Source organism: Variovorax sp. Root473 (assembly GCF_001426505.1).
Lineage (GTDB): Bacteria > Pseudomonadota > Gammaproteobacteria > Burkholderiales > Burkholderiaceae_C > Variovorax.
Map to the genome: position 1 here is coordinate 166,278 of NZ_LMEV01000017.1, position 54,122 is coordinate 220,399.

At 68.3% G+C, this 54,122-nt stretch carries 57 protein-coding genes and 1 tRNA gene (2 of these 58 cut by a window edge); 31 read left to right on the forward strand and 27 right to left on the reverse strand.

All coding sequences use genetic code 11. The features are described 5' to 3' along the window. The 7 genes from ASD34_RS14035 to fdhD all read left to right on the forward strand — a co-directional run. Positions 1–174 carry the 3' end of a winged helix-turn-helix domain-containing protein gene (locus ASD34_RS14035; protein ID WP_056578386.1) on the forward strand. 174 nt of this gene lie to the left of the window's left edge, so the window shows 174 of its 348 coding nt (coding positions 175–348); its start codon lies beyond the left edge, outside the window; it ends in the stop codon at positions 172–174. Between the two features lie 219 nt (positions 175–393). Beyond that, complete coding sequence (gene modB, locus ASD34_RS14040; RefSeq protein WP_414929876.1) at positions 394–1,074, forward strand: molybdate ABC transporter permease subunit; 681 nt, start codon at positions 394–396, stop codon at positions 1,072–1,074. A 28-nt stretch (positions 1,075–1,102) separates the two neighbouring features. Further along, positions 1,103–1,852, forward strand: a complete 750-nt coding sequence (modA, locus tag ASD34_RS14045; protein ID WP_056578390.1) for a molybdate ABC transporter substrate-binding protein — start codon at positions 1,103–1,105, stop codon at positions 1,850–1,852. Then, a complete protein-coding gene (locus ASD34_RS14050) occupies positions 1,849–2,640 on the forward strand; it encodes an ABC transporter ATP-binding protein (RefSeq protein WP_056578392.1) in 792 nt (263 codons plus the stop codon). The genes modA and ASD34_RS14050 overlap by 4 nt, the downstream gene beginning before the upstream one ends. Before the next feature lie 92 nt (positions 2,641–2,732). Beyond that, positions 2,733–5,075: an FdhF/YdeP family oxidoreductase gene (locus ASD34_RS14055; RefSeq protein ID WP_056578393.1), complete on the forward strand. Its 2,343-nt coding sequence runs from the start codon at positions 2,733–2,735 to the stop codon at positions 5,073–5,075. After that, positions 5,072–5,359, forward strand: a complete 288-nt coding sequence (locus ASD34_RS14060; protein WP_056578395.1) for a MarR family winged helix-turn-helix transcriptional regulator — start codon at positions 5,072–5,074, stop codon at positions 5,357–5,359. Before ASD34_RS14055 ends, ASD34_RS14060 begins: the two co-directional genes overlap by 4 nt. A gap of 19 nt (positions 5,360–5,378) precedes the next feature. Then, positions 5,379–6,296: a formate dehydrogenase accessory sulfurtransferase FdhD gene (fdhD, locus tag ASD34_RS14065; RefSeq protein WP_056582335.1), complete on the forward strand. Its 918-nt coding sequence runs from the start codon at positions 5,379–5,381 to the stop codon at positions 6,294–6,296. On the opposite strand, the gene mnmH is transcribed toward fdhD, so the two are convergent. Genes mnmH through ASD34_RS14090 form a run of 5 tightly spaced genes read right to left on the reverse strand, consistent with a single transcriptional unit; the run spans position 6,221 to position 10,658 of the window. Continuing rightward, positions 6,221–7,300, reverse strand: coding sequence for a tRNA 2-selenouridine(34) synthase MnmH (gene mnmH, locus ASD34_RS14070; protein WP_056578397.1), 1,080 nt, complete (start codon positions 7,298–7,300; stop codon positions 6,221–6,223). The genes fdhD and mnmH overlap by 76 nt on opposite strands. 35 nt (positions 7,301–7,335) lie before the next feature. Continuing rightward, the gene (phnE, locus tag ASD34_RS14075; protein ID WP_056578399.1) at positions 7,336–8,133 is read right to left on the reverse strand and encodes a phosphonate ABC transporter, permease protein PhnE; all 798 of its coding nucleotides are present in this window, start codon (positions 8,131–8,133) and stop codon (positions 7,336–7,338) included. Further along, positions 8,130–8,972 carry a PhnE/PtxC family ABC transporter permease gene (locus ASD34_RS14080; protein WP_235510066.1) on the reverse strand — a complete coding sequence of 281 codons (843 nt, stop codon included), beginning with the start codon at positions 8,970–8,972 and terminating at the stop codon, positions 8,130–8,132. Before ASD34_RS14080 ends, phnE begins: the two co-directional genes overlap by 4 nt. Continuing rightward, positions 8,969–9,781, reverse strand: coding sequence for a phosphonate ABC transporter ATP-binding protein (locus ASD34_RS14085; RefSeq protein ID WP_056578401.1), 813 nt, complete (start codon positions 9,779–9,781; stop codon positions 8,969–8,971). Before ASD34_RS14085 ends, ASD34_RS14080 begins: the two co-directional genes overlap by 4 nt. 13 nt (positions 9,782–9,794) lie before the next feature. Next, positions 9,795–10,658: a putative selenate ABC transporter substrate-binding protein gene (locus ASD34_RS14090; RefSeq protein WP_056578402.1), complete on the reverse strand. Its 864-nt coding sequence runs from the start codon at positions 10,656–10,658 to the stop codon at positions 9,795–9,797. Positions 10,659–10,773: 115 nt separating this feature from the next. Between ASD34_RS14090 and selD the strand changes: the two genes are divergently transcribed. From selD to ASD34_RS14110, 4 genes are all read left to right on the forward strand, one after another. After that, a complete protein-coding gene (gene selD, locus ASD34_RS14095; RefSeq protein WP_056578404.1) occupies positions 10,774–11,853 on the forward strand; it encodes a selenide, water dikinase SelD in 1,080 nt (359 codons plus the stop codon). A gap of 157 nt (positions 11,854–12,010) precedes the next feature. Beyond that, a complete protein-coding gene (locus tag ASD34_RS14100) occupies positions 12,011–14,527 on the forward strand; it encodes an ABC transporter permease (protein WP_056578406.1) in 2,517 nt (838 codons plus the stop codon). Between the two features lie 112 nt (positions 14,528–14,639). Continuing rightward, positions 14,640–16,091: an AAA family ATPase gene (locus ASD34_RS14105; protein ID WP_056578408.1), complete on the forward strand. Its 1,452-nt coding sequence runs from the start codon at positions 14,640–14,642 to the stop codon at positions 16,089–16,091. Between the two features lie 196 nt (positions 16,092–16,287). Next, entirely contained in the window at positions 16,288–16,512 is a 225-nt protein-coding gene (locus ASD34_RS14110; RefSeq protein WP_056578409.1) for a SlyX family protein, read from the forward strand. 113 nt (positions 16,513–16,625) lie between these two features. On the opposite strand, the gene trhA is transcribed toward ASD34_RS14110, so the two are convergent. The 8 genes from trhA to cyoA form a co-directional block, all read right to left on the reverse strand. Next, the gene (trhA, locus tag ASD34_RS14115; RefSeq protein WP_056582340.1) at positions 16,626–17,243 is read right to left on the reverse strand and encodes a PAQR family membrane homeostasis protein TrhA; all 618 of its coding nucleotides are present in this window, start codon (positions 17,241–17,243) and stop codon (positions 16,626–16,628) included. Positions 17,244–17,394: 151 nt separating this feature from the next. Then, positions 17,395–17,958: a response regulator transcription factor gene (locus ASD34_RS14120; protein ID WP_056578411.1), complete on the reverse strand. Its 564-nt coding sequence runs from the start codon at positions 17,956–17,958 to the stop codon at positions 17,395–17,397. After that, on the reverse strand, positions 17,955–19,343 hold the full coding sequence (locus ASD34_RS14125; protein ID WP_056582341.1) for an ATP-binding protein: 1,389 nt from the start codon (positions 19,341–19,343) through the stop codon (positions 17,955–17,957). Before ASD34_RS14125 ends, ASD34_RS14120 begins: the two co-directional genes overlap by 4 nt. After that, positions 19,327–20,160 carry an SURF1 family protein gene (locus ASD34_RS14130; protein ID WP_056578413.1) on the reverse strand — a complete coding sequence of 278 codons (834 nt, stop codon included), beginning with the start codon at positions 20,158–20,160 and terminating at the stop codon, positions 19,327–19,329. Before ASD34_RS14130 ends, ASD34_RS14125 begins: the two co-directional genes overlap by 17 nt. Then, entirely contained in the window at positions 20,160–20,576 is a 417-nt protein-coding gene (gene cyoD / locus ASD34_RS14135; protein WP_056578415.1) for a cytochrome o ubiquinol oxidase subunit IV, read from the reverse strand. Before cyoD ends, ASD34_RS14130 begins: the two co-directional genes overlap by 1 nt. After that, a complete protein-coding gene (cyoC, locus tag ASD34_RS14140) occupies positions 20,573–21,247 on the reverse strand; it encodes a cytochrome o ubiquinol oxidase subunit III (RefSeq protein WP_056578417.1) in 675 nt (224 codons plus the stop codon). Before cyoC ends, cyoD begins: the two co-directional genes overlap by 4 nt. After that, the gene (gene cyoB, locus ASD34_RS14145) at positions 21,240–23,246 is read right to left on the reverse strand and encodes a cytochrome o ubiquinol oxidase subunit I (RefSeq protein WP_056578420.1); all 2,007 of its coding nucleotides are present in this window, start codon (positions 23,244–23,246) and stop codon (positions 21,240–21,242) included. The genes cyoC and cyoB overlap by 8 nt, the downstream gene beginning before the upstream one ends. Before the next feature lie 4 nt (positions 23,247–23,250). Beyond that, positions 23,251–24,276: a ubiquinol oxidase subunit II gene (gene cyoA / locus ASD34_RS14150; RefSeq protein ID WP_056578423.1), complete on the reverse strand. Its 1,026-nt coding sequence runs from the start codon at positions 24,274–24,276 to the stop codon at positions 23,251–23,253. A 183-nt stretch (positions 24,277–24,459) separates the two neighbouring features. Here cyoA and ASD34_RS14155 point away from each other — a divergent pair, with 183 nt between their 5' ends. Both ASD34_RS14155 and ASD34_RS14160 read left to right on the forward strand, forming a co-directional pair. Next, complete coding sequence (locus ASD34_RS14155; protein ID WP_056578425.1) at positions 24,460–25,800, forward strand: MFS transporter; 1,341 nt, start codon at positions 24,460–24,462, stop codon at positions 25,798–25,800. Between the two features lie 85 nt (positions 25,801–25,885). Beyond that, positions 25,886–26,554: an HAD family hydrolase gene (locus tag ASD34_RS14160; protein ID WP_056578428.1), complete on the forward strand. Its 669-nt coding sequence runs from the start codon at positions 25,886–25,888 to the stop codon at positions 26,552–26,554. Positions 26,555–26,576: 22 nt separating this feature from the next. On the opposite strand, the gene ASD34_RS14165 is transcribed toward ASD34_RS14160, so the two are convergent. From ASD34_RS14165 to ASD34_RS14180, 4 genes are read right to left on the reverse strand one after another with little or no spacing between them, the layout of a single operon-like run. Then, on the reverse strand, positions 26,577–27,578 hold the full coding sequence (locus ASD34_RS14165; protein ID WP_056578430.1) for an isopenicillin N synthase family dioxygenase: 1,002 nt from the start codon (positions 27,576–27,578) through the stop codon (positions 26,577–26,579). Beyond that, positions 27,575–28,318, reverse strand: a complete 744-nt coding sequence (locus ASD34_RS14170) for an amino acid ABC transporter ATP-binding protein (protein ID WP_056578433.1) — start codon at positions 28,316–28,318, stop codon at positions 27,575–27,577. Before ASD34_RS14170 ends, ASD34_RS14165 begins: the two co-directional genes overlap by 4 nt. Next, positions 28,315–29,025: an amino acid ABC transporter permease gene (locus ASD34_RS14175; protein ID WP_056578437.1), complete on the reverse strand. Its 711-nt coding sequence runs from the start codon at positions 29,023–29,025 to the stop codon at positions 28,315–28,317. Before ASD34_RS14175 ends, ASD34_RS14170 begins: the two co-directional genes overlap by 4 nt. A 13-nt stretch (positions 29,026–29,038) precedes the next feature. After that, positions 29,039–29,734 carry an amino acid ABC transporter permease gene (locus tag ASD34_RS14180; protein ID WP_056578440.1) on the reverse strand — a complete coding sequence of 232 codons (696 nt, stop codon included), beginning with the start codon at positions 29,732–29,734 and terminating at the stop codon, positions 29,039–29,041. Between the two features lie 259 nt (positions 29,735–29,993). Here ASD34_RS14180 and ASD34_RS14185 point away from each other — a divergent pair, with 259 nt between their 5' ends. After that, positions 29,994–30,941, forward strand: coding sequence for an IS481 family transposase (locus tag ASD34_RS14185; RefSeq protein ID WP_056578443.1), 948 nt, complete (start codon positions 29,994–29,996; stop codon positions 30,939–30,941). On the opposite strand, the gene ASD34_RS14190 is transcribed toward ASD34_RS14185, so the two are convergent. Next, the gene (locus tag ASD34_RS14190; protein WP_056578444.1) at positions 30,938–31,762 is read right to left on the reverse strand and encodes an ABC transporter substrate-binding protein; all 825 of its coding nucleotides are present in this window, start codon (positions 31,760–31,762) and stop codon (positions 30,938–30,940) included. The genes ASD34_RS14185 and ASD34_RS14190 overlap by 4 nt on opposite strands. A gap of 192 nt (positions 31,763–31,954) precedes the next feature. Here ASD34_RS14190 and fabV point away from each other — a divergent pair, with 192 nt between their 5' ends. The 4 genes from fabV (at position 31,955) to ASD34_RS14210 (ending at position 37,070) form a co-directional block, all read left to right on the forward strand. Beyond that, complete coding sequence (gene fabV, locus ASD34_RS14195) at positions 31,955–33,151, forward strand: enoyl-ACP reductase FabV (RefSeq protein ID WP_056578447.1); 1,197 nt, start codon at positions 31,955–31,957, stop codon at positions 33,149–33,151. Between the two features lie 27 nt (positions 33,152–33,178). Beyond that, on the forward strand, positions 33,179–33,598 hold the full coding sequence (locus tag ASD34_RS14200) for a group II truncated hemoglobin (protein ID WP_056578450.1): 420 nt from the start codon (positions 33,179–33,181) through the stop codon (positions 33,596–33,598). A gap of 31 nt (positions 33,599–33,629) precedes the next feature. Further along, positions 33,630–34,853: an NAD(P)/FAD-dependent oxidoreductase gene (locus ASD34_RS14205; protein ID WP_056578452.1), complete on the forward strand. Its 1,224-nt coding sequence runs from the start codon at positions 33,630–33,632 to the stop codon at positions 34,851–34,853. A 111-nt stretch (positions 34,854–34,964) separates the two neighbouring features. Beyond that, positions 34,965–37,070, forward strand: a complete 2,106-nt coding sequence (locus tag ASD34_RS14210) for a bifunctional 2',3'-cyclic-nucleotide 2'-phosphodiesterase/3'-nucleotidase (protein ID WP_056578455.1) — start codon at positions 34,965–34,967, stop codon at positions 37,068–37,070. Between the two features lie 42 nt (positions 37,071–37,112). On the opposite strand, the gene ASD34_RS14215 is transcribed toward ASD34_RS14210, so the two are convergent. Together ASD34_RS14215 and radC are read right to left on the reverse strand one after the other, a co-directional pair. Beyond that, positions 37,113–37,775, reverse strand: coding sequence for a Smr/MutS family protein (locus ASD34_RS14215; protein WP_056578457.1), 663 nt, complete (start codon positions 37,773–37,775; stop codon positions 37,113–37,115). Further along, complete coding sequence (gene radC / locus ASD34_RS14220) at positions 37,775–38,452, reverse strand: RadC family protein (protein ID WP_056578460.1); 678 nt, start codon at positions 38,450–38,452, stop codon at positions 37,775–37,777. The genes ASD34_RS14215 and radC overlap by 1 nt, the downstream gene beginning before the upstream one ends. A 107-nt stretch (positions 38,453–38,559) precedes the next feature. Between radC and ASD34_RS14225 the strand changes: the two genes are divergently transcribed. The 5 genes from ASD34_RS14225 to ASD34_RS14245 all read left to right on the forward strand — a co-directional run bounded on the left by ASD34_RS14225 (position 38,560) and on the right by ASD34_RS14245 (position 42,472). Continuing rightward, the gene (locus tag ASD34_RS14225; RefSeq protein WP_056582343.1) at positions 38,560–39,003 is read left to right on the forward strand and encodes an FKBP-type peptidyl-prolyl cis-trans isomerase; all 444 of its coding nucleotides are present in this window, start codon (positions 38,560–38,562) and stop codon (positions 39,001–39,003) included. After that, complete coding sequence (gene ispH / locus ASD34_RS14230; protein ID WP_056578463.1) at positions 39,000–39,968, forward strand: 4-hydroxy-3-methylbut-2-enyl diphosphate reductase; 969 nt, start codon at positions 39,000–39,002, stop codon at positions 39,966–39,968. The genes ASD34_RS14225 and ispH overlap by 4 nt, the downstream gene beginning before the upstream one ends. A 5-nt stretch (positions 39,969–39,973) precedes the next feature. Beyond that, entirely contained in the window at positions 39,974–40,930 is a 957-nt protein-coding gene (locus ASD34_RS14235) for a threonine/serine dehydratase (protein WP_414929877.1), read from the forward strand. 63 nt (positions 40,931–40,993) lie between these two features. Next, positions 40,994–42,325: a serine--tRNA ligase gene (serS, locus tag ASD34_RS14240; RefSeq protein ID WP_056578466.1), complete on the forward strand. Its 1,332-nt coding sequence runs from the start codon at positions 40,994–40,996 to the stop codon at positions 42,323–42,325. Between the two features lie 57 nt (positions 42,326–42,382). Beyond that, positions 42,383–42,472: transfer RNA gene (locus ASD34_RS14245), tRNA-Ser, on the forward strand. 135 nt (positions 42,473–42,607) lie between these two features. Here ASD34_RS14245 and ASD34_RS14250 read toward each other — a convergent pair. Next, entirely contained in the window at positions 42,608–43,567 is a 960-nt protein-coding gene (locus ASD34_RS14250; protein ID WP_056578469.1) for a Bug family tripartite tricarboxylate transporter substrate binding protein, read from the reverse strand. 68 nt (positions 43,568–43,635) lie between these two features. Continuing rightward, positions 43,636–44,553: a dihydrodipicolinate synthase family protein gene (locus ASD34_RS14255; RefSeq protein ID WP_056578473.1), complete on the reverse strand. Its 918-nt coding sequence runs from the start codon at positions 44,551–44,553 to the stop codon at positions 43,636–43,638. Between the two features lie 106 nt (positions 44,554–44,659). On the opposite strand from ASD34_RS14255, the gene ASD34_RS14260 reads away from it, so the two are divergent. Further along, positions 44,660–45,562: a LysR family transcriptional regulator gene (locus tag ASD34_RS14260; RefSeq protein ID WP_056578475.1), complete on the forward strand. Its 903-nt coding sequence runs from the start codon at positions 44,660–44,662 to the stop codon at positions 45,560–45,562. Between the two features lie 496 nt (positions 45,563–46,058). Here ASD34_RS14260 and ASD34_RS14265 read toward each other — a convergent pair whose 3' ends face one another. The 5 genes from ASD34_RS14265 to flgA all read right to left on the reverse strand — a co-directional run bounded on the left by ASD34_RS14265 (position 46,059) and on the right by flgA (position 48,991). Then, positions 46,059–46,904: a winged helix-turn-helix domain-containing protein gene (locus ASD34_RS14265; RefSeq protein ID WP_056578478.1), complete on the reverse strand. Its 846-nt coding sequence runs from the start codon at positions 46,902–46,904 to the stop codon at positions 46,059–46,061. Between the two features lie 117 nt (positions 46,905–47,021). Continuing rightward, positions 47,022–47,453, reverse strand: coding sequence for a YadA-like family protein (locus tag ASD34_RS14270; RefSeq protein WP_056578481.1), 432 nt, complete (start codon positions 47,451–47,453; stop codon positions 47,022–47,024). 8 nt (positions 47,454–47,461) lie between these two features. Beyond that, entirely contained in the window at positions 47,462–47,917 is a 456-nt protein-coding gene (locus ASD34_RS14275; protein ID WP_235510068.1) for a flagella synthesis protein FlgN, read from the reverse strand. Continuing rightward, the gene (flgM, locus tag ASD34_RS14280; protein ID WP_056578485.1) at positions 47,914–48,210 is read right to left on the reverse strand and encodes a flagellar biosynthesis anti-sigma factor FlgM; all 297 of its coding nucleotides are present in this window, start codon (positions 48,208–48,210) and stop codon (positions 47,914–47,916) included. The genes ASD34_RS14275 and flgM overlap by 4 nt, the downstream gene beginning before the upstream one ends. 82 nt (positions 48,211–48,292) lie before the next feature. Next, entirely contained in the window at positions 48,293–48,991 is a 699-nt protein-coding gene (flgA, locus tag ASD34_RS14285) for a flagellar basal body P-ring formation chaperone FlgA (RefSeq protein WP_056578488.1), read from the reverse strand. A 231-nt stretch (positions 48,992–49,222) separates the two neighbouring features. Here flgA and flgB point away from each other — a divergent pair, with 231 nt between their 5' ends. From flgB to ASD34_RS14320, 7 genes are all read left to right on the forward strand, one after another. Beyond that, positions 49,223–49,630: a flagellar basal body rod protein FlgB gene (gene flgB / locus ASD34_RS14290; RefSeq protein ID WP_056578491.1), complete on the forward strand. Its 408-nt coding sequence runs from the start codon at positions 49,223–49,225 to the stop codon at positions 49,628–49,630. Continuing rightward, positions 49,627–50,022, forward strand: a complete 396-nt coding sequence (flgC, locus tag ASD34_RS14295; protein WP_056578494.1) for a flagellar basal body rod protein FlgC — start codon at positions 49,627–49,629, stop codon at positions 50,020–50,022. The genes flgB and flgC overlap by 4 nt, the downstream gene beginning before the upstream one ends. Before the next feature lie 40 nt (positions 50,023–50,062). Further along, positions 50,063–50,749: a flagellar hook assembly protein FlgD gene (locus ASD34_RS14300; RefSeq protein WP_056578497.1), complete on the forward strand. Its 687-nt coding sequence runs from the start codon at positions 50,063–50,065 to the stop codon at positions 50,747–50,749. A gap of 206 nt (positions 50,750–50,955) precedes the next feature. Next, complete coding sequence (gene flgE / locus ASD34_RS14305) at positions 50,956–52,170, forward strand: flagellar hook protein FlgE (RefSeq protein ID WP_056578500.1); 1,215 nt, start codon at positions 50,956–50,958, stop codon at positions 52,168–52,170. Between the two features lie 13 nt (positions 52,171–52,183). Next, complete coding sequence (locus ASD34_RS14310; RefSeq protein ID WP_056578503.1) at positions 52,184–52,930, forward strand: flagellar basal body rod protein FlgF; 747 nt, start codon at positions 52,184–52,186, stop codon at positions 52,928–52,930. Between the two features lie 23 nt (positions 52,931–52,953). After that, the gene (gene flgG / locus ASD34_RS14315) at positions 52,954–53,736 is read left to right on the forward strand and encodes a flagellar basal-body rod protein FlgG (RefSeq protein WP_056578506.1); all 783 of its coding nucleotides are present in this window, start codon (positions 52,954–52,956) and stop codon (positions 53,734–53,736) included. Beyond that, a protein-coding gene (locus ASD34_RS14320; RefSeq protein WP_056578509.1) for a flagellar basal body L-ring protein FlgH crosses the window boundary here: on the forward strand, positions 53,736–54,122 show its 5' portion. 309 nt of this gene lie beyond the right edge of the window; only the first 387 of its 696 coding nucleotides appear in the window; the start codon lies at positions 53,736–53,738; its stop codon lies beyond the right edge, outside the window. The genes flgG and ASD34_RS14320 overlap by 1 nt, the downstream gene beginning before the upstream one ends.

The following is a 54,122-nucleotide window of genomic DNA, read 5'->3' on the forward strand; positions in this document are numbered from 1 at the left end:
CAGACGCTGGCTTCGCCCGCGGTGAACACGGCCGCCGGCGGTTCGCGCGGCGGCGGCACGGCGCTCACACCGGTGGGCGAAGACATCGTGAAGCGCTACCGCGCCATCGAGAACGCCGCGCGCCTCGCGACGGCGGCCGATGTTCGCGCGCTCACGCGCCTGCTGGCCCCGTAAGGCGCAGCGACGCATCGGTCGGTGGATCGTGCCGGGCGCATCGCCCGGCGCCACCAGGAACGACTGGCTTTCGCCGCGCGGCGCGATGCTCGACGGCATGAAGCCGTCGGCGTCCAGAATTCGCTGTATTCGACAGGATATGAAGACGGGAACTTCCGCGCAGCTCTGCAAGCGAAAAAATGGCGATGCGTGTAACAATCGCGCCGTATTCAAATGAACATGACGACCGCTTCGCTCATCGCCACCACCGACTGGTCTCCGCTGGTCCTGTCGCTGCAGGTCGCGGCGGTGGCGACCTTGTTGGCGCTGGTCGCGGGCGTGGCGCTGGGCTGGGTGTTCGCGCGCAAGCAGTTCGTCGGCTCGGGCGTGCTCGAGGCCGTGTTCATGCTGCCGCTGGTGCTGCCCCCCACGGTGATCGGCTACGCCATCCTGGTGGCGGCGGGGCGGCGCAGCCCGCTCGGTGCGTGGCTGCGCGAACACTTCGACTACACGATCATCTTCAGCTGGCACGGCGCCGTGGTGGCCTCGGCAGTGGTCGCGTTGCCGTTGGTGCTCAAGTCGGCGAGCGCGGCGTTTTCGAATGTCGACCGCTCGCTCGAAGCCGCTGCCAGCACCTTGCGCCAGTCGCCGTTCTCCGTCTTCCTTCGCGTCACGCTGCCGCTGGCCTGGCCCGGCATCCTGGCCGGCACGCTGCTCGCGTTCGCGCGCGCCATGGGCGAGTTCGGTGCCTCGCTGATGGTGGCGGGCTCTATTCCCAAGCAGACCCAGACCCTGTCGATGGCCATCTACGACGCCGTGCAGGCCGGCCATGACGACCTCGCGCTGCTGCTGGTCGTCGTCACGTCGGTGCTGTCGATTGCGGTGCTGGTGGTGTCGAACCGATTCTTTTCGCTTCGTTGATTTCCACTTTTTCCTGGAGACTGTGCCCATGCGTCCGTTGCGCCTCTTGTCTGTTGCCCTCGCCCTTGCGTTGCCGCTCGCAGCCGCCGCGCAGCAGATCACCGTGTCCGCTGCCGCGAGCCTGACCGATGCGTTCAAGGAAATCGGTCCCAAGTTCGAAGCCGCCAAGGCCGGCAGCACCGTGCGCTTCAACTTCGCCGCCTCGGGCGTGTTGCTGCAGCAGATCGCGCAGGGCGCACCGGTCGACGTGTTCGCCAGTGCCGACCAGGACACCATGAACCGCGGCAACGACCAGAAGCTCATCGACGCTGCTACCCGCAAGGACTTTGCCGCCAACAGCCTCGTGCTCGTCGAGCCCGCGCAAGGCGCCGTCGGTCTGAAGTCGCTGCAAGACCTGAGCGCTCCCAGCGTGAAGAAGATCGCCGTCGGCAAGACCGCCACCGTGCCGGTCGGCCGTTACACCAAGCAGGTGCTGGACAACGCCAAGCTCTGGACTGTGCTCGAACCCAAGTTCGTGCAGGCCGACAGCGTGCGCCAGGTGCTCGACTACGTGAGCCGCGGTGAGGTCGAGGCGGGCTTTGTGTACCGCACCGACGCGGCCGTGGCCGGCGACAAGGTCAAGGTCGCCTTCACGCCCACCGGCCACACGCCCGTGACCTACCCGATCGCCGTGGTGGCCGAGAGCCGGCAGAAGGCGCTGGCCGGCGACTTCATCGCGTTCCTGTCGACGCCCGCCGCCCAGGAAGTGCTCACGCGCTACGGATTCGGTAAGCCGTGATCGATGTCGATCTGCAGCTCACGGTGAAGGACGGGGCCCGGCGCTTCGACTTGGCCGTGCGTTTCCAGACCGACGTTCCCTTCGCTGCGCTCTACGGCCCGTCGGGGGCCGGCAAGTCGCTCACCCTGCAGGCCATTGCCGGCCTGCTGCATCCGTCGGCGGGCCATGTGCGGCTGGACGGCCGCACGTTGTACGACGCGGCCCAGCGCATCGACGTGCCCGCGCCAGCGCGCCGCATCGGCTACCTGTTCCAGAACTACGCGCTGTTCCCGCACCTGTCGGTGCGCGAGAACGTGGCCTTCGGACTCACGGCGTGGCACCGCCGGACGCTGCCGCAGCGCGACGCCGAGCGCGTGCAGGCACTGCTCGACAGCTTCGGCCTCGCCGCGCTGGCCGACAGCCGGCCGCAAAAACTCTCCGGCGGCCAGCAGCAGCGCGTGGCACTGGCGCGCGCGCTGGCTTGCGAGCCGCAGGTGCTGCTGCTCGACGAGCCTTTTGCCGCGCTCAACCCCATGCTGCGCGCCGAGCTGCGCAACGAGTTGGCACAGGTGCGCAGGCAATGGGGCATTCCGGTTTTGATGATCACGCACGACATCGAGGACGTGCTCGCCCTGGCCGACGTGGCCTTTGTCTACAAGGACGGGCAGGTGGTGCGGGAGATCGACCTGCACAACGCCGACAGCCGCGACTTTGCGCTGCGGGAGATAGCCGGGGTGCAGGAGGTCGAAGAGACGCCGCTGCGCAGCAAGCTGCGGGGCTTGTTGATGGGGGGTGCGCGCGAGGGCTGAGCGCCTTTTCCTTTCGGTGTCATTTCCATTTTGAATCGCCGCATGTCGCGATTCAATTTGACGCCACGCCCCCGCACACCAACACTGCCGCCATGAGCGAGCAGAAGATCGAGTTTTACAAGGGGCCGGCCGGCGGCTGGGGTGCGTTGCGCAGCGTGACGAATGCATTGCTGCGGCAGGACATTCCGGTCAAGGGCGCGAAGACACTGCTCTCGGCCAACCAGCCCGATGGCTTCGACTGCCCGGGCTGCGCCTGGCCCGACCGCAACCATGCCTCGACCTTCGAGTTCTGCGAGAACGGTGTGAAGGCCGTGGCCGCCGAGGCCACCGCGCGGCGCGCGGGCCCGGCGCTGTTTGCCAAGCACACGGTGGCCGAGCTGGCCCAGCAGAGCGATTTCTGGCTCGAAGACCAGGGCCGGCTCACGCATCCCATGGTGTACGACGCGGCCAGCGACAGGTACGTGCCCATCGACTGGGACGACGCCTTCGCATTGATCGCGCGCCACCTGAACGCGCTGCCCGACCCGAACCAGGCGATCTTCTATACCTCGGGCCGCGCGAGCAACGAGGCGGCTTTTCTGTACCAGCTGTTCGTGCGCGAGTACGGCACCAACAACTTTCCCGACTGCTCGAACATGTGCCACGAGCCCAGCGGCAGCGGCATGCGTCCGCAGATCGGCGTGGGCAAGGGCACGGTCACGCTCGAAGACTTCGAGAAGGCCGACGCGATCTTCATCTTCGGCCAGAACCCGGGCACCAACCACCCGCGCATGCTCGGCGAGCTGCGCGCGGCGTCCAAGCGCGGCGCGCGCATCGTGAGCTTCAACCCGCTGCGCGAGCGCGGGCTGGAGCGTTTTGCCGATCCGCAGGACAAGCTGGAGATGGCCACGCTGGGCTCCACGCCGATCAGCACGCACTACTTCCAGCTGCGCGTGGGCGGCGACTTCGCGGCGGTGAAGGGGATGATGAAGCACGTCATGGAGCGCGAAGACGCGGCGGTGGCGCGCGGCGAGCCTTCGGTGCTCGACCATGAGTTCATCGCCACCCACACGCTCGGCTTCGAGGCGCTGGCGGACGACCTGCGCGCCGAATCGTGGTCGCTGCTGGTGCAGGAGTCGGGCCTGAGCGAAGCGCAGATCCGTGCGGCGGCCGACGTGTACCTGGGCGCGAAGCGCGTCATCGCCTGCTGGGGCATGGGCATCACGCAGCACCAGCATTCGGTGGCCACGATCCAGATGATCGGCAACTGGCTCATGCTGGGCGGCCACATGGGCCGCGAAGGCGCGGGCGCCTGTCCGGTGCGCGGCCACAGCAACGTGCAGGGCGACCGCACCATGGGCATCTGGGAAAAGCCGCCGGCCGCGCTGCTCGACCGGCTGCAGCAGGTGTTCGGCTTCGAGCCGCCGCGCGAGGACGGCGTGGACACGGTCGAGGCGATCCAGCTCATGCTCGAAGGCAAGGGCAAGGTGTTCTTCGCGCTCGGCGGCAACTTCGCGGCGGCCACGCCCGACACCTATCAGACCTGGAAGGCGCTGCAGCAGTGCGATCTCACGGTGCATGTGGCGACCAAGCTCAACCGCAGCCATGTCGTCCACGGGCGCGAGGCGCTCATCCTGCCGTGCCTGGGCCGCACCGAGATCGACATGCAGGCCAACGGCCCGCAGGGCGTGACGGTCGAAGACTCGATGAGCATGGTGCACATCTCGGTGGGCATCAACCCGCCGGCGTCGGAGCACCTGCTGTCCGAACCCGCCATCGTGGCGCGGTTGGCTGCCGCCACGATCGACGCGCGCAGCAAGACGCCGTGGCTCTGGCTGGTGGAAGACTACGCCCGCATCCGCGACAAGATCGAAGCCGTGTTCGACGAATTCAAGGACTTCAACGCGCGCGTGGCGCATCCCGGTGGCTTCCGCCTGCGCAACACGGCGAGCGAGCGCGTGTGGAACACCGCGTCGCGCAAGGCCGTGTTCTTCACGCACGCCGTGCCGATGGACACGCATGCGCACCGTGCCCGCGCGCGCTTTGCGTCGCAGCGCGGCACGCTGGTGTTCACGCTGCTCACCACGCGCTCGCACGACCAGTACAACACCACCATCTACGGCATGGACGACCGCTACCGCGGCGTGTTCGGCCAGCGCCGCGTGGTCTTCATCAACAAGGAAGACATCCGCCACCTGGGCATGAAGAACGGCGACTGGGTCGACATCCAGACCGTGTGGAGCGACGGGCAGGAGCGCCGCGCCGACCGCTTCAAGCTGGTGGCCTACGACATCCCGCGCGGCAACCTCGCGGCCTACTACCCCGAGACGAACCCGCTGGTGCCGCTGTCGTCGGTGGCCGAGAACGCGGGCACGCCGACGTCCAAGTCGATTCCCGTGGTGCTGTCGCTGCATGCGGCGCCGCTCGATGTGAAAGCCGACGCCGTGGCGGCATGAGCACGGGGTTTGACGCGGACGCGTTCTCTGTTGCGATCCTGCGCGCGCTCGCTGAAACTTCTGGCGAGGGCGGCATGTCGCTGCCGCGCCTGGGCAAGCGGCTGGGGCAGGGCGCGAGCGTGGTCATGCGCCAGCTCACGCGGATGGGCGATGCAACCCTCGGCGGTGTGCGCGGACCCGGCTGGGTGCGGGTTGTGCTGCAGGACGACCGCTGGGTCGCGCACCTCACCGACGCGGGGCGCGCGGTGGTCCACAGCTTGCCCGCTGACGACAACCCCGGTTGAGCGGACAATGGCCGCGGCCATGACAAACACCCCCCAATCCGATTCGCTGCCGCCCCTCGCGCGGCATGCCGTGCACGTCTACGGCGAGCGCGGCCTCGCGCCCGAGGGCGTGGTGCGTGACGACACGCTGGCCGCCGAGGTGCCGGTGGCGCTGGTGTTCAACGGCGTCTCGCACGCGGTGATGATGGCCACGCCGCAAGACCTGGAGGCCTTCGCGCTGGGTTTTGCGCTCAGCGAGGGCATCCTCGACAGCGCCGCCGATTGCCGCGGCATCGACGTGCGAACGGTCGAGGCCTTCGACGCGGGCCTGCCCGAGGGCATGCCGGGCATCGAGGTGCAGCTCGAAGTGTCCACGCGCAGCTTCGAACGCCTGAAGGACCGCCGCCGCAGCCTCGCGGGCCGCACCGGCTGCGGCGTGTGCGGCGTCGAAAGTTTCGCGGGGCTCGACCTGTCGCCGCAGCGCGTGCCGCCGCGCGACTGGATCGAACGCATCGACCTGGCCACCGTCCTGCGCGCCTTCGCCGCCATGCCGCCGCGCCAGGTGCTCAATGCCGAAGCCGGCGCGATCCACGCGGCAGCCTGGGCCACGGTCGACGGCGAACTCACCGACCTGATGGAAGACGTCGGCCGCCACAACGCGCTCGACAAGCTGCTCGGCAAGCTCGCGCGTGCGAATCGGCTGCAGGAACCGGGCTTCGTGCTGATGTCCAGCCGCGGCAGCCACGAGCTGGTGCGCAAGTGCGCGCGCCTGGGCATCGCGGCAATGGCGACCATCTCGGCGCCGACCGCGATGGGCGTGCGCATGGCCGAACTCAGCGGCCTGCGTTTCTGGGGGCTGTGCCGCGCGCCGCGCGGTGTGCTTTATGCCGACGGGCTCGGTGCGACGGTTGGATCGCCGAGCGCCAGCACCGCGTCCGCCACGGCCTCGATGCCCTGATCCGAGAGGTCGGACGCTGCCACGCGCTGGCGCCTGGCCCACGCACGAAAGTGCGTTTCTTGCGACTTCTCGTAGTGCGGGTCGTAGTGCAAGGACATGAGTTCGGCGAACAGGTGCGGCAGGTCGGCGTCGTGCGCCCATTGCTGCCAGCGCGTCACCGTTTCCTTGCCCTGCAGCTCCTTCAGCACGCCCATCTTCTCGGCGAGCGCCGCGCGGTTGTCGCCCAGGTAGGCGTAGTCGCGCAGCAGGTAGGTCAGCCGCGCCTCGGGCGTGGCCGCCACTTCGATGCACGGTGCGTCGCGCATCTGGGCGACGAGTGACAGCGGCAGCGACAGCCGCCCGATGCGCACGCTCTCACCCTCGACATACAACGGGCGCGAGAGGTCGATGGCTTCGAGCACGGTCGCGATGCGCGTCTCGAAATGCTTCTGCGAGGGCTGCGCCACGCCCGGCAGCGCGCCGAGCAGCGAGCCCTTGTGGTTGGCGAAGTCTTCCAGGTCGAGCACCTGCGCGCCGCGCTGGGCCAGCGCATGCAGCACGCGCGTCTTGGCGCTGCCCGTCGCGCCACAGATCACGCGCAGGTCGAGCTGCGGCGTCAGCGCGTCGATCTGCGAGATCACATGGCGGCGAAAGCTCTTGTAGCCGCCCGCGAGCTGTTGGGCGTCCCAGCCCACGAGCCGCAGCCACGTGACCATGGAGCCGCTGCGCATGCCGCCGCGCCAGCAGTAGACCAGCGGCTTCCACTTCTCGGGCCGGTCGGCCAGCGTGTCGCGCAGATGCCGCGCGATGTTGGCCGCCACCATCGCGCCACCGATGCGGCGTGCCTCGAAGGCGCCGGTCTGCACGTAGACCGTGCCGACGATGTGGCGCTCCTCGTCGTCGAGCACGGGGCAGTTGATGGCGCCGGGAATGTGGTCGAGCGCGAACTCGGCGGGCGAGCGGGCGTCGATGATCGAATCGAAGGCGTGGCGGTCCGCCACCCGGACGGGTTGGCGATGACTCATGGCTGAAGGGACCTCATGCCGCCATTGTCGGCCACTCAGGCGTAGGCCGGACCTATGCCTTTTCGCAAGCGAGCACTCGCCAAGTCGACAAGGGTGACCAGCACGAACATGGCGATCAGCACCGTCATCGCCTGCTGCTGCTGGAAGATCGACAGGTGGAAGTACAGCAGCTGTCCCAGCCCGCCGCCGCCCACGAAGCCCAGCACGGCCGCCATGCGGATGTTCATTTCCCAGCGATAGAGCGTGTAGGCCACCCACTGCGGCAGCACGATCGGCAGGCTGGCGTAGCTGAAGGCGGCGACCGGGCCGGCGCCCGAGAGTGCCAGCGCCTGCTCGGGCTCGCGCGGTGCGTTCTCCAGCGCCTCGGCAAAGAGTCGGCCGAGCACGCCCGTGGTGTGCAGCGCCAGTGCCAGCGCGCCCGCGAACGGACCGATGCCGGCGGCCAGCACCATGAGCGCGGCCCACACCAGCTCGGGCACGCTGCGCAGGAAGTTGAGCACGAAGCGCGCGCCATGGCGCAGCGGCCCGCCGGTGCGGCCCGAGGCCGGCAGCGCGAGCACGGCGCCCGCCACGGCGGCCAGCACGGTCCCCAGCGCCGACACGGCCAGCGTCTGCAGCGCGCCGTGGCCGACCTTGGCGAGAAACTCGGAGGACACGTCGGGCGGGAAGAACTCCGCGATGAACTTGCCCATCAGCCGCAGTGATTCGGCCGAGCCTAGCGCGCCGTAGTCGATGCCCAGGTAGACAAAACTCGCGACCACCGCTGCGGCGATCAGCGCCACGGCGAACCAGCAGCGCAGGCAAGGAGGAGGGCGTGGCGGCAGCGGAGTCATGCCAGGAGCTTTCGCAATGCGTTGCTCAGCATGTCGGCCAGCAGCACGAGCGCGAGGAACACCAGCAGGATGCTGCTGGCCTCGCCGCCGTTGAGCATCTTCATCGACTGGTCCATCAGCTGCCCGAGGCCGCCCGCGCCCACGAAGCCCATCACCACCGAGGCGCGCACCGCGCATTCCCAGCGGTACACGGTGTACGAGGCCAGCTCCTGCGCGGTGTGCGGCAGCAGGCCGTAGCACAGCGCCGCGAGCCGGCCACTGCCGCTTTCGAGCAGCGCGCGCGCGGGTCGCGTGTCGGTCGATTCGAGGATCTCGGCGTAGACCTTGCCCAGCATGCCGCCGTAGGTGATCGCCAGCGCCAGCACGCCGGCCGCGGGACCAAGCCCGAGCGCGCGCACGAACAGCAGCGCCCACACGATTTCGGGAATGGCGCGCAGCACCATCAGCAGCCAGCGCACCGCCTGCCGGACGATGCCGGCCTGCACGCGGCCGGGGCCGGGTCCGATGCGCGAGATGGAGAGCGCGCGCGTGGTCACGAAGCCCAGCGGCGCGCCGATGAGCAATGCCATCGCGGTGCCGGCCGTGGCCATGGCCAGCGTTTCGAGCGTGGCCTTGGCGAGCAGTGCGAGAAAAGCCGGTGAGCCGTCGGGCGGAAAAAAGCCCGCGAGAAAGCCGTCGATGACCGCGAGCTGTCCGCTGCCAAACAGCGCCCAGGGCTTGAATTCGGAGAGCGCGAGCATCGGCCACGCGATGACCAGCGCCGCGAGCCAGCCGGCCAGGCGGCGGCCCGCCTGCGGGTCACGCAGGGCGGGAGACGACAGCGTGGTCGTTGCAGTCACGGACAGTCCGGCCGATGGAAGGCAGGCTCGGCGGTGCCGACCGGCAGCGGCCCTTGCGTCGCCACGCCGCCTTCGCTCGCATAGAGCGCCTCGAGCAGCGCCGGCGTCACCTCGGCGGCCGGCAGGTCGAAGGCGACCTGCCCGTCGCGCATGCCCACGATGCGCGGAAACCAGCGCAGCGCGAGGTCGACCGCGTGCAGCGACGCGACCAGCGTGGCGCCGGTCGATTCGCTCTGCGCGACCAGCTGGCCCACGGCCGCGTGCGCGAGCGTGGGGTCGAGCGCGGACACCGGCTCGTCCGCCAGCAGCAGCGCCGGGCGCTGGTACAGCACGCGCGCGATGCCCACGCGCTGCAGCTGGCCGCCCGAGAGGCGGTCGCAGCGGTCGAACAGCCGGTCTTCGAGCGCGAACCGGGCCAGCGCCGCGTGCGCGCCCGCGATGTCGGACGGATAGAACAGCGAACCCAGCGCGCGCGCCGTCGACCACTGGCCGAGCCGGCCCGCGAGCACGGCCGTGACCACGCGCAGGCGCGGCGCGATCGGCGGCGCCTGGTGCACGGTGCCGATGCGCGCGCGCAGCTGCTTGAGCGCGCGCGCCGGCAGCCGCCATGGGTGCTCGCCGAGCGCCTGCACCTCGCCCTGGCCGGGCCGCAGCGCCGCGCCGAGCACACGCAGCAGCGTGGTCTTGCCTGCGCCCGAGGGCCCGATGACGGCAATGCGCTCGCCGTTGTGCGCGGCCAGCGTCACGCGGGCCAGCGCGCGCTGGCCGTTGGGGTGGACGACGCCGATGCCGTCGAGCGAAAAACTCATCCGCGCAGTCCACTTACTTGATCAGCCCAGCCGACTTGCCCGCCGTCTCGATGCCGTCGTAGTTCGACGACTTCGTCGGGATGAACTTGCTCGCACGCTGCAGCGCCATGATGTCCTTGTGCGCCGGGTTGGCGGGGTCGAGCTTCAGGAAGGCGTCGGTCAGCTTCTTCTGCAGTGCGGCGTTCATGCCCGGGCGAACGGTCCAGTTGTAGTCGTAGTAGGTCGGCGTGGTCGCGAGCACGCGCACCTTGGCGGCGTTGGGGTTCTTCGACTCGACCAGCTTGTCCCACACCGAGGCGTTGAGCACGCCCGCTTCGGCGCGCGAGGCGGCCACGAAGGCGACGGTGGCGTCGTGCGCGCCCGAGAACGCAACGGTCTTGAAGTCCTTCTCGGGGTTGATGCCGGCCTGCAGCAAAAAGTAGCGCGGCATCAGGCTGCCCGAGGTGGACGAGGGCGCGCCGAAGGCGAAGGTCTTGCCCTTCAGGTCGGCCAGCGTCTTCGCGGGGCTGTCGATCGGCACGATGAACTTGCTGGTGAAGACTTCGTCTTCCGCGCGCTGCACGATCGGCACCGCGCCGCCGTTGGTGCGGATGCGCGCCTGCACGAAGGTGAAGCCGCCCAGCCACGCCATGTCGATCTTGTTCGTCGCCAGGCCCTCGACCACGGCGGCGTAGTCGGTCACGGGCGTGAACTGCACGTCCATGCCGGTTTCCTTCTTCAGGTAGTCGCCCAGCGGCGTGAACTTGCGCTGCAGCTCGGTCGGCGCTTCGTCGGGAATGGCCGACACGCGTAGCACGCCCTGGGCGAAGGCGCCCACGGCGCTGAGGGACAGGGCGAGGGCGATCGCTAGTCGGGACACGGTTTGTTTTGTTTGCATGGTGTGAGTGAAGCGTTCAGTGGAGAAGAAAGAAAAGGATGTGTTCGGGTGCGCAGGCAGACGGTGGCGCGGGCTTCGATAATTGCGGCTTGTTCCATTCGACCGACCCGCCGCCATGATCGAAGCCGCACCTTCCAAGCTCCTGAATCCGTTGGCGCCGCTGCGGCTCACCAGCTTCTCGCATGGGGGCGGCTGCGGCTGCAAGATCGCGCCGGGCGTGCTGTCGCAGATCCTGCGCCACCATGGGGGCGGGCTGATTCCGCCCGAACTCATGGTCGGCATCGAGACCGCCGACGACGCGGCAGTCTACCGGCTCAACGACGAGCAGGCGCTGATCGCCACCACCGATTTCTTCATGCCGATCGTGGACGACCCCTACGAGTTCGGCCGGATCGCCGCCACCAACGCCATCAGCGACGTTTATGCGATGGGCGGGCGCCCGATCATGGCGCTGGCGCTGGTCGCCATGCCGATCAACGAGCTGCCGGTGGAGGTCATCGCCGAGATCGTGCGCGGCGGGCAGGACGTGTGCCGCGCGGCGGGCATTCCCATTGCGGGCGGCCACACCATCGATTCGGTCGAGCCGATCTACGGGCTGGTCGCGATGGGGCTGGTGCACCCGAAGCGCGTGCGGCGCAACGCCGATGCGCAGGCAGGCGACGTGCTGGTGCTCGGCAAGCCGCTGGGCGTGGGCGTGCTGTCGGCGGCGCTCAAGAAGCAGCAGCTGTCCGAGGCCGGCTACCGCCAGCTCATCGAGAACACCACGAAGCTCAACACGCCCGGCATCGCGCTCTCGGCGCTCGACGGCGTGCACGCCCTGACCGACGTCACGGGCTTCGGCCTGGCCGGCCACGCGCTCGAACTCGCGCGCGGCGCGGGGCTCACGGCGGTCGTCGAATGGTCGCGTGTGCCGCTGCTCGACAACGTGATCGCGATGGCGGCCGGCGGGCTGGTCACCGGTGCGTCGGGTCGCAACTGGGCGGGTTACGGCGCCGACGTGCAATTGCACGAAGGCCTGTCGGTGACGGCGCAGACGCTGATGACCGATCCGCAGACCTCGGGGGGCCTGCTCGTGAGCTGCGCGCCCGAGGTGGCCGGGGCGGTGCTGGAGATCTTCCGCAACGAAGGCTTCGGGCAGGCGGCGGTCATCGGCCGCGTGGAAGCCGGCGCGCCGGGCCTCGTCGTGTTGCCCTGAGCCGGGGCGCCGACGGGCGGGTGGGGTCGTCATCGACACGCGCTCCTTCGCTTTTTCGCATCGTGCGACAGGTCCGCGCAGCGGGCAACACCTCGCGGCCCTTTCCAATAACCCTTGAATCCGCCGGTCCCGGTAGGCGTCGGCTATCGTTCGCGCCATGAACGCTTCCCTTCGCCTTGGCTGGCGCACGCTCTGGCGCGATCTGCGCGCCGGTGAGCTGCGCCTCTTGATCGTGGCCGTGGTGCTGGCCGTCGCCGCGCTCACGGCGGTCGGCTTCTTTGCCGACCGGCTGCAGGGCGGGCTGCAGCGCGATGCGCGCCAACTGCTGGGCGGCGATGCGGTGATCGTGAGCGACAACCCAACGCCCGAGGCCTTCATCGCGCAGGCCCAATCGCTCGGCCTCGTGGGCACCGGCACCTTCGGCTTTCCCACCATGGCGCGGGCCGAGGAAGCGAAGGGCGGCGCCAGCAAGCTCGTGGCCCTGAAGGCCGTGACGCCGGGCTATCCGCTGCGCGGCAACCTGCAGACGGCCACCACGGCCGAAGGCGCGGGCACCGTCACGCGCGACGTGCCGGCCGCGGGCGAAGTCTGGGTCGATGCCTCGCTGCTCGACTCACTCGGCCTGAGGGTCGGCGACACGCTGCTGCTGGGCGACACCGGCCTGCGCGTGGGCCGCGTGATCACCCTGGAGCCCGACCGGGGCGCGGGCTTCATGAGCTTCTCGCCGCGCGTGATGCTCAACCAGGCCGACGTGGCGCGCACCGGCCTCGTTCAGCCCGCCAGCCGCGTGGGCTACCGCTACGCCGTGGCCGGCGACGATGCCGCCGTGAAGCGCTTCAGCGACTGGGCCGAGGCGACCATCAAGAAGGGCGAATTGCGCGGCGTGCGGCTCGACTCCTTCGAAGGCGGCCGGCCCGAGATGCGCCAGACGCTCGATCGCGCCGAGAAATTCCTCAGCCTCGTCGCGCTGCTCGCGGCACTGCTGTCGGCCGTGGCCGTGGCGCTGGCCGCGCGCGGCTTCGCGGCCAGCCACCTGGACGACTGCGCGATGCTGCGCGTGCTCGGCCAGAGCCAGCGCACCATCGCCGCGGCCTACGCGTTCGAGTTCGCGGTGATCGGCACCGTGGCCAGCGCGATCGGCGTGGCCATCGGCTTTGCCGTGCATTACGTGTTCGTGCTGCTGCTGGCCGGGCTGGTCGAGACCGCCTTGCCCGCCGCCACGCTGTGGCCCGTGGCCTTCGGCCTGGGCATGGGGCTCACGCTGCTGTTCGCCTTCGGCCTGCCGCCGGTGCTGCAGCTGGCACGCGTGCCGCCGCTGCGCGTGATCCGCCGCGACGTGGGCGGGCTCAAGCCTGCGTCGCTCGCCGTGCTCGGCATCGGCGTGGCGGGCTTCGCGGCCTTGCTGATGGCGGCCAGCAGCGACATCAAGCTGGGCCTCATCGCGGTCGGCGGCTTTGCCGGCGCCGTGGCCGTGTTCGCGCTGCTGAGCTGGCTCGCGGTGAAGGTGCTGCGCCGCAGCGTCAGCGAGACCACCGCGCCGCGCTGGCTGGTGCTGGCCACGCGGCAGATCTCGGCGCGGCCGGCCTATGCCGTGGTGCAGGTCAGCGCGCTCGCCGTGGGCCTGCTGGCGCTGGTGCTGCTGGTGCTGCTGCGCACCGACCTCGTCGCAAGCTGGCGCAAGGCCACGCCGCCCGATGCACCCAACCGCTTCGTCATCAACGTGATGCCCGAGCAGAGCGACGCGTTCCAGAAGACGCTGCGCGATGCGGGTGTCGGCAAGTTCGACTGGTACCCGATGATCCGCGGCCGGCTGGTGGCGATCAACGACAAGCCCGTGACGCCCGATGACTACACCGAGGACCGCGCCAAGCGCCTGGTGGATCGCGAGTTCAACCTGAGCAACAGCAGCGCCGCGCCCGCGCACAACAGCATCACCGCCGGCACCTGGACGCCCGAGGCGAAGAATGAGGTGAGCGTGGAAGAAGGCCTGGCCGAGACGCTGGGCCTGAAGCTCGGCGACACCCTGCGCTTCGACATCGGCGGCATGCAGAACGACGCGCGCATCACCTCGCTGCGCAAGGTCGACTGGGGCTCGCTGCACGCCAACTTCTTCGTGATGTACACCGTGACCTCGCTGGCCGACGTGCCCGTGACCTACATGGGCGCCTTCCGCGCGCCCGAGACGCGCGGCTTCGACAACGCGCTGGTGCGCAGCTTTCCCAACGTGACCAACGTCGACATGAGCGCCACCATCAACCAGGTGCAGCGCGTGCTCGACCAGGTGGTGCGCGCGGTCGAGTTCCTGTTCGGCTTCACGCTGGCGGCCGGGCTGGTGGTGCTGTTCGCCGCCGTGACCGCCACGCGGGAGGAGCGTGCGCGCGAGTTCGCCGTGATGCGCGCGGTGGGCGCGCGCGCCAGCCTGCTGCGGCAGGTGCAGCGCGCCGAACTCGTGGGCGTCGGCCTGCTGGCCGGTTTCCTCGCGAGCATCGTCGCCTCGGTGATCGGCTGGGCGCTGGCGCGCTTCGTGTTCGAGTTCACCTGGACCGCCTCGCCGCTGGTGCCGGTGGCGGGCGCGCTGGCCGGTGCGGTGCTCGCGCTGGCGGCGGGGTGGTGGGGCCTGCGCGACGTGCTGCGCCGGCCGGTGGTCGACACGCTGCGCCGCGCGGCCGAGTAGGGCGGCACAGCGACAGCGCCGTACAGTTTTTTTCTTCCGCGATCGGCAAGAGGGGGCCGGGGATGCAATACATTCCCCGGCCCCGTATTCAATTCAGAAGAGAAATTCCTGCATGCGCTTGGCGTCATTCCAGATCACCAACTATCGCTCGATCCACGACAGCGGCTCCATCGATTCCTCTCAGATCACGGCGATCCTCGGCCGAAATGACAGCGGCAAATCGAACCTGCTGCGCGCGTTGCACAGCCTGAACCCGACCGACGGGCTCACGGCACTCAGCCCCATCAAGGACTTCCCGCGGCACCGTCGCCTGGACGAATGCACCGACGACACTCCCGTCGTGCACACGCGCTGGGACCTGGACGCCTCTGAACAGCTGGCGCTCGCCGCCATCCTGCCGCGCGCGGCAGGCGTGCGCCAGGTCACGGCCAGCCGCGGCTACGGCGCCACGCGCACGACCGGTTTCGAAGGGCTGGGCCCACTGTCGATCGACGTGAGCGACATCAAGGCCAAGGTCCGCAAGATCGTGCCCGCCGTGAAGGCCGCGGCCGAGAAGGTCACCGACGAGCTGAAGGCCCCGCTTGAACAGGAGGCCGACGCCTTCGACGCGGCCATGATCCCCAGCCCCGACTTCGTCAGGTGGTCGGCCGGCGCGCTGCTCGCGCTGCAGGCGCTGCGCCAGGCACTGGCCACGGCCGGCGCGGAAATCGCCGACAAGCAGGCGCAGATGCTGACCGAGCTCGAGGAGCTGGCACGCACGATCGACAACGATCAGCCCGCGCTGGCCCGCGCCCACGCCTGGGTGCTCGAGAAACTGCCGCGCTTCATCTACGTCGAGGACTACGCCTCGCTGCCCGGCCGCCAGAACATCACCGAGTACCTCACGCGCAAGGGCTGGGGCGAGCGCACGGCGGGCGAGCGCAATTTCGAGAAGCTGTGCCAGGTGGCGGGGCTCGACCCGCAGCAGCTGCAGAACCTGCTGGCGAAGAACGACCTGGCGACGCGCAACCAGCTGGTGAACCGGGCGGGTGCCGTCGTGACCGCCGAGATCCGCCGGCTGTGGAAGGACCGCCCGCTCAAGATCCGCTTCAACCTCGACGGGCAGCACCTGGAGACGCTGGTGTCGGACCCCAACGGTGCCTACGAAGTCGAAGTGAACCTGAACGAGCGCAGCCGCGGCTTCCAATGGTTCTTCTCGTTCTACATCGCGTTCTTCGCGGGCACCCGGGGCGTTGCATCCGGTGAGGTCGTGCTGCTGCTCGACGAGCCGGGGCTGCACCTGCATGCGCGTTCGCAGGCCGATCTGCTCGCGCACCTGGAGAACGACTTCGGTCACCAGATCCTCTACACGACGCATTCGCCGTTCATGGTGCCGGCGCACCGGCCCGACGCCGTGCGCGCGGCCCACATCGACGACGTGGCGGGCACCAAAGTGCGCGCCGCGACGCCGGAGGATGGGCGCACGCTGTTCCCGCTGGACGTGTTGGCGGCGCTCTGGGGCCGCACGGCCGTGCCCGCGCCACTGCAACCGGTCGAAGGCCCCGACCTCGCGCTCGCGGCCTGACGTACCGACTCCGCTTGCCGCTCAGCGGCGCGGCGAGCGATGGTCTTTCTTTTCTTCGTCGACGGTCGCGGTGAACATGTGCTCATCCGCAACGTCCACGAACGCCCACTGCAGGCGGTGTACGGTCCGGCCCGTACACCGGCGGCCTGAGGCCAAGCGCACGGAAAGCCGGTGGATCTTCCTGTCCAATAGCCCCATGGAACATTCACTGAACGGCGTGACAGAGCGCCTGAACGACCTCGAGATCAAGTCGAGCTATGCCGAAGACCTGCTCGAGCAGCTGAACATGACGATCTACCGGCAACAGCAGCAGATCGACAGCCTGATCCTGCAGGTCGCGCAGCTGCGGCTGCAGAGCCAGAACGCAGGGCAGGACGGGGGCGCGCGCAACCTGCGCGACGAACTTCCCCCGCACTATTGAAGGGGCGCGTTTCCCTTCGGGAAATGCCGTGGAACCGGCTTTGCCGGGCCACAGGCGTTGCCCCCTGCAAGGGGGTGGGAGAAGCGACACGAAGTGCGCGCAGCCTGAGGGTGTTACCCGTGTGAATGCCAGAGCACGGCGAAGAAGTGGCAGGTGCTGCCGGCGAGCACGAAGAGGTGCCACACCGAATGCGCGTAGCGCACCTTGTTGTCGAACAGGAACACCACGGCCCCGGCCGTGTAGAACAGCCCGCCGGCCACCAGCCAGGCCAGGCCGGCCGATGACATGCGCTCGTACAGCGGCACCGCCGCCATCAGCGCCATCCAGCCCATCGCCACGTACAGGCCGGTGGACCACAGCGGATGCTGCAGGCGGTTGAACAGCTTGGCGCCCACGCCCAGCACGGCGGCGGCGGTGATGGCGCCGAACAGCGTCCAGCCCCAGGGCCCGCGCAGCACGCCGAACAAAAAGGGCATGTAGCTGCCTGCAATGAACAGGTAGATGGCCGCGTGATCGAGCCGGTTGAACCAGGCCTTGGCACGGCCGCTCGGCAGCGCGTGGTACAGCGTGGAGATCAGGTACAGCGCGATGGCGGTGCCCGCGAAGAGCGACGCGCCCACCACCGCCGCGGCCTGCCCCTTCTGGGCGGCGCTGTAGACCAGGATCGGCAGCGAGGCGATCGCCAGCAGCAGGCCCAGGCCGTGGCTCAGGGCGTTGAAGAGTTCTTCCATCGCGGTCTGGTCGCGCGCGGCGGAAGCGGGCTTTCTCTTCGGATCGGCGGAAAGGGCAGGCTGCAGCTGCAGCGGCGGGCGGGTCGGCATCAGGAACAGAGCCTTCAGGGTCGGGTTTGGTTCCGCAAATACGCGAAACCGGCAGATCATGTTACTTGACCTGCTGTTTACCGAGCTTGCGTGCCAAAGTGCGCCGATGCATGCCGAGTCGACGCGCGGTTTCCGAGATGTTGAAGCCGGTCTCGGCCAACGTTTCGTGGATGCGCTCCCACTCCAGCGTCTTGATCGAGGTCGAGCGGTTGGTCAGTTCGACCTCGGTGGTACCGGCAGCGCGGCCGAAGGCGGCCTCGATGTCGTCAGTGTTCGAGGGCTTGGCCAGGTAGTGGCAGGCGCCGAGCTTGATGGCCTCGACGGCGGTGGCAATGCTTGCGAAGCCGGTGAGCACCACGATCAGCATCTCGGCGTCGTGCCGGTGCAGGATCTGCACGCAGGCCAGGCCCGAGGCTTCGCCGTTGAGCTTCAGGTCGACCACCGCGTAGCCGGGCGACGGGCCGTCGCCTTCCTCGAGCAGCGCTTCCACTTCCTCGAGGTTGCGCGCATGCACCGCCACGTAGCCGCGCCGCTCGAAGGAGCGGGCGAGCGTGCGCGCGAAGGCCTCGTCGTCCTCGACGATCAGCAGCTGGCGGACCTCGGCGGTGTCGGGTGTGGGCGTCATGGGCTGGTGGCCTTGGGGGTGGCGTGGTCGGCGAGGGCGGTTTCTTCCTCGTCCTCTTCGAGCACGATGGCCGCCAGCGGCAGCGTGATGGTCACGATGGCGCCGCCCTCGGGGCGGTTGCGCACGGACACGCGTCCGCCGAGCGTGCGCGCCACGTTCACGACCAGGAACAGGCCCAGTCCGCCGCCGGGCCGGCCCTTGCTCGATTGGTAGGGCTTGCCGAATTCCGCGAGGATGGCCGGCATGAAGCCGGGGCCCGCGTCGGTGACGGTGATGGTGAGCGCGTCGGCGTCGTGCGTGGCTTCCAGGCGCAGCCAGTGCGGCGAGGCCTCGAGCGCGTTGTCGAGCACGTTGCACACCATCTGCTTGATCGCCGAGTCGGAAACCATGGGCAGGTCTTGCCCGAACAGGTTCTCGTAGTCGAACTCCTCGACCGGGCGCGTGGTGCGCCACTCTTCGACGAGGTCGTCCAGGAAGGTGCGCACGGTGGTCTCTTCGGACGACTCGCCACGCGTCTCGCCGGCCGACAGCAGGATGCCGCTCACGATGCTCTTGCAGCGCTGGATCTGCACTTCCATCTCGGACACTTCCTGCAGCAGTTCGGGGTCGGAGCTGAAGTGCGGCAGCCGGCGCCAGTCGCCCAGGATCACGGCCAGCGTGGCCAGCGGCGTGCCCAGTTCGTGCGCCGCGCCCGAGGCCAGCAGGCCCATGCGCACGATGTGTTCTTCTTCGGAGGCGCGCTGGCGCAGGTCGGCCAGCCGCGCGTCGCGCACGCGCAGGTTGCGGCTGATGCGCGTGATGAAGACCACCAGCAGCGCCGCGTTGAGCGCGAAGCACACCAGCATGCCCTGCACGTAGGGGCTCCACAGGCCGCGGTCGTGGTCCAGCGGCAGCGGCAGCGGGCGCGAGAACAGCGCCAGGCCCGCGAAGCACAGGCCGGTGATGACCACGATGGTCCAGGTCGACCAGGCCTTGAGCAGCACCGCGCCCAGGATCACCTGCAGCAGGTACAGGAAGACGAAGGGGTTGGTGGCGCCGCCGCTGAGGTACAGCTGGGCCGTGAGCGTGGCCACGTCGACCAGCAGCGCCACGAACAGCTCTTCGTTGGTCACGCGGCCATGGATGCGCAGGCGCAGCAGGCTCACCATGTTGAGCAGCGCCAGGCAGGTGAGCACCTGCAGCATGTGGTTCAGCGGCAGGCGGATGCCGAAGCCGTAGTGCACCACGAGGATGGTGGCCACCTGTCCGACCACGGCGAACCAGCGCAGCTGGATTAGCTGCTGCATGTTCTGGTGGCCGATGACGTTGTCCAGGCTCGCGACGCCCGCGCGCGGGGCGTGCAGCTCGCCGGCGACCGCGACGAGCTTGTCAGTCGCGGCGGACATCGGCGGGACCGGCGTGATCGGGGCGTGCGGCGTCGGCATGCAGTGCATTTTCGCCGCTGTCGCCGGATGCTGCCCGCCGGCGCCGGTCGTCGCGCCACACGAACCACGCGGCGCCGAGCACCATCAGCGCCAGCCCGTACCAGGTGAGGGCGTAGACGAGGTGGCTGTTGGGAAAGGCAATGACGGTCAGGCCGCCTGCCGGCCACGTGGGCGCGGCCTGCGCCGGCGCGGGCCCGGCCTCGGCATCGACAAAGTAGGGCGCCACGTCGGCCAGGCCGCGCGCGGCGGCAATGGCCTGCACGTCGCGGGAGAACCAGCGGTCGGCCGTGGGGTCGTTCGTGCGCAGGAAGCCGCCCTTGGGCTCGGTGAGACGCAGCAGGCCGGCCACGGTGGTGTCGCCCTGGGGCTCGGGGGCGGTGCGGGTCGTGCGCTGGCGCGCCTCGGGCGGCACGAAGCCGCGGTTGACGAGCACGACGCTGCCGTCGGCGGTGCGCAGCGGCGTCAGCACCCAGAAGCCGGCGCCGAGCCGGGTACTGGCCTGCACCAGCGCTTCCTTGTCATGGAGGAACGTGCCGCGAAGGCGCACGTGCCTGTATTCGTCGTTGGCCGCGTTGACCGTGGGCCATTCGGATCGCACCGGCGCGTCGGTGGCCGGGGCGTGCACGCGCTGGTCGACGCGGGCGATGAGATCGAGCTTCCAGGCCCTGCGCTCGACCTGCCAGGTGCCGAGCGCAAGAAAGCCGGCAAAGGCCAGGAGGGCGCAGACCGCCAGCGCCGCACGCGTGACAACGGAGCGCGGGCGGGCGGCCGGGGCCATCAGGGCATGTTCTTCATGTCGTGGACCATGGCCGGCATCATGTTGGTGTTCATGTGATACATGACCCACAGCGACCCGGCCAGCGTGATGACCACGAGCACCAGCGTGAAGATCAGCGCCAGCATGTTCCAGCCGCCTTCGGACTTGGCGTCCATGTGCAGGAAGTACACCATGTGGACCACGATCTGCACCACGGCAAAGCCGAGGATGACGAGGGCGGTGGTGCTCGGGTTGGGGATCACCTTGCCCATCACGAGCCAGAACGGGATCGCGGTCAGGACCACCGCCAGCACGAAGCCGGTCATGTAGCCCTTGAAGGTGCTGTGGCTCACGGGGCCGTCGTCGTGGTGGTCGCCGTGGCCGTGACTGTCGTGTGCGCCGTGGTCGTGCGCGGCGGTGTGTGCGGGGGCGCTCATGCCATCGATCCCATGAGGTAGACGAAAGTGAAGACGCCGATCCACACGACGTCCAGGAAGTGCCAGAACATCGACAGGCACATCAGGCGGCGGCGGTTGGCGGCGGTGAAGCCATGCTTGGGCAGCTGGAACATCAGCACGACGAGCCAGATGATGCCGAAGCTCACGTGCAGGCCGTGCGTGCCCACCAGCGCGAAGAACGACGACAGGAACGCGCTGCGCTGCGGGCCGGCGCCTTCATGCAGCAGATGCGCGAATTCGTACAGCTCCAGGCCGATGAAGCCCAGGCCCAGCAGGCCGGTGATGCCCAGCCACAGCAGCACGCCGCCCATGCGCTTGCGCTGCATCTCGAGCATCGCGAAGCCGTAGGTGATCGACGACAGCAGCAGCAGCGACGTGTTCATCGCCACCAGCGGCAGGTCGAACAGGTCGGCGCCCGAGGGGCCGGCCGCGTAGCTGCGGCCCAGCACGCCGTACACCGCGAACAGGCAGGCAAAGATGAGGCAGTCGCTCATCAGGTAGAGCCAGAAGCCCAGCAGCGTGCCGTTCTCGGGGTGGTGGTCCTCGTTGCGAACGTGGAACAGCTCGAACACCGGCGGCTTGCCCGTCAGGTCGCTGTAGGCGTGCACGTGCACGCCCGGGGGGGGGGAGAGAGCGGTGGTATCAGACATGGGCGGCAGCCAGCAGGCGGGTGCGTTCGGCTTCGGTGCGCACGACTTCTTCTGCGGGGATGTAGTAGTCGCGCTTGTAGTTGAAGGTGTGGACGATGATCGCGACCAGCATGGCCACGAAGCCGATGCCGGCCACGAGCCACATCTGCCAGATCAGCGCAAAGCCGCACACCGCGCTCAGTGCCGCGATGATGAAGCCGGCGGCCGTGTTCTTGGGCATGTGCACGGGGCTGAAGCCGTCCAGCGGACGCTGGTAGCCGCGGGCCTTCATGTCGGTCCAGGCGTCGTTGTCATGCACGCGCGGCGTGAACGCGAAGTTGTAGGCCGGCGGCGGCGACGAGGTCGACCACTCCAGCGTGCGGCCGTTCCACGGGTCGCCCGTGGTGTCACGCAGCGACTCGCGGCGAATGAAGCTCACCACCAGCTGGATCAGGAACGAAGCGATGCCCAGCGCGATCAGCACGGCACCAAAGGCGGCGACCTGGAACCAGATCTGCAGCGACATGTCCTGGAAGTGGCTCATGCGGCGCGTGACGCCCATAAGGCCCAGGATGTACAGCGGCATGAAGGCCATCCAGAAGCCGACGATCCAGAACCAGAACGAGCACTTGCCCCAGAACGGGTCGAGCTTGTAGCCGAAGGCCTTCGGGAACCAGTAGGTGATGCCCGCCAGCATGCCGAACAGCACGCCGCCGATGATCACGTTGTGGAAGTGGGCGATCAGGAACAGGCTGTTGTGCAGCACGAAGTCGGCCGGGGGAACGGCCAGCAGCACGCCGGTCATGCCGCCGATCACGAAGGTGATCATGAAGCCGATGGTCCACATCATGGGCAGCTCGAAACGGATGCGGCCGCGGTACATGGTGAAGAGCCAGTTGAAGATCTTCGCCCCGGTCGGGATCGAGATGATCATCGTCGTGATCCCGAAGAACGAGTTCACGCTGGCGCCGGAGCCCATGGTGAAGAAGTGGTGCAGCCACACGAGGTACGACAGGATCGTGATCACGACCGTGGCGTACACCATCGAGGCGTAGCCGAACAGGCGCTTGCCCGAGAAGGTGGAGACCACTTCCGAGAAGATGCCGAAGGCCGGCAGGATCAGGATGTACACCTCGGGGTGGCCCCAGATCCAGATCAGGTTCACGTACATCATGGCGTTGCCGCCCATGTCGTTCGTGAAGAAGTTGGTGCCGACATAACGGTCCAGCGACAGCAGGGCCAGCACGGCCGTGAGCACCGGGAAGGCAGCGACGATCAGCACGTTGGTGCAGAGAGCCGTCCACGTGAAGACGGGCATCTTCATCATGGTCATGCCGGGCGCGCGCATCTTCACGATGGTGGCCAGCAGGTTCACGCCCGAGAGCAATGTGCCCACCCCCGCGATCTGCAAGGACCAGATGTAGTAGTCGACCCCCACGTCAGGGCTGAACAGGATGCCCGACAGCGGCGGGTACGCCAGCCAGCCGGTCTTGGCGAATTCGCCCACGAACAGCGAGGCCATCACGAGGCCGGCGCCGAAGGAGGTCATCCAGAAGCTGAAGTTGTTCAGGAACGGGAAGGCCACGTCGCGCGCGCCGATCTGCAGCGGCACCACGAAGTTCATGAGGCCCGTGACCAGCGGCATCGCCACGAAGAAGATCATGATCACGCCGTGGGCGGTGAAGATCTGGTCGTAGTGGTGCGGCGGCAAGAAGCCCGCGTTGTCGCCGAAGGCGACGGCTTGCTGGGCCCGCATCATCAGTGCGTCGGCGAAGCCGCGCAGCAGCATCACCAGGCCCAGGATGATGTACATGATGCCGATCTTCTTGTGGTCGATGCTGGTGATCCAGTCGCGCCACAAGGTGCCCCACAGCTTGAAGTAGGTCACCGCGCCCAGCAGCGCCAGGCCGCCCAGGATCACGGCCGCGAAGGTCACGAGCAGGATCGGCTCGTGAAGGGGAATCGCCTCCCAGGAGAGGCGGCCGAAGACGAGCTTCGTCAGGTCTAGGTTCTGCAGCATCTTCTTAGTCTTCGGTGGTGCACATCGCGGTGACGTACTTGCGCTTGGGCGTGTCGAGGGAATCGGCCTGCCAGGCCAGCTTGGTGGCGACGTTGAACGCGCCGGGCTTGCCCAGGCCGCCGTCGGCGTCGATGGCCATCATTTCCTTCATGCACATCTTGTTGCGGTCGACGCACAGGTTCAGGATGGCGTCGTACAGGGCCGGGTCGACCGCGGCGTAGTGGCGCACGGGCTCGCGCTCGCTCGGCACTTCGAGCTTCTTGTATTGCTCGCGGGTCAGTTCGCCCTCTTTGCCGGTCTTGACCTTGGCCACCCACTGGTCGAAGCCGTCATGGCTCAGTCCGTGGAACTTGAAGCGCATGCCCGAGAAGCCCGCGCCGCTGTAGTTGGCGGAGAAGCCTTCGAACTCGCCTGGCTTGTTGATCACCGCGTGCAGCTTGGTCTCCATGCCCGGCATGGCGTAGATCTGGCCGGCCAGCGCGGGAATGAAGAAGGAGTTCATGACCGACGAGGCCGTGATCTTGAAGCTGATCGGGCGGTCCACCGGGGCGGCCAGTTCGTTCACCGTGGCGATGCCCTGCTCGGGGTAGATGAAGAGCCACTTCCAGTCCAGCGCCACCACCTCGACCACCAGGGGCTTGGTTTCGGCGGGAATGGGGCGCTGCGCGTCCAGGCGGCTCAGCGGGCGGTACGGGTCCAGCGTGTGCGTGCTGATCCAGGTGATCGCGCCCAGCGCGATGATGATCAGCAGCGGCGCGGCCCAGATCGCCAGCTCGAGCTGCGTGGAGTGGTCCCAGTCGGGGCTGTAGGTGGCTTCCTTGTTCGACTGGCGATAGCGCCAGGCGAAGAAGATGGTCAGCGCGATCACCGGGATGATGATGATCAGCATCAGCACCGTCGAGACGACGATGAGGCGCCCCTGCTGGTTGGCGATGTCGCCGGAGGGGTTCAACAGCACTGTGTTGCAGCCCGCCAGGAAGATGGCGGAGAGCAGCAGGAGCGCTCGGCGAAGGGTCTTGAGGATGTGCATGCCGGGAGAGGAGAGTGCGAGGGCCGCGCCAAAATGACCCTGCAATCTACGCCGCCCGAGGGATTTCGCCTATTGGACGTTTTGTCCTATGGCGGTAAACGCAAATCGGTGAGACGCTACAGCGTGTCCAGAATTCCCCTCTGTGTCGCGCTCCGGCGTGACGCCTGAATTACAGCCAGCAAGATGACGACGTCCAGCATCAGTCCACAAGGCGCCCAGCCTGGGTCGCACACGCCCGAAGGCGGCGTCCGCGCCGCAGACGCCGACCATTCGCACATCGCACCGGGCGAGATCGCGGTCGGCGTGATCATCGGCCGCGCCTCCGAGTATTTCGACTTCTTCGTCTACGGCATCGCCTCGGTGCTGGTGTTCCCGGCGGTGTTCTTCCCGTTCGAGCAGCGCCTGGAAGGCGTGCTGTGGGCTTTCGTGATCTTCTCGTTCGCCTTCATCGCGCGCCCTTTCGGCACCGTGATCTCGATGGCGATCCAGCGGCGCTTCGGGCGCGAGACCAAGCTCACGATGGCGCTGTTCCTGCTGGGCACCTCCACCGCCGGCATCGCTTTCCTGCCGGGCTACGCAAGCATCGGCTTCACGGCCATCGTGCTGCTGTCGGTGTTCCGCTTTGCCCAGGGCCTGGCGCTGGGCGGCTCGTGGGACGGCCTGCCGTCGCTGCTGGCGCTGAACGCACCGCCCAACAAGCGCGGCTGGTACGCCATGCTGGGCCAGTTGGGCGCGCCGCTGGGCTTCTTCGTGGCCAGCGCGTTGTTCGCGTACCTGTACTCCAGCCTGCCGCTGGCCGACTTCCTCGACTGGGGCTGGCGCTATACCTTCTACGTGGCTTTCGCCATCAACGTGGTGGCGCTGTTCGCGCGCCTGCGCCTGGTGGCCACCGACGACTACTCGCGCCTGCTCGAAGAGCGCGAGTTGCAGCCCACCAGCGTGGTTGAGCTGACCCGTTCGCAGGGCGCCAACCTGCTGATCGGCGCGTTCGCCGCGCTGGCCAGCTACGCGCTGTTCCACCTGATCACGGTGTTCCCGCTGTCGTGGATCTCGCTGTACTCCGACCAGTCGATCACCGAGTTCCTCATCGTGCAGATGGTCGGCGCGGTGTTCGGCGCCATCGGCATCGTGGCCTCGGGCCTGATCGCCGACCGCATCGGCCGTCGCTTCACGCTCGGCGGGCTGGCCGCGATGATCGCCGTGTTCAGCGGCTTCGCGCCCACGCTGCTCGACGGCGGACGCATCGGCCAGGACATCTTCATCGTGCTGGGCTTCGCGCTGCTGGGCCTGTCGTACGGCCAGGCGGCCGGTGCCGTGACCTCGAACTTCGAAGCCAGGTACCGCTACACCGGCGCGGCCCTCACGGCGGACCTGGCCTGGCTCATCGGCGCGGCCTTTGCCCCGCTGGTCGCACTGGGCCTGTCGGCGCACTTCGGCCTGGCCTTCGTGAGCGTCTACCTGCTGTCGGGCGCGCTCGGCACGCTGGCGGCGCTGGGGCTGAACCGGGCGCTGGCGCGGGACTGACCGGCGTTGCCGCCGTGTTTTCAAAAAAGGGGCCGAGGGCCCCTTTTTTCATGGCCGCTGCGTCGCTCGCTTAGGATTCGCCTCGATGTTCACCGCCGCCATTTTTGACATGGATGGGCTGCTGATCGATTCGGAGCGCCCCATCATGGCCGCCTGGATCGCCGCGGCCCGCACGCTCGATGTCGAGCTTTCGCACGCCCAGTACCTCCAATGCGTGGGGCTGGCCATGGTCGAGTCCAAAGAGATCCTTGCCGCGCTGCTCGGCGGCGCGGCCGCCTACCAGCACGCGGCCACGCAGGTGACCGCCGCGCTGCAGCTGGAACGCCTCGCAGGCGACGTCCGGCCGCTCTTTCCCATCAAGCCCGGCGCGGCCGAGCTGCTCACCGCCTTGCGCGCACGCGGCACGCGCTGCGCCGTGGCCTCGTCGTCCACGCGGGGGCAGATCGCCGCCTGCCTGGGCAGCCTCGACGTGCTCCATCATTTCGAGGCCTTCGCGGGCGGCGACGAGGTCGAGCGTGCCAAGCCCGACCCGGCGCTGTACCGGCTCGCGGCCGAGCGCCTGGGCGTGGACCCTGCCGATTGCGTCGCTTTCGAAGACAGCGAGAACGGCGCCAAAGCCGCGCTGGCCGCCGGCATGCGCGTGGTGGTGGTGCCCGACCTCAAGCACCCGCCCGAGGCGATCGTCGCGCAGGCTTTTCATGTGCTCGATTCGTTGCACGATGCCGTGCCGCACGTGACGCGCTGGTTTCCCTGACGGGCCAGCGCCCGCGTTCAGGTCAGAGCACTTCGTCCCGCAGCTGCGGAAACACCTTCGACACCTTGGCCAGCAGGTAGTCGCCGTAGCGGCCGCTGAAGGCGTGCACGTTGGCACGGTCCCAGCGCTCGGCGCTGTCGTCGAGCGCTTCGGCACCCGCCAGGCCCTCGATGCGCTGCACGCGGGCTTCGAAATTCGGGTCGAAGAACAGCGGGAACGAGAGCCGGTCGCGGCCCGAGGTGTTGCGCTTCACGCGGTGCGGCGTCGACTTGTAGAGCCCGCCGGTCATGCGGTCGAGCATGTCGCCGATGTTGCAGACGAAGGCGCCGGGCACCGGCGGCGCGTCGATCCAGCCGCCCGGCGTGTGCACCGCGAGGCCGCCCACGGTGTCCTGATGCAGGATCGTGAGCAGGCCGTAGTCGGTGTGCTCGCCCACGCCCCATTGCACGTCCAGCCCCTCGGGCACGGCCTGCGTCGGGTAGTTGAAGAGGCGAAACAGGATCAGCGGGTCGGCCGTGTAGCGCTGCGCGAAGTAGCTCGCGGGCAGGCCGAGGCTCAGCGCGATGCCTTCCATGAGCCGGTGGCCCAGCTGCGTGACGGTGTCCATGTACGCGAGGATGGTCGCGCGAAAGCCCGGCACGTCGGGAAAGAGATTCGGCCCGTGCACCGGCGTCTTCGCCTGCACCAGCGGGTGGTCGGCGGGCAGCTCGGTGCCCAGGTAGAGGCCTTCCTTCCAGTCGGGCCGGCCCGAGGTCAGCTCGCCGCCACGCGGGAAGTAGCCGCGCCAGGCGCGGCCGCCCAGGGCCATGCGCCATTGCATCTTGGTTGCTTCGGGCAGGTCGAAGAACTGGTGGCTCAGGTCTTCGAGCCGCTGGATCAGTGCTGGGTCGACACCGTGGCCCGTGACGTAGAAGAAGCCGTGCGCGCGGCAGGCGTCGCCGATCTGCGCCGCCACGCGTTCGCGTTCGGGCGTGCCGGCCACCAGCGGGGCGACGTCGATGAGGGGGAGGGAGGAGTCGGTCATGCGTCTCTCGAAAAAGGCGAACGGATGTCGGACAAAAACTGCTGCGCGCGCGGGTGCTGCGGGCGGTTGAAGAAATCGTCGGGCGTGGCGCGTTCGAGCACCTGGCCCTGGTCCATGAAGAGCACGCGGTCGGCCACCTCGCGCGCAAAGCCCATCTCGTGCGTCACGCACACCATGGTCATGCCGTCGCGCGTGAGGTCGCGCATCACCAGCAGCACCTCGCCGACCATCTCGGGGTCGAGCGCGCTGGTGGGCTCGTCGAACAGCATCAGCGGCGGCTTCATGGCGAGCGCGCGCGCAATGGCCACGCGCTGCTGCTGGCCGCCCGACAGCTCGCCGGGCCAGGCATTGGCCTTGTTCGCGAGGCCCACACGCTGCAGCAGCGCCATCGCGCGCGCGTCGGCCTCCTTGCGCGAGAGGCCGTGCAGTTGCATCGGCGCCATGGTGCAGTTCTGCAGAACGCTGAGGTGCGGGAACAGGTTGAACTGCTGGAACACGAAGCCGATGCGCGAGCGGAACGCGTTCACGTCCAGGCCCGGCGCGTGGATGTCCTGCCCGTCGAGCGTGATGCGGCCCGACTGGATCGGCTCCAGCCGGTTGAAGGTGCGGATCAGCGTCGACTTGCCCGAGCCCGAGGGCCCGCACACCACGACCACCTCGCCCTTGTGGATGGTCTCGGTCACGTCGACCAGCGCGTGGTAGCTGCCGTACCACTTGTTGACTTTTTCGAGTTCGATCATGCGGGCACCTTGAGGGTGGCGGCGGGAAGGCCGCGGCGCGCGAGCCGGCGCTCCAGCCAGTAGGCGAAGCGCGAGAGGCCGAAGCACAGGATGAAGTAGGTCAGGCCCAGGATCAGGTAGATCTGCGCCGGCTTGGTGAACACCTGCGTGTTGATCTGCGTGGCAATGAACGACACCTCGGCCAGCCCGATGATGTAGCCCAGCGAGGTCTCCTTGATGGTCGAGACGAACTGGTTCACCAGCGAGGGCAGCATGCTGCGCAGCGCCTGGGGCAGCACCACGAGGCGCATCGCGCCGAAGTAGCTCAGGCCGAGCGCGCGCGCGGTCTCCATCTGCCCGCGCGGCAGGCCCTGGATGCCGGCGCGCACGATCTCGGCAAGGTAGGCGGCGTCGAAGATCACGAGCGCGATCAGCATCGTGGTGAACTGGTCGGTCTTCACGCCCGTGACGCTGGGCAGGAAGAAGTAGGCCCAGAAGATCACCATCAGGAGCGGCAGTCCGCGCACCACGAACACCAGCGCCGTGACGGGCCAGCGCACGCAGCGCCACGGGCTCACGCGCGCCAGGCCGAGCACGATGCCCAGCGGCAGCGCGAGCACCAGCCCGCACGAGGCCAGCAGCAGCGTGAGCACCAGCCCGCCGAGCGGGCCGTTGGGGTACTGGCCGATGAGGAAGTAGACCCAGTAGTCGTTGATGATTTCGAGCATCAGCGCACCGCCTTCAGATCGTCCGCACCGGGAACCGGTGGTGGTACCAGGTCGCGAGTCCCGTGATGGCCAGCGACACGGTCAGGTACGCCGCACTCGCGAACGCGAACGACTCGAAGCTGCGGAAGGTCGCGCTCTCGACCTGTCCGGCCTGGTACATCAGCTCGGCCACGCCGATCACGGTGGCGATGGAGGTGTTCTTCCACAGGCTCAGCGTCTGCGAGATGAGCGGCGGTACCGTCACGCGCAGCGCCTGCGGCAGCACCACGCGGCGCATGGTGGCCAGGAAGCTGAAGCCCAGCGCGCGGCCGGCCTCGAACTGCACGGCGGGGATCGAGCGGATGCCGCTGCGGATGTCCTCGGCCATGAAGGCCGCCGTGTACAGCGACAGTGCCACGATCGCGCTGTAGGCCTCGATGTGGCCTTCGTAGAGCCAGGTCTTGAGGCCTTCGGGCAGCAGCTCGGGTGCGCCGAAATACCAGAACAGCATGTGGGCCAGCAGCGGGATGTTGCGGATCGACTCCACGTACGCAAAGCCGAGCCAGCGCAGCGGCGCCAGCGGCGAGAGCCGCAGCAGCGCCACCACCAGCGCCAGCGGCAGCGCAAAGACGAGCGAGACCGCGAGCAGCTGCAGCGACAGCCACAGGCCCGCGACCAGCATGTCGTGGTACTGGCCGGTGAGCAGCAGCGAATAGTCGAACAGGGGCATGGGGGGCGAAGGTACCACTGGCGCAAACATTGGCGCTCAGAGCCCTGGGGGCGGCGCGTGCGTCGCCCCTGTTCGCGGGGGCCGCCGCGCACGGCCGCCCGAAGCGGCCGGCCCGCCCCCGGTGGGGGGTGGGCGAAGCGACACGAAGTGCGCGAAGCCTGGGGCGGAGCTAGATGTGATGTCTCAATAGGTTGTTCATCCGTTCGTGATTTGGGATGCTGTGGTTACCAAGACACCGCAACTCAACTCAGGAGAACGGATGAACAGCCATAAGCATGCGAGATTGACGCCCAAAGGTCGAGCCCTGCTGGTAAACCGAGTGCAGCAGCAGGGTTGGACGGTGAGGGCCGCCAGCGAAGCTGGGGGCGTGAGTGTTCGAACGGCCTACAAGTGGCTGGCTCGATTCAAGACTGAAGGAGCCCAGGGCCTGGCTGATCGCAGTTCCAGGCCTCGGCGCTGCCCGCACGCCATTACCGAGGAAGACCAGGCGCGCTTCGAGGCGCTGCGCCGCCAGAGATGGCCGCTGTGGCGCATTGCCATGCAGGCCGGTCGCAGTCTGGCCACGCTGAGCCGTTGCATGAAGCAGGCGGGGCTGTCGCGGCTGAAGTCGCTCGAGCCGGTGGTGCCCGTGGTGCGCTACGAGCGCGCCGCACCGGGCGAACTGCTGCATATCGATACCAAGAAGCTGGGCCGCATCAAGGGCATCGGCCACCGCATCACCGGTGACCGTACGCTCAATCGCAATCAGGGCATCGGCTGGGACGCGGTGCACCTGGCGATCGATGACCACTCGCGTGTGTCGTTTGCCGCCATCAAGAGCGACGAGACCTCGGCCAGTTGCACGCAGTTCCTGCGCGAGGCGGTGGCCAGCTACGCTCAGTTGGGTGTGCGCATCGACCGGGTGATGACCGACAACGGCGCGGGCTACAAGAAAATCTTCGATGCGGTCTGCGACGAACTGGGCATACGTCACATCCGCACACGCCCCTACACACCCAAGACCAACGTCAAGGCTGAGCGCTTCGTGCAGACCAGCCTGCGCGAGTGGGCCTATGCCAGGCCCTATGAAAGCTCAGCTCAGCGCGAAGCCGCCCTACAGCCCTTCATCCACCACTACAACTGGCATCGGCCACACTCCGCATTGAGCCATCAGCCGCCCATGAGTCGAATTCCGGCCATGAACAACCTACTGAAACTCGACAGCTAGATCTGATCGGTCTCGAGCTTGAAGTCGCGCGTCTGGAAGCCCGACGCCGTGTTCGGGCCATACCACTTGATGAAGATCTTCTGCGCCTCGCCCGACTTCTCGAGCTCGCGCAGCGTGTCGTCCACCACGGCCTTCAGGCCGGCTTCGCCCTTCTTGATGCCGATGGCCAGCGACTCGGTGCTCAGGTTCTGCTTGAGCACCACGTACTGCGCCTTCTGCGGGCCCAGCTTGGCGTAGCTGCGCAGCAGCGCGGCTTCGTCGTCCACGTAGCCCACGCCCTTGCCCTGCTGCAGGGCCTGGAAGGCCTGCTGGCTCGTGTCGAAGGTCACGACCTCGGCGGTGGGCACGGCCTTGCGGATGTTGGGTTCCTGCGTGCCGCCGCGGATGGTCAGCACCTTCTTGCCGCCGAGCTGCGACACCTCGGTGATGTTGCTGGCCTTCTTCACGACGGCCTTCTGGCCGGTCACGAAGGTGGTGAGCGAGAAGTCGATCTGCGCCTCGCGCTCCTTGTTGTGCGTGAGGCCGGCGGCCACCAGGTCCACGTGGCCCTGCTGCAGTTCGGGAATGCGCGCGGCCACGGCGATCTGCTTGAGCACCGGCTTCACGCCGATCTTCTTCGCGATGGCGTTCACCAGGTCGACCTCGTAGCCGACGATCTGGCGCGTCTTGGGGTCGATGAAGGTGGCGGGCTCGTCCGTGCCGAGCACGCCGACGACGAGTTCGCCCTTTTTCTTGATGTCGGCAAGCTGGTCCGCATGGGCGGCAACGCCGGTCAGCAGGGCGGAAGCGGCAAGGGCCGCGGCAAGCAGGGTGTGGCGCATGGTGGGGATCGTCCTCTCTCCAGAGTGAAAATTCAGGCCGGAACCATATCAATAAAACCCAAGATTATTAAATCGTCAATCGACATATGCATATGGGGCTGATGAATCGGCCTGCTGCCGGCTGGGTTAAATTCGCGACGCCGCGACGTGCCCCGCCGCCGTCCCCCGAATGTCTTACCGAGCGAGCTTTTCATGATCATCCAACCCCGCGTGCGCGGCTTCATCTGCGTCACCACCCATCCCGTGGGCTGCGAAGCCAATGTCCGGCAACAGATCGACTACGTCAAAGCCAGGCCGCCCATCGTGGGCGGCCCCCAGCGCGTGCTGGTGATCGGCGCCTCTACCGGCTATGGCCTGGCCGCGCGCATCACCGCGGCCTTCGGCTGCGGCGCCGACACGCTGGGCGTGTGCTTCGAACGCGCGGGCAGCGCGACCAAGCCCGGCTCGCCCGGCTGGTACAACACCGCCGCCTTCCACCGCGCCGCCACGGCCGAGGGGCGCTACGCCAAGACGATCAACGGCGACGGCTTTTCCGACGCGGTGAAGCAGCAGGCCATCGACACCATCCGCGCCGACCTGGGCCAGGTCGACCTCGTGGTCTACAGCCTGGCCGCGCCGCGCCGCACGCACCCGAAGACGGGCCAGGTTTTCAACTCCGTGCTCAAGCCCATCGGCAAGGCCGTGACGCTGCGCGGCCTGGACACCGACAGCGGGGCCGTGAAGGAATCGGTGCTCGAGCCCGCCACGCAGGAAGAAATCGACAACACCGTCGCCGTCATGGGCGGTGAAGACTGGCAGATGTGGATCGACGCGCTGCAGCAGGCCGGCGTGCTGGCCGACGGCGCCAAGACCACGGCCTTCACCTACCTGGGCGAGCAGATCACCCACGACATCTACTGGAACGGCTCCATCGGCGCCGCAAAGAAGGATCTGGACGAGAAGGTGCTGGACATCCGCGCGCAGCTGGCCGCCAAGGGCGGCGACGCGCGCGTGTCGGTGCTGAAGGCGGTGGTCACGCAGGCCAGCTCGGCCATTCCGATGATGCCGCTGTACCTGTCGCTGCTGTTCAAGGTGATGAAGGCGCAGGGCACGCACGAAGGCTGCATCGAGCAGGTGCACGGCCTGTACGCCGACAGCCTGTACGGCGCCACGCCGCACCTGGACGACGAAGGCCGCCTGCGCGCCGACTACAAGGAGCTGGCGCCGCAGGTGCAGGCGCGCGTGCAGGAACTCTGGCCACAGGTCACCGACGCCAACCTCAACGAGTTGACCGATTTCGCGGGCTACAAGACCGAGTTCCTGCGCCTGTTCGGCTTTGCCGTCGACGGCGTGGACTACACGGCCGACGTGAGCACCGATGTGGGCATTCCCGATCTGATCCAACTCTAGAGCGTCCCCGCAGGGATACTCGCTTTCATGCAGATTCAAGACAAACCGCCCGCCGGCACGCCCTTCGAGTGGATCGGCGGCGAGCCGAAGGTGGAGGCGCTGGTCGAGCGCTTCTACGACCTGATGGACCTCGAGCCGGCCTACGCGCAACTGCGCGCCGTGCACGGCACCGACCTGGACAACGCGCGCCAGCGCCTGTTCTGGTTCCTGTGCGGCTGGCTCGGCGGCCCCGCGCACTACACCGACCGCTTCGGCCATCCGATGCTGCGTGCGCGGCACCTGCCGCAGGCCATCGGCGGCCACACCATCGGCATCAAGGAGCGCGACCAGTGGCTGGCCTGCATGGACCAGGCGATGGGCGAGACCGGGGTGCCGGAAGACCTGCGCGCACGCCTGCGCGACTCCTTCTTCAAGACCGCCGACTGGATGCGCAACCGCGGTGAGTGACCAGACAACGATTCCCGAAAGACTGTTCTCCATGAATTCCATCGTCATCATCGGCGGCGGCCACGCCGCGGCCCAGCTGTGCGCGGGCCTGGCGGAAGCCGGGCAGGGCGCGCGCGTGCACCTGGTCTGCGAAGAGGCCTGCGAGCCGTATCACCGTCCGCCGCTGTCGAAGGCCTTTCTCAAGAGCGCCGAAGAAACCACGCAGCCGCACAAGGCCGCTGACTGGTACCGCGAGGCGGGCATCACGCTGCATCTGGGCGACGCTGCCGTGGCCATCGACCGCGAGGCGCACACCGTCACGCTGCGTTCGGGCGCGGTGCTGCCGTGGGAACGCCTGGTGCTGGCCACCGGCACGCGCGCACGCCAGATGCCCGACCTGCCACAGGGCCTCGAAAACGTCGCCAGCCTGCGTGCCGCCGACGAGGCGCATCGCCTGCGCGAGCGGCTCGCGAATGCCGAGCAGGTCACCGTGCTGGGCGGTGGCTTCATCGGCCTCGAAGTGGCGGCCACCGCGCAGGCGCTGGGCAAGCGCGTGCAGGTGATCGAGAGCGCGCCGCGCCTGCTGGGCCGCGCCGTGTCGCCCGAGCTGTCGGCGCACGTGCTCGCGACCCACCGTGCGGCCGGCATCGACATCGTGCTGGGTGCGCGCACCGGCGCCTTCGAGGTCGTGGGCGACCGGCTCGTGTCGGTTGAAGTCAACGGCACGAAGCAACCGGTCGATCTGCTGCTGCTGGGCATCGGCGCGGTGCCCGAGACCGCGCTCGCACAAGCTGCAGGCATCGAGTGCGCCGACGGCATCGTGGTCGACGCCCACATGCAGACCAGCGCGGCCGACGTGCTCGCGGTGGGCGACTGCACGCGCTTTCCCGATCGGCGTGCAGGCCGCGCGCTGCGGCTCGAATCGGTGCAGAACGCGAACGACCAGGCACGCACGGCGGTGGCCACGCTGACCGGCGCCGCACGCGATCACGACGCGGTCGCGTGGTTCTGGTCCGACCAGGGCGGCCTGCGCCTGCAGATGGCGGGCCTCATGCCGGCCGAAGGCACGCCGGGCCTGGTGAGCGTGCGCCGCGCGGGGCCGAAGCCCGAGGCGTTCTCGCTGTTCCATTACGTCGACGGCCAGCTCGTGTGCGTCGAATCGGTGAACGCGCCGGTCGATCACATGATGAGCCGCAAGCTGCTCGAAGCGGGCCGCAGCCCGGCGCCCGACGCGGTGGCGGACGCGGCGGTACCACTAAAGAACCACTTGGCCTGAATCTGGCGTAACAGCTGTCGCAACGGCGCTGCACGGCAGGCCCGGATTCACCGGTCTGTCACCCGGCTTTCGGAGACTGGTCCTTCCTCATATCCGCAGGGAGACCTCTCGATGAACAACGCAGTGGCCGCGTCGCTGGCGCGCCTCGCCCCCATGTCCACCTGTGCCGCCGTCCTGGCCGCCGTGCTCACCGCCTGTGGCGGTGGCAACGGAGGCGGCACCACGTTCCCCCCGATCGTTCCGCCTCCTGCGCCCGCACCGGCCCCGGCGCCCGTGGCCGCCGGCACGCGCACCACGGTCGCGCTGCTCGAAACGACCGACCTGCACTTCAACGTGCGCAGCTACGACTACTTCAAGCTGGCCGAAGACAAGTCGTACGGCTACGAGCGCACGGCCACGCTCATCAACGCCGCGCGCAAGGAGTTCGCGAACACGATGCTGTTCGACAACGGCGACACCATCCAGGGCACCGCGCTGGCCGACTACGAGGCGCTGGTCAGCCGCATCCCGTGCACGCAGCCGCTGTCGATGTACAAGGTAATGAACGCCACCGGCTACGACGCCGGCACGCTGGGCAATCACGAGTTCAACTACGGCCTGGACTTCCTCAACCAGGTGCTCGGCGGCGGCCTCGATGTCGAGGGCGTGGACGGCACGAAGAAGTGCGCCGGCCCGAATTTCCCGATGGTGCTGGCGAACGTGCAGAGCGTGAAGAGCGGCAAGCCGCTGGTTGCGCCCTACACCATCGTCACGAAGCAGTTCACCGCCACCGCGCCCGACGGCAAGCGCGTGACGGTGCCGGTGAAGGTCGGCGTGATCGGCTTCACCACGCCCGGCATCATGAATTGGGACAAGCGTTTTCTCGAAGGCAAGCTGCGCACCGAAGGCGCGGTCGAAGCGGCCAAGCGCTATGTGCCCGAGCTGCGCGAGAAGGGCGCCGACATCGTCGTCGCGCTGCAGCACGGCGGCCTCGACGCCTCGCCGTACTCGCCGACGATGGAAAGCCCGGGCCTGTACCTGTCGAAGGTGCCCGGCATCGATGTGCTGATGATGGGCCACCAGCACGGCCTCTTCCCCGACCGCGGCGCCAAGCCCGGCTACACGCAGGTGGGCGTCGACAACGCCGCCGGCACCGTCAACGGCGTGCCGGCCGTGATGCCCAGTTCGTGGGGCAAGGCGCTGGGCCTCGTGAAGCTCGAGCTCGTGTGGGACGGCAAGGCCTGGGGCGTGGACAAGAGCAAGACGCTGGTCGAGGCGCGCGCCACGCAAACCGGCAAGGACGGCGCGGGCAAGGCCGTGTACGTCGATGCCGACCCGAGCGTGGCGCCGCTGGTCGACACGCAGCACCAGGCCGCGATCGACTATGTGAAGACGCCGGTCGGCACCACCGACTTCCGCATGAGCACCTTCTTCGCCGACGTGGGTGATCCGGGCGCGATCCAGATCGTGAACCAGGCGCAGGCCGACTACGTGAAGACCTACCTCCAGGCCAACCTGCCGCAGTACGCGGGCCTGCCGGTGCTGTCGGTGAGCGCGCCGTTCAGATCGGGCTTCGAGGGCGGGCGCGACTACACCGACGTGGCCGTGGGCAACCTCGCGATCTTCAGCGCCGCCGACCTGTACCTGTACCCGAACACGGTGTACGCGGTGAAGGTGACGGGCGCCGAGATCAAGGGCTGGCTCGAAGCCGCGGCCAAGCGCTTCAACAGGATCGACCCGGCCCTCGCGACCGACCAGCCGCTGATCAGCACCTTCCCGGGCTACAACTTCGACATGTTCACCACGCCCGACATGCAATACGAGATCGACGTGACGCAGGCCGTAGGCAGCCGCATCCGGAACCTCATGTACCTGGGCGCACCCATCGACCCGGCGCAGGAGTTCGTCATCGCGACGAACAACTACCGCGCGACCAGCGGCGCGAGCTTCATTCCGGCGCTGGACGGACGCGCCACGATCTACGCCTCGCCCGATGCGAACCGCGACGTGCTGATCGCGTACATCAAGGCGAAGAAGACCATCACGCGCGCGGCCAACGGCGCGGCGCGCAGCTGGCGCTTCACGAAGGTGACGACGGCGGGGAATGTGACGATCACGTCGGGGCAGGGGCAACTGAGCGCCGCGACGGATGCGGGGCTGACGAACATCTCGCTGCTGACGGTGGATGACGGCAGCGGCAAGGGGCGCTCGGTCTACAAGGTCGACCTGAGCAAGTAGTTCCCCGTCTTGTCCCCTCTCCCCTCGGGGAGAGGGAGCAATTCAGCGCCGCACAGGCGCCAGCAACACCACCAGCGCGCCGGCCCCGCCTTCCGCCGGCTTCGCCTGCACGAACGCGATCACCTCGTTCTTCTGGATCAGCCAGCGCTGCGTCTTGGTCTTGAGCACCGGCTGCTTGCCGGGCGAGCCCAGGCCCTTGCCATGCACCACGCGCACGCAGCGCAGCCCCTGCTTGTGGGCGTTGCGGATGAAGCCGCCGAGCGCCTCGCGCGCCTCGTCGCTGCGCAGGCCGTGCAGGTCGACCTGCGCCTGGATCGACCAGTCGCCCTTGCGCAGCCGCGCCGTGATGTCGGTGCCGATGCCGGGACGGCGAAAGCTCATGGCGTCGTCGACGTCGAGCAGCGTGGTCACGTCGAACTCGTCGGACAGCGATTCGCGCAGCACGCGCTGCTCGTCGAGCTGGTGCTGGAACGGAATGGGCGCCGGCGGTTCGGGCGCGAGCGGCACCGAGGCTTTGCGGCGCAGCGGCTCGGTGGCGCCGATGGCGCGCGTGAACAGGTCTTTCTCGGCGGCGCGCTTGCGCTCGGCCGCGGCGCGCGCGGCGGCCTCGGCGGCTTCGCGCTCGCGGGTTTCTGCGAGCACGCGCTGCACCTGCTTGAGGTCGGCGAGAGTTTTCAGTGCGGGAGGACGTGAAGACGAAGCCATCAGATCAGTCCCCGTTCCGCCATCGAGAAGCTCTGGCCCGGGCTCACGATGACATGGTCGAGTACGCGCACGTCGACCAGTGCCAGCGCGGCGCGCAGGTTTTGCGTGAGTGATTCGTCGGCCCGCGAGGGCTCGATGTGGCCGCTCGGGTGGTTGTGGGCCAGCACCACGGCCGCGGCCTTGTGGTGCAGGGCGCGGGTGACGACTTCGCGCGGGTAGACGCTGGTCTGCGTGAGCGTGCCGCGAAACAGCTCTTCGAGCGTGAGCAGGCGGTGCTGCGCATCGAGGAAGAGCACCGCGAACACCTCGTGCGGGCGCGAGCCGATGTGCAACTGCAGGTACTGCCTGACGGCCTCGGGCGAGTCGAACACCGTGCGCTCCTTCAGGCGCTCGCCCATGGCGCGGCGCGCCAGCTCGAGCACGGCCAGGAGTTCCGAGCGCTTGGCGCTGCCGCCCATGCCCTTGACGACCTTGAGGTCATCGGGGGCGGTGTGCAGCAGCCCCGACAGGCCGCCGAAGCGTTCGAGCAGTTGCTGGGCCAGCTGGAGCACATTGCTGCCCGCGACACCGGTGCGCAGCAGCAGCGCCAGCAGCTCGGCGTCGGCCAGCGCAGCAGCGCCCCGCGCCATGAGTTTTTCGCGCGGCCGGGCGTCGAGAGGGAGATCCTTGAATGCCATGAAACCCTGCTGAAAGCTGGGCCGGGGCGAGATGTTGCCCCGATCCTTAAAATGAGGGTCAGTTTATCGGGACACCTCCCTCGTCTTTGCCCACCTTTGCTGCACCCATGTCCCAAGTTGTGACTTCCGGCTCCTTCCTGACCCTGCATTACCGGCTGGCCGGTCCAGCGGGCGACATCATCAACACCTTCGCCGACAAGCCGGCCACGCTGTCGCTGGGCACCGGCGAGCTCTCACCGGCCATGGAGCAGCGCCTGATGGGCATGCAAGAGGGCGCGCACGCCACCTTCGAGCTGCCCGCCGGCGAGGCCTTCGGCGAGCGCAATCCCGACATGCAGCAATGGGTGGCCCGCACGCTGCTCGCGAAGATGGGCGACCCCGACGAGCAGTACGCTGTCGGCGACGTGGTGCAGTTCCCCACGCCCGACGGCTCGGGCAGCTACGCGGGCGCGGTCGTCGAGTCGAACGAGACCGGCGTGCGCTTCGATTTCAACCATCCGCTCGCCGGGCAACCCGTCACCTTCGAAGTGAAGCTGATCGGCGTGCTATGAACCCGAACATCGAGGAAGTCCTCCTGGCCGAGCCGCGCGGTTTCTGCGCCGGCGTGGACCGCGCCATCGAGATCGTCGAGCGCGCCCTCGCCAAGTTCGGCGCGCCGATCTACGTGCGCCACGAGATCGTGCACAACACCTACGTGGTGAACGAGCTCAAGGCCAAGGGCGCGATCTTCATCGAGGAGCTGTCCGACGTGCCGCCCGGCTCCACGCTGGTGTTCAGCGCGCACGGCGTGAGCAAGGCGATCGAGCAGGAAGCGCGCGATCGCGGCTTCTCGATCTTCGACGCCACCTGCCCGCTCGTGACCAAGGTGCACGTCGAGGTGGCCAAGCTCGCGAAAGAGGGCTACGAATTCATCATGATCGGCCACAAGGGCCACCCCGAGGTCGAAGGCACGATGGGGCAGCTGTCAAGCGGCATCCACCTCGTGGAAGACGTGGCCGACGTGGCCAATGCGTCACCGCTGCAGACCGAGAAGCTTGCCGTGGTCACGCAGACCACGCTCAGCGTGGACGACGCCGCCGAAATCGCCGCCGCCGTGCGCGCGCGTTTCCCGAACGTGCGCGAGCCCAAGCAGCAAGATATTTGCTACGCCACCCAGAACCGCCAGGACGCGGTGAAGATCATGAGCCCGCAGGTCGACCTCGTCATCGTGGTCGGCAGCCCCACCAGCTCCAACAGCAACCGCCTGCGCGAGCTGGCGCAGCGCCTGGGCACCGAAAGCTACATGGTCGACTCGGCCGACGAGCTCAAGCCCGAATGGTTCGAAGGCAAGTCGCGCGTGGGCCTCACGGCCGGCGCCTCGGCGCCCGAGGTGCTGGTGCACGAGGTGATCGAGCGCGTGCGCGCGTTCGGTGCCGTGTCGGTGCGCAAGATGGACGGCATCGAGGAAACCATCAAGTTCCCGCTCCCCAAGGGCCTCAAGCTCGACGACATCCCGCCCCCCGGGCACATCTCCTGAATCCCATGAAAAACACCGATTGGCGCTCCGACATCGAGAACGCCTCCCGCAGGCTGGGCGAACGCGCCGGCCATTTCCTGCGTGAAACGCCGTTGTGGAAACTGCCGGCTTCCGCCCTGGGCGTGGCCGCGCCGGGCGCCGAAGTCTGGCTCAAGCTGGAGCACATGCAGGTCAGCGGCAGCTTCAAGGCCCGCGGCATGATGAACCGGCTGCTGGCCAACGACATTCCCGCCGCGGGCGTGATCGTCGCCTCGGGCGGCAATGCCGGCATTGCCACCGCCGCGGCCGCCAAGGCGCTGGGCGTGCCCTGCCAGGTGTTCCTGCCGGGCGTGTCGCCCGAAGCCAAGCGCGCGCGCCTGCGGGCGCTGGGCGCCGAAGTCGTCGTGGTCGGCGAGCTGTACCCCGACGCACTGGCCGCCTGCCTGACGCGCCAGAAGGAAACGGGCGCCTTGCTCACCCACGCCTACGACCAGCCCGAAGTGGTGGCTGGCGCCGGCACGCTGGGCCGCGAGATCGAGGCGCAGGGCGGCCTGCCCGACGCCGTACTGGTGAGCGTGGGCGGCGGCGGCCTGATCGGCGGCCTGGCCGGCTGGTTCGAGCAGCGCGCCCGCGTGGTGGCGCTCGAACCTGAAAAGGCCCCGACGCTGTTCCGCGCCCGCGAGGCGGGCGAGCCTGTCGACGTGGACGTCGGCGGCATCGCGGCCGATTCGCTTGGCGCGCGCCGCATCGGCGCCATCGCCTGGGAGATCACGCAGCAGCAGGTGCGCGACGCGCTGCTGCTGTCCGACGACGCCATCCGCACCGCCCAGCAGTGGCTGTGGAAAGAGCTCAAGCTCGCCGTGGAACCGGCCGCCGCGCTGCCGCTGGCGGCGCTGCAGACCGGCGCCTACGTGCCGCGCGAGGGCGAGAAGGTGTGCCTGATCATCTGCGGCGCGAACGTCGATCCGGCCACGGTCTCCTGAGTCGCCGCAGGCGTGCGAGCGGGAAGGGCGGGCGCGGGTCGGGCGCCCACCTAAAATCTCCCCATGCTCGACATCACCCTGCTCCGCAAAGACCTGGCCTCCGCTGTGGCCGGCCTCGAAAAACGCAAGAAGAACCAGCCCTTCCTCGACGTCTCGGCGTTCACCGCGCTCGAAGCCGAGCGCAAGACGCTGCAAACCCGCACCGAGGAAATCCAGGCGCGCCGCAACACGCTGAACAAGCAGATCGGCCCGCTCAAGGCCAAGGGCGAGTCGGTCGATGCGCTCATGGCCGAGGTCAACGCGCTCAAGGTCGAGCAGGAATCGCAATCCAGGCGCCTCGAAGAAATCCAGCCCGAGCTGCACGCGCTGCTGCTCGCCGTGCCCAACCTGCCGCACGCCAGCGTGCCGCTCGGCGAAGACGAGGCCGGCAACGTCGAGATGCGCCGCTGGGCCCCGAAGGGCGGCGCCGGCGCCAACGCCACGCCGCTGGCCTTCACGCCCAAGGACCACGTCGACCTCGGCGCGCCGCTGGGGCTCGATTTCGAGATGGGCGCCAAGCTCTCGGGCTCGCGCTTTTCCGTCATGAAGGGCCCGATCGCCCGCCTGCACCGCGCGCTGGCCCAGTTCATGGTCGATCTGCAGACCGAACAGCACGGCTACACCGAGTGCTACGTGCCCTACATCGTCAATGCGGCCACGCTCAGCGGCACCGGCCAGCTGCCCAAGTTCGAAGGCGACCTGTTCGCCGCGAAGAAGGGCGGCCAGGACGGCGAGCCCGCGCCCGACCATTCGGCGCTGTACCTCATTCCGACCAGCGAAGTGCCGCTGACCAACTTCGTGCGCGACGAGGTCGTGCCCGAGGCGCAACTGCCCATCAAGCTCACGGCCCACACGCCGTGCTTCCGCTCGGAAGCCGGCAGCGCCGGTCGCGACACGCGCGGCATGATCCGCCAGCACCAGTTCGACAAGGTCGAGATGGTGCAGATCGTGCACCCCGAGAAGAGCTACGACGCGCTGGAGCAGATGACCGGTCACGCCGAAGCCGTGCTGCAGGCGCTGGAGCTGCCGTACCGCGTGGTGCTGCTGTGCACCGGCGACATGGGTTTCGGTTCCACCAAGACCTACGACCTCGAGGTGTGGCTGCCCGCGCAGAACACGTACCGCGAGATCAGCTCGGTGTCGAACTGCGAAGCCTTCCAGGCGCGCCGCCTGCAGGCCCGTTTCAAGAACGCCCAGGGCAAGAACGAGCTGGTGCACACCCTCAACGGCTCCGGCCTGGCCGTGGGCCGCGCGCTGGTCGCCGTGCTGGAGAACCACCAGAACGAAGACGGCTCGATCAACGTGCCGGCGGCGTTGCGTCCGTACCTCGGCGGCCTTGAAGTTTTGCGCGGTTGAAGCGCAGGGCGTCAAAAGTCAGATTTTTCTGGCTATAATCTGAGGCTCGACAGCACCGGAGAGGTGGCAGAGTGGTCGAATGTACCTGACTCGAAATCAGGCGTACTAGCGATAGTACCGAGGGTTCGAATCCCTCCCTCTCCTCCAAGAATGGCCCCGAAAGGGGCTATTTTTTTGCCTGTTCGTTGCTGGACAGCACCCGGCAGGGTCAAGGTTGGCCCATCTCGGCCCCGTGTTTGCTTCGAAAAGACGGGGCCGCCGACGGCAGCGGCCCGAAGGAAATCACTCCGCCACGATGCCTGCGGTCTTGATGATCTGCCCCCAGCGTTCCAGCTCGGCCTGCTGAAACTTCCCCAGTTCCTCGGGGCTCGACAGCGACACTTCCATGCCCGCCTGCTCGGCTGCGTTGCGTACGGCGGGCGCCTTCATCGCGGCCTGCATCAACGTGTTCAGGCGGCTCACGACAGGCGCCGGCGTGGCTGCGGGCGCATAGAGCGCGTTCCAGTAGCCGAACTCATAGCCCTTGAGCGACTCGGCAACCGTGGGCGTGCCCGGCACGAGCGACAGGCGCTTCGGGCTGGTCAGGCCCAGCGCGCGCAGCTTGCCGGCCTTGACCTGTGGCAAGGTCGTGGCGAGGTCGGCGATCATCAGGTCGGTCTGACCGGCCACGAGGTCGATCACCGCCGGCGGGTTGGCCTTGTAGGGCACGTAGTTGAACTTCGTTCCCGTCATCTGCTGGAACAGCTCGGTGGCAACCTGCGCGGACGAGCTGCCCGAGCCGTAGTTGAGCTTGCCCGGCGACGCCTTGGCCAGCGCAATCAATTCCGCCACGTTGTTCGCCTTGACTTGCGGGTTCACCACCAGCAGCTGGTAGCCCTTGGCCAGCAAGGCGACGGGCGCGAAGTCCTTGATGGGGTCGTACGAGAGTTTCTTCTGCAGGTGCGGGTTGGCGGCCTGCGTGGTGTTGGTGGTCATGAACACGGTGTAGCCGTCGGGCTGCGCGCGCGATGCGAACTGCGCGGCGATGCCGCCGAAGGCGCCGGGCCGGTTGTCGACGATCACCGACTGGCCGGTCGCCTTCGTCACTTCCAGGGCCACGGCGCGCGCCAGGCCGTCGGTGGCGCTGCCGGCACTCGAGCCCACGACGATGGTGAGCGGGCGTGCAGGAAAATCCTGGGCGATGGCCACGCCACCGTTCAGCGAAAGGAGGGCGGCGAGGGCGAGCAGAGATCGGCGGTTCATGGTTTGTCTTTGATGGTTGTGGGAAAGCTTCGAACCGCGGTGCCGCGCCGGCACCGCGAGGGGACCGGTCAGCGCAGCAGGTTCCAGCCCGACATCAGCGCGTGCAGCTGCCGCTGCTGGCTGTCCGACAGGGGCCACGCGGACGGGGCACGCGCCGCGCCGCAGTCGTTGCCCATCATCTGCAGCGCGGTCTTCACCACGGTCACGTTGGTGCCGTTGTTTTCCTGGGCGCGCAGTTCTTCGAAGGGCAGCATCTCCTCGATGAGCCGCATGGCCTGCCGGTAGTCGGCCGCCTCAAGCGCCTGGTAGATGGCGACCGAGCGCTCCGGCCGCACGTTGATGAGGCCCGACGTGAAGCCGCGCGCACCCACCGCATACAGCGGCGGCGCCCAGACTTCCGCCAGTCCGCCGACCCAGGCCAGCCCGAGATCGGCGGTGCGGCGCATGGCTTCGGCGAGCACCAGCGGCGTGGGCGATGCCCACTTCACGCCGACGATCTGCGGAATGCGGCAGAGCTCCTCGATCGCGGCCAGGCCGATGGCCTCGTTGCGCAGGTAGAGCACGAGCGGCAGGCCGTCGGCCGCGTCGGCGATCTGGCGCAGGTAGGCGACCACGCCGCGCGGTGCCACGAACGGATCGGGCGGCTGGTGGACCATCAAGGCATCGGCGCCGGCCTTGCGCGAGGCGCGGGCCAAAGCGCAAGCTTCGTGCACGCTGCGGCCCACGCCGGCCAGAAGCGGCGCGCGTCCGCCGATGCACTCGGCCGCGACATGCACCATCTGCTCGGCTTCATGCGCCTGCAGGCCGTAGAACTCGCTCGTGTTGCCGTTGGCCACGAGCACGTGCACGCCGGCATCGATCGCGCGGTCGACCACGACGTTCAGGCGCGAAGGCGCCAGCGTGTCGTCGGCATCGAAGGGCGTGACCAGGATGCCCGAAATGCCGTGGAGCGCAGCGCGCAGCGCCGCGCCGTGAAAATGACTCATCTGGTTGTCCCGAGGTGGAGTGACGGAGAAAGCGGCTACTCTAGAAGTCACCTGAAGCAGCGTCCAATCCATACACGGGATGCTGCAATCCAAGAATTGAATCGCCGTGTTCCAGCTGACCCAACTCCGATGCTTTGTGGCCGTGGCCACCGAACTTCACTTCGGACGTGCGGCCGTCTCGCTGAACATGACCCAGCCGCCCCTCACGCGCCAGATCCAGCTGCTGGAGCACGAACTCGGCGTGCTGCTGCTCGAGCGTTCGGGCGGCAACGTGCGGCTCACGCCCGCGGGTGTCGTGTTCCTGCGCGAGGCCGAAGACATCCTGCGCCGCAGCCAGTCTGCCGCGCTGGCCGCGCGCCGTGCGATGCGCGCCGATGCCGGTTGCGTGACGATGGGCTTCATTCCCGCGGCGAGCTTCACACTGCTGCCGCAGCTGCTGGCGTCAGTGCAGGCGCAACTGCCCGACGTGCAGATCGTGCTGCGCGAGATGCAGACGCTCGACCAGCTCGAGGCGATCGGCACCGACCGCATCGAGCTGGGCATCGTGCGGCCGTTCGCTCCGCGCAGCTTTGCCGAATCGGCCGCGATCTTTCGTGAACCCTTCGTGCTCGCGATGCCCTGCGGACACCGCCTGGCCGAACAGGCGTGCATGCGCCTGCCAGACCTGGAAGGCGAGGCCTTCATCCAGTTCTGTCCGTCGGAGTCGCGCTACCTCTACGAGCTGATTGCCGGCAGGCTGCGCGCGCAAGGCGTCGCACCCGAAACGGTGCAGACCTTGAGCCACACGCATTCGATCCTGGCGCTCGTGGATGCGGGCGTGGGCGTGGCGCTGGTGCCGCGCTCGGCGCAGAAGCTGGGCTACGCGGGCGTGTGCTTCAGGCCCTTGGACGCGGTCGACAGCTTCGATGTCGAGGTCCACCTGGCCTGGCGCCGCCGGGGCCGCCAGGGCGTGGTGGATGCGGTGCGCCTCCTGATTCAGCAGGCGTTCCCGGTGGCGACCACGCCGTAGCCGCTGGCACGCATGCGCTCAATCGAGCGTGATGTTCATGGCCTTCACGTCGCGCGTCGCCAGCGCGTGAGGCGGCGCAACGCACCACGGGCAGAAATCGTCGAGGCCGTCGCGCAGCAGTTTCTCGCGGCGATGGCGAAGGACGCAAAGCCCTAGTCCTCAGGGTCCAAAGGGCCGGCCAACAACCCGAGCACGAACCCGCCGAGGACGACGGCCAGGGTCAGGATCAGCGATGCCTCTGCGATGAATCTCATGGTGTCATGCAATGAGTCTCCCCCTCACGGTGTGCCGTGCCATTGAACGTGCGTTCGCTGACCGGCGGCTGAGTGCGGAAGCAAGAAGGGGTTTTGTGCAGGGCTTCAGCCAGGCTTCAGGTTCGGCGCCGATACTGGCGTGGACGGCCTTCTGGCGTTGGTAGAGGAGGCTTCGGCACCCGCCCTTTGCGGTGGTTCCTCGAAGCCGGAGGTCGTCACAGTTTTTTCGTGAACACGCGGCTTCATGCGCGCGCGCTTTCGCCGAGCCACACCGGCTCGTTCGATGTGTCGGGGAAGTCGGCGGTGTCGACCAGCGAGGCGTCATCGCCTTCACCGGCTCTCGACGCGCACCGCGCCGCCGGCGCCATGTGCCGCAGCTCGTAGCCCCGCCCATACACCGACACCAGCACGAACTCCCCGCCCTTGTGCAGCGACAGCTTGCGGCGGATGCTCGCCACGCAACAGTCCAGCGTGCGGCTCGTGCGTTCGATGCGCGCGTCCACCCACAGCGAGGCCAGCAGCCAGTCGCGCGCCAGCAGGCGGCCCGCATTGCGGAACAGCAGCAACGCCAGTTCGAACTCGCGCGGTTTCAATCGCACTTCGACGCCATGGCACACCACCACGCGGCGCTCGCCGAGGAAGCGGTAGTCACCAAAACACGCGGCCGTGGCTTGCGGGTCCAGCAAGGTCCGGTTGCGCCGCAGCGATTCGCGCACGCGCAGTTCGACCTCGAACTCGTCGACCGGCAGCACCGCGAAATCGACGCTGACGCCTTTGGCTTCGCTGCCCGCGGCCGACAGCACATCGACCAGCAGGTCGCGCTGCGAGGCGCGCGCCACCACAAAAATGGGAATGTGCAGCGCGCGGCACATCGCCGTGAGGATCGGCCATGCGCCCTCGTCCTTCAGCACGACCAGCAGCAGGCCGAACTGCAGGCCTTGCGTGAGCGCCAGCAGGAAGTCGGGGCTGTCATCGAAGGCGACGGGGTCGCAGCCCATCAGGCGCAGGCGGTTGCCCCAGCCGGCCTCTTGCGCTTCGTCGCAACCGACCATCGCAATGCGGTGCGCACCCTGCTGCGAGGCCATCATGCGCGGGCTCCCGGGCTGGCGACCTTCTCGCGAGGGGACATTGGCGTGGAAGGAGAAGTCATGTCGGTGGCATCCATGCGAAGGTGGTGAAGGGCGTCCCGGGGCGATGGCATGGCGTCAGGGGCGGGCGGCGGCGGTGCTGCGCGGCAGCTTCCAGCCGATGCCCGCGTTGAAGCCCCACTCCCGGCCCGTGCTCGACACCGCCATGCCCCAGGCCGTGTCGCCGTCGCCCGACGTGCGCTTGAAGCCCAGCGATGCGGCCGTGTAGCCCCGGTAGTTGCCGAAGGCCAGGCCGATCGACTGTTCGCCCGGGCGGTACGTTGGCACGTAGGCGGCCGACATCGCAATGGCCATGGCCGCGCCCGAATACGCGATGCGCGCCCTGTCACCGACGGCTGTGCGCACCGGGTGCAGCTGGCCCAGGTTGATGGCGTCGTCCGGGCGCACGGCGGGTGCGAGCTCGAAGGCATGGGCACCGGCGCACGCGAGCCACAGCAGCACGAGCGGGATCGCGGTGCGTGCGGGTGCGAAGCGTGTGGATGCGTTCACGGGACTGCTCAGCCGGCGGCCAGCCGGGTGCCCGCGCCGGGCTGCGTCTTGCGCACGCCGTCAGGGCCGTAGAAAGGTTGGGCGCGCGCCTGCAGGAAATGCAGCGCCTGCTGCGTGAAGTCCAGGTGCGCGTAGACCAGCGTGCCGTTGTGCAGGTTGCGGTTGCGCGCGTCTTCGGCGAGCGCGAGCAGTGCGCGCCAGGCCTGGCGCGTCGGCGCACCGCCCGCGGTAGCGGCGGCATCCGCACCCGCGCGGCCGGGCGCAAAGCCCAGCGCCGCCTGCAGCGATTCGCGCTGCTGGTCGAGTTCGGCCATGCGGTCCAGCAGCGCGGTCTTGCGAACGGCGATGGCGTTCAGTGCGTCGAAGGTGCTGTCCGACATGGCCTGCGCCTCCTCGTCCAGCACCGCGAGGAAGTCCTCGATGCAGCCCGCTTCCGCACGCAGCTGTGCCAGCAACGTGGTCATGCCTCGCCCTTCGGTGCGAGCAGCTCGCGCACGCTGGCCAGCAGGCCGTCGGCGATGCGCTCGGGGCGGATCTCGTAGCGGCCGGCGCGGATGTCCTCGCGGATCGCGGCCACGCGCGCGGCGTCGAAATCGCTGCCCCCCACGGCGGCGGGCATCGCATGGACGAGCGCGGAGGTCGGTGCGGCATTCCCGGTGCGTTGCGCGGCCTCGGCGGACGTCGACGGCGCCGGCGCGCCCGGTGCCGGGGTGCGATGCAGGGGCATGGCCGAAGGGGCGGTGGGATCGATTTTCAAGGTGATTCCTCAGGGGCTGACCCGTATATCGGCAGCCGGGGCGAGAACTTTAGGAAGGGCGTGCATGAAGCCTGCGAGGCCGCTACTGCACCAGCCGGACCTGTCCTTCCTCGTCGGCCACGCCGCGGATCACCCGGCCGTCCAGGGTCTTGGCCTGCACCACCGCGCCCACCGCGGCGCCGCTCAGGGCCTTGCCCTCGGTGCTGACGACAAAGCCCGCGCCCTGCGCCACCACCTTCACGGCCTGGCCCTGCCGGATCACGGCAACGCCGCGCAGCAGTTCCTTGCGGATCGGCGCGCCTGGGGCCACGCGGTTGGCGCTCACCATTCCGGCCAGCTCGGCCGCGCTGGTGACCACCGAGCGCGGCAGCCGCGTGAGGTCGCCGGTGCGCTCGACCACGTCGCCGGCGCCCAGCGCGCGGCCCGCGTCGATGGCGTGCGCAGCCACCAGGTAGCGGCCTTGCACCGCAACGCGCGCCTGCACGAAGCGCGTCCACGGCCGCTCGGCATGGCAGCGCACGCCGACCGAGATGCGGCCCCAGGGCGTGACACCCGGCGGCAGGAACACCTCGGGCGCGTCGCAGGGCGGCAGCGCCGACGTGCCACGCCCTTCGAGGCTGACCGTCACCTGGCCCGGCAACCCGGCGCTCTGCACCTGGAGGTAGGTTTCGACGGCCGTCGCTGCCGTGTCGCCTGCAAGCGCACCGGTCGACATCGCGCACGCCAGCCCCATCGCACAGGCGGTGCAAAGCAGGCGTCGGCGAAGCGGCAAGAGGGTCATCGAAGGCGAAAGAAGTGGGCAAAAAATCGAAGGCGCCGGTGCAAGGAAGCCGTATCGAAGCCACAGCCGGCGCCCATGGATTCTTATGAATTTGCCCTGTCGGCGAAGGTGCGAGCAGCAGGCGAAACCCCCCTTTGTTCGGGCGATTGCCAACGCGTGGCATGCATAGACTCGCTTTCCATCGGTCGCTGCGCCCCGTGCACTGGCGACGCCTCAACAGATGGAACAAAGATGATCGACAAGCTGGATGCGGCGTTTCGCTTCCACCGCGAAGCGCTCCATCTCCGGGCAGAACGCCAGGAGGTGCTCGCGGCCAACATCGCCCATGCCGACACGCCGCACTACAAGGCGCGCGACTTCGACTTCGGCGCGCGCCTGAGCGAGGCCGTCGAGCGCGGCCGCACATCGTCGTCGGTGTCGATGGCCACCACCTCGTCGCGCCATCTCGCGGGCCAGGCGCAGGCCACGGCCGGCCACGACCTGCAATACCGCGTGCCGCACCAGTCCAGCCTCGACGGCAACACCGTCGAGATGGACGTCGAGCGCGTCGCCTTCGCCGACAACGCGCTGCGCTACGAGTCGAACCTGACGCTCATCAACGCCAAGATCAAGTCACTCCTGTCGGCGGTGCAGCCATGAACATCTTCGACGTGGCGGGCTCCGCCATGACCGCGCAGTCGCAGCGCATGAACGTGACCGCGAGCAACCTCGCCAACGCCGAGAGCGTGGCCGGCCCCGATGGCCAGCCCTACCGCGCCAGGCAGGTGGTGTTCGAGGTGGCGGCTTCGGGCCGGCGCGACATCGGCGGCGTCAAGGTGTCCGGCGTCATCGAAGACCCGTCGCCCGCGAAGCTGGTGTTCGACCCGAAGAGCCCGCACGCCAATGCGCAGGGCTACGTGGCGATGCCCAACGTCAACGTGGTCGAGGAGATGACCAACATGATCTCGGCCTCGCGCAGCTACCAGGCCAACGTCGAGGTGCTCAACACGGCCAAGACGCTGATGGTCAAGACGCTGACCATCGGCCAGTAACCCACGCACGCCCACCTCCCGCAGGAAGCACACAGACCCCATGGCCCTTTCCGACACTTCGTCCATCAGCGGGCTGAACGCACCCACGGCGGCGAACAGCAACAACAACGTGTCCAGCGCCGACAGCGAGCAGCGCTTTCTCAAGCTGCTCGTCACGCAGTTGAACAACCAGGACCCGCTCAACCCGATGCAGAACGCCGAGCTCACCTCGCAGCTCGCGCAGATGAGCACCGTGAGCGGCATCGAGAAGCTCAACGCCACGCTCTCCGGCCTCGTCAACCAGTCCGGCGCCAGCCAACTGCTGCAGGCCACCTCGCTCATTGGCTACAACGTGCTGTCGCCCGGCGACGTGCTCACCACCACCAAGCCCGAGGATGGCAAGGAACCCGCCACGCAGGCCTTCGCCGTGCAGCTGCCGGGCACCGCCGCCGAGGTCGAGATCAAGATCGTCGACAGCACCGGCAAGGTGATCCGCACGCTCGACGCGGGCGCCATGAAGGAAGGCGTCAACGCCGTCACCTGGGACGGCAAGGACGACCTGGGCGTGGCGGCGCCGCCGGGCGCCTACCGCTTCACGGTCGATGCCAGCAACGACGGCACGACGGTGAAGGCCGCCGCGCTCACCTTCTCGCAGGTGGCCGCCGTGAAGCAGGGCGCCGACGGCGTCACGCTCGAACTGGCCTCGGGCGCCAGCATCGGACTGGGCGACGTGCGCCTGTTCCTCTGAGAAGGTGTGAATAAACCTACTGCGCGTCCCGATCTCGCCTCTGCGGTCCTCACCGTACGCGTGTACGGCTCCGGTCCTCGATGCGACCTCGGGCCGCTCGCTACGGGTTCTTCACACCTTCTGAGTCTTCGCATTCGTCTTCAGTGTGGCCTGCGCGGGCCGCGCCTTTCGCACTCTTCTTCTTCGCATCGAACAAGGACCCTCTCATGAGTTTTTCCCAAGGCATCAGTGGCCTCGGCGTGGCCGCGGCAAACCTCGACGTCATCGGCAACAACATCGCCAACTCGGGCACGGTGGGCTACAAGTCGGCCGCTGCCACCTTCCAGGACGTGTACGCCGGCTCGCGCGTGGGCCTGGGTGCGTCGGTGTCGGGCGTGACGCAGAACTTCACGCAGGGCGTGACGCAGTCGAGCACGCGCCCGCTCGACGTGGCGATCCTCAACGGCGATGGATTCTTTCGCCTGGCCAGCACCAGCGGCGAGGTTTTCTATTCGCGCAACGGCCAGTTCACGCGCGACAGGGACGGCTACATCGTCAATGCGCAGGGCCTGCAGCTCACCGGCTACGGCGCCAACGCCAGTGGTGGCATCAGCGGCGGCACGCCGGGGCCGATCCAGGTGCAGGGCGGCATGATGCCGCCCAAGCCCACAGCCAACATCGATGCACAGTTCAACCTCGACGCGCGCAGCACGGTGCCCGCCCGGACGCCGTTCAACCCCACCGACGCCACCACCTACAACTACCCGAACGCGATCGGGCCCATCTACGACTCGCTGGGCAATCCGCACGACGTGGCCGTGTACTTCGTGAAGACCGCGGCCAACACCTGGGACGTGTACGGCACCTCTGACGGCGCACCATTGAACGGCGGCGCGGTGCTCTCCAACATCACCTTCGATGCCAAGGGCGTCATGACCGCACCGGCCTCGGGCGCGTTCGACATCGGGCCGCTCACCTTCACCAACGGCGCTTCGCCGCTCACCACCTCGGTCGACCTCACGGGCACCACGCAATTCGGCAGTGCCAACGGCATGAGCAGGCTGGGCCAGGACGGCTACAAGTCGGGCGAACTCACCGCGTTCTCGATCAACCCCGACGGCACCATCACCGGCAAGTTCTCCAACGAGCAGACGCGCCTGCTGGGCCAGGTCGTGCTGTCGTCGTTCGCCAACCCCAACGGCCTGGAGCCCAAGGGCAACAACGTGTGGGCCGAGACACAGGCTTCGGGCAACGCGCTCACCGGCACGCCGGGCGAAGGCACCAAGGCCGGCTCACTGGCCTCGGGCGCGCTGGAGTCGTCCAACGTCGACCTGACCTCCGAGCTGGTGAACCTCATCGTCGCGCAGCGCAACTACCAGGCCAATGCGCAGACCGTGAAGACGCAGGACCAGGTCATGCAGACGCTCATGAACATCCGCTGACCGGGAGTATTGCGTGGATCGAATGCTGTATGTCGCCATGAGCGGCGCCAAGCAGGCCATGGAGCAGCAGGCCGTGGTCGCCAACAACATGGCGAACGTCTCGACGCCGGGCTTCCGTGCGCAGATCGCGACCTTCCGCGCCGTGCCCGTGGTCGGGGACGAAGCGCCCACGCGCGCCTTCGTGGCCGCCACCACGCCCGGCGCCGACTTCACCCACGGCCCGCTCACGCAGACGGGCCGCGCGCTCGACGTGGCCGTGGGCGGCGAGGGCTGGCTGGTGGTGCAGGCGGCCGACGGCACTGAGGCCTACACGCGCGTCGGCAACTTGCAGATTGGCGCCGACGGCCAGCTCACGACGATGGGCGGGCGCCCCGTGGTGGGCGACAACGGCGCGCTCACCGTGCCGCCGGGTTCGGCCGTGAGCATTGCGTCCAACGGCCTCGTGGGTTCGCGCGACGCGGCCTCGACCACGCTCACCGGCATCGCCGAAGTGGGCCGACTCAAGTTGGTCAACCCGCCCGTGACCGACCTCGTGCGCGGCGACGACGGCCTGTTCCGCATGCGCGCCGACCTGCCGCCGGCCGAAGCCGACGAGGCCGTCACGCTCATCTCCGGCGCCATCGAGGGCAGCAACGTGCAGCCGGTCGATGCCATGGTGGCCATGATCGCCAACGCCCGCAGCTTCGAGATGCAGATGAAGTCGCTGCAGACCGCCGACATCAACGCGCAGACCGCCAACAAGCTGCTGGCCTACGGCTGACCCTCTTCCAGGAACTCCTTTCAATGATCCGCTCCCTCTACATCGCCAAGACTGGCCTGGACGCGCAGCAGACGCAGCTCGACGTCGTGTCGAACAACCTGGCCAACGTCGGCACCACCGGCTTCAAGCGCAGCCGCGCCGTGTTCGAAGACCTGGTCTACCAGAACCTGCGCCAGGTCGGCGGCCAGAGCTCCGACCAGACGCGCCTGCCGTCGGGCCTGCAGGTCGGCACCGGCGTGCATGTGGTCGCCACCGAGCGCATTCACTCGCAGGGCAACCTCACCAAGACCGACAAGCCGACCGACGTGGCCATCAGCGGCAGCGGCTTCTTCCAGGTGCTGATGCCCGACGGCACCACCTCGTACACGCGCGACGGCTCGTTCCAGACCGACCGCGACGGCCAGCTGGTCACCGCCAGCGGCTTCCCGGTGCAGCCGGCCATCACCATCCCGGCCAACGCCACCAGCATCACCGTGGGCCGCGACGGCATCGTGTCGGTGGTGCAGGCGGGTGCCACCAACACCGTGCAGGTCGGCCAGCTGCAGCTCGCGACCTTCGTCAACCCGACCGGCCTGCAAAGCCTGGGCGAGAACCTGTATGCCGAGACCGACGCCTCGGGCGCACCCAACCAGGTGAACCCCGGCGTGGACGGCGCGGGCACGCTGAGCCAGGGCTATGTCGAGGCGTCCAACGTCAACGTGGTGGAAGAGCTGGTCAACATGATCGCCACCCAGCGTTCGTACGAGATCAACAGCAAGGCGGTCCAGACCTCGGACCAGATGCTGCAGCGCCTGGCCCAGTTGTGATGCGGGCGGGGGAGCGTCTTCTTCGCCGGGCGGCGGTGCTGCTGCTCGTGGCCGCGCTGGCCGCCGGCTGCGCGCAGGTGCCGCGCGAGCCGCTGGTGCACCAGCCGATGACGGCGCGTGCCGACCAGTACGCGGCCGTGCAGGCGCGGCGTGCGCCGGGTGCGATCTTCCAGGACGGCCCTGGCGCCAACGCGCTGTTCGAAGACCGCCGCCCGCGCAACGTCGGCGACATCCTCACCATCGTCATCAGCGAGAAAGTCAACGCGACCAAGAACTCGGGCGCCAATGCCAGCCGCACGGGCAACACGACCAGCGTGTTCGCAGCCATTCCCAAGCTCATCGGCGGTCTGCTCGACGGGCAGGAGACCAAGCTGTCAGGCACCAAC

Excerpts from the sequence above, each read along its gene's own strand:
- ispH (WP_056578463.1), top strand. The coding sequence starts at position 39,000 with ATGAACCCGAACATCGAGGAAGTCCTCCTGGCCGAGCCGCGCGGTTTC.
- ASD34_RS14175 (WP_056578437.1), bottom strand. The coding sequence starts at position 29,025 with ATGCTCGAAATCATCAACGACTACTGGGTCTACTTCCTCATCGGCCAG.
- ASD34_RS14235 (WP_414929877.1), top strand. The coding sequence starts at position 39,974 with ATGAAAAACACCGATTGGCGCTCCGACATCGAGAACGCCTCCCGCAGG.
- modA (WP_056578390.1), top strand. The coding sequence starts at position 1,103 with ATGCGTCCGTTGCGCCTCTTGTCTGTTGCCCTCGCCCTTGCGTTGCCG.
- mnmH (WP_056578397.1), bottom strand. The coding sequence starts at position 7,300 with ATGAGTCATCGCCAACCCGTCCGGGTGGCGGACCGCCACGCCTTCGAT.
- ASD34_RS14155 (WP_056578425.1), top strand. The coding sequence starts at position 24,460 with ATGACGACGTCCAGCATCAGTCCACAAGGCGCCCAGCCTGGGTCGCAC.
- ASD34_RS14105 (WP_056578408.1), top strand. The coding sequence starts at position 14,640 with ATGCGCTTGGCGTCATTCCAGATCACCAACTATCGCTCGATCCACGAC.
- ASD34_RS14085 (WP_056578401.1), bottom strand. The coding sequence starts at position 9,781 with ATGAGTTTTTCGCTCGACGGCATCGGCGTCGTCCACCCCAACGGCCAG.
- cyoC (WP_056578417.1), bottom strand. The coding sequence starts at position 21,247 with ATGTCTGATACCACCGCTCTCTCCCCCCCCCCGGGCGTGCACGTGCAC.
- ASD34_RS14170 (WP_056578433.1), bottom strand. The coding sequence starts at position 28,318 with ATGATCGAACTCGAAAAAGTCAACAAGTGGTACGGCAGCTACCACGCG.
- ASD34_RS14250 (WP_056578469.1), bottom strand. The coding sequence starts at position 43,567 with ATGAACCGCCGATCTCTGCTCGCCCTCGCCGCCCTCCTTTCGCTGAAC.
- selD (WP_056578404.1), top strand. The coding sequence starts at position 10,774 with ATGATCGAAGCCGCACCTTCCAAGCTCCTGAATCCGTTGGCGCCGCTG.
- ASD34_RS14200 (WP_056578450.1), top strand. The coding sequence starts at position 33,179 with ATGCAGATTCAAGACAAACCGCCCGCCGGCACGCCCTTCGAGTGGATC.
- ASD34_RS14110 (WP_056578409.1), top strand. The coding sequence starts at position 16,288 with ATGGAACATTCACTGAACGGCGTGACAGAGCGCCTGAACGACCTCGAG.
- flgB (WP_056578491.1), top strand. The coding sequence starts at position 49,223 with ATGATCGACAAGCTGGATGCGGCGTTTCGCTTCCACCGCGAAGCGCTC.
- ASD34_RS14120 (WP_056578411.1), bottom strand. The coding sequence starts at position 17,958 with ATGACGCCCACACCCGACACCGCCGAGGTCCGCCAGCTGCTGATCGTC.
- flgC (WP_056578494.1), top strand. The coding sequence starts at position 49,627 with ATGAACATCTTCGACGTGGCGGGCTCCGCCATGACCGCGCAGTCGCAG.
- ASD34_RS14275 (WP_235510068.1), bottom strand. The coding sequence starts at position 47,917 with ATGACCACGTTGCTGGCACAGCTGCGTGCGGAAGCGGGCTGCATCGAG.
- ASD34_RS14215 (WP_056578457.1), bottom strand. The coding sequence starts at position 37,775 with ATGGCTTCGTCTTCACGTCCTCCCGCACTGAAAACTCTCGCCGACCTC.
- flgA (WP_056578488.1), bottom strand. The coding sequence starts at position 48,991 with ATGACCCTCTTGCCGCTTCGCCGACGCCTGCTTTGCACCGCCTGTGCG.
- ASD34_RS14205 (WP_056578452.1), top strand. The coding sequence starts at position 33,630 with ATGAATTCCATCGTCATCATCGGCGGCGGCCACGCCGCGGCCCAGCTG.
- ASD34_RS14060 (WP_056578395.1), top strand. The coding sequence starts at position 5,072 with ATGAGCACGGGGTTTGACGCGGACGCGTTCTCTGTTGCGATCCTGCGC.
- cyoA (WP_056578423.1), bottom strand. The coding sequence starts at position 24,276 with ATGCACATCCTCAAGACCCTTCGCCGAGCGCTCCTGCTGCTCTCCGCC.
- ASD34_RS14055 (WP_056578393.1), top strand. The coding sequence starts at position 2,733 with ATGAGCGAGCAGAAGATCGAGTTTTACAAGGGGCCGGCCGGCGGCTGG.
- serS (WP_056578466.1), top strand. The coding sequence starts at position 40,994 with ATGCTCGACATCACCCTGCTCCGCAAAGACCTGGCCTCCGCTGTGGCC.
- ASD34_RS14100 (WP_056578406.1), top strand. The coding sequence starts at position 12,011 with ATGAACGCTTCCCTTCGCCTTGGCTGGCGCACGCTCTGGCGCGATCTG.
- ASD34_RS14210 (WP_056578455.1), top strand. The coding sequence starts at position 34,965 with ATGAACAACGCAGTGGCCGCGTCGCTGGCGCGCCTCGCCCCCATGTCC.
- flgE (WP_056578500.1), top strand. The coding sequence starts at position 50,956 with ATGAGTTTTTCCCAAGGCATCAGTGGCCTCGGCGTGGCCGCGGCAAAC.
- ASD34_RS14300 (WP_056578497.1), top strand. The coding sequence starts at position 50,063 with ATGGCCCTTTCCGACACTTCGTCCATCAGCGGGCTGAACGCACCCACG.
- trhA (WP_056582340.1), bottom strand. The coding sequence starts at position 17,243 with ATGGAAGAACTCTTCAACGCCCTGAGCCACGGCCTGGGCCTGCTGCTG.
- ASD34_RS14180 (WP_056578440.1), bottom strand. The coding sequence starts at position 29,734 with ATGCCCCTGTTCGACTATTCGCTGCTGCTCACCGGCCAGTACCACGAC.
- ASD34_RS14225 (WP_056582343.1), top strand. The coding sequence starts at position 38,560 with ATGTCCCAAGTTGTGACTTCCGGCTCCTTCCTGACCCTGCATTACCGG.
- modB (WP_414929876.1), top strand. The coding sequence starts at position 394 with ATGACGACCGCTTCGCTCATCGCCACCACCGACTGGTCTCCGCTGGTC.
- cyoB (WP_056578420.1), bottom strand. The coding sequence starts at position 23,246 with ATGCTGCAGAACCTAGACCTGACGAAGCTCGTCTTCGGCCGCCTCTCC.
- flgG (WP_056578506.1), top strand. The coding sequence starts at position 52,954 with ATGATCCGCTCCCTCTACATCGCCAAGACTGGCCTGGACGCGCAGCAG.
- ASD34_RS14090 (WP_056578402.1), bottom strand. The coding sequence starts at position 10,658 with ATGCAAACAAAACAAACCGTGTCCCGACTAGCGATCGCCCTCGCCCTG.
- ASD34_RS14185 (WP_056578443.1), top strand. The coding sequence starts at position 29,994 with ATGAACAGCCATAAGCATGCGAGATTGACGCCCAAAGGTCGAGCCCTG.
- ASD34_RS14160 (WP_056578428.1), top strand. The coding sequence starts at position 25,886 with ATGTTCACCGCCGCCATTTTTGACATGGATGGGCTGCTGATCGATTCG.
- ASD34_RS14255 (WP_056578473.1), bottom strand. The coding sequence starts at position 44,553 with ATGAGTCATTTTCACGGCGCGGCGCTGCGCGCTGCGCTCCACGGCATT.
- fdhD (WP_056582335.1), top strand. The coding sequence starts at position 5,379 with ATGACAAACACCCCCCAATCCGATTCGCTGCCGCCCCTCGCGCGGCAT.
- radC (WP_056578460.1), bottom strand. The coding sequence starts at position 38,452 with ATGGCATTCAAGGATCTCCCTCTCGACGCCCGGCCGCGCGAAAAACTC.
- ASD34_RS14190 (WP_056578444.1), bottom strand. The coding sequence starts at position 31,762 with ATGCGCCACACCCTGCTTGCCGCGGCCCTTGCCGCTTCCGCCCTGCTG.
- phnE (WP_056578399.1), bottom strand. The coding sequence starts at position 8,133 with ATGACTCCGCTGCCGCCACGCCCTCCTCCTTGCCTGCGCTGCTGGTTC.
- ASD34_RS14125 (WP_056582341.1), bottom strand. The coding sequence starts at position 19,343 with ATGTCCGCCGCGACTGACAAGCTCGTCGCGGTCGCCGGCGAGCTGCAC.
- fabV (WP_056578447.1), top strand. The coding sequence starts at position 31,955 with ATGATCATCCAACCCCGCGTGCGCGGCTTCATCTGCGTCACCACCCAT.
- ASD34_RS14265 (WP_056578478.1), bottom strand. The coding sequence starts at position 46,904 with ATGATGGCCTCGCAGCAGGGTGCGCACCGCATTGCGATGGTCGGTTGC.
- ASD34_RS14130 (WP_056578413.1), bottom strand. The coding sequence starts at position 20,160 with ATGGCCCCGGCCGCCCGCCCGCGCTCCGTTGTCACGCGTGCGGCGCTG.
- ASD34_RS14165 (WP_056578430.1), bottom strand. The coding sequence starts at position 27,578 with ATGACCGACTCCTCCCTCCCCCTCATCGACGTCGCCCCGCTGGTGGCC.
- cyoD (WP_056578415.1), bottom strand. The coding sequence starts at position 20,576 with ATGAGCGCCCCCGCACACACCGCCGCGCACGACCACGGCGCACACGAC.